We start from the raw sequence: 57,547 nt of genomic DNA on the forward strand, positions 1-57,547 counted from the left end.
TTAAGGCGTTGAATAGTAACCATGGCATCCAAGTGATCCGCGGTCATATCACTGAATCGCGAGGAGAACGCCCGCTCTTGCTGCATTAGCTGGATCAAATTCATGCCGAGCACAGATTCATTCATCACCCCGTTGATGTCCGCCAGCCGGTCTCGTGCCCGACGATACGCAGGCGCGGAGCGTTTTTGATAGCGCGCCATCACCAGCACCACACACGGCAGTAGCACCAGCACCACCATTGTCAGTTGCACACTGAGCATCAGCATTGCCACCAGCATCACCCCAATCAGCGCGATGTTGCGTAAAAAGGTTGAAAGCACCGACACGTATAGCTCTTTCAACGACTCGGTGTCATTGGTCAAACGCGATACAATCCGCCCCATTGGCACATAGTCAAAGGCTGATAGAGGCTGTTTAATCACATTGGCGAACACCGCTTTACGAATACGTTGAATGATGGCCACCGCCATGGTGTTAAAACGCAGCTCGTACTGATACTGAAAGCCTGCAGAAACAATAGTCGATACGATATAACCGACTGCCAGTGCCCACATGATCATCGCCGGATAATGGTCTTTGGCGACATAGTTATCGAGAAAGATTTGCACCAAATAAGGGCCCGTCACTTCCGCTACAGCCGCGACTAGCAAGAAAATCGTGGCAATCACAAATTGACGCCTGTCGCGGCGCATGTAGCCTAGCAATCGAAATAAGATCTCTCGCTTAGTCATGGCGCGGCTCCTCATCGGCTTCCAATGCTGCTTCCAGCTGCTGATATTGGTGCATTTCTTGATACCACCCTGGCTGTTGAATCAATTGGCGATGTTGGCCACGCTCTCGGATTTGCCCATGACTGAGCACCACAATTTCATCGGCATTTTCGAGCGCCGATAAGCGGTGGGCTATCACTATCGTGGTACGGGTATGCTGATGCTGTTGCAGGTTCTGCAAAATGCGATGCTCGGTGTCACCATCAACCGCCGACAAGGCATCATCCAAAATCAAGCACTCCGCTTCCACCAACAAGGCGCGGGCAATCGAAATGCGCTGCTTTTGACCGCCAGATAAGGTGATCCCTTTTTCACCCACCGCAGTTTCATACCCGTGCGGTAGCTGACGGATGTCTTCATCGATGCAGGCAAGTGTCGCCGCCTGTTCGATTTCCGCTTGGGTTGCATCCGGACGACCAAGGGCGATGTTTTCCGCAATCGAGCGCGAAAACAAAAACGGCGTCTGCGTCACTACCGCGAAACGTTGTCGCCATGACGACAAATCAGCCTCCGCTATCGACACATCACCATAGCGAATATCACCCTTTTCAAGCTGGGTCAGATGAAGCAGCAATTGCAATAAGGTTGATTTGCCACTGCCGACTGGGCCGGCAATCCCCAGCATGGCACCGGGCGGAAGCGTCACATGGATATCTTTGAGGGCAAAACTGTCATCCGGTTGCCACTTAAACTGCTCAATCGCCAGCGTCAACGGCTGCATGGTGTCAGGCAGCGGCGTGTCACCGCCAACAATGTCCGGTTGCTCTTGCAGCAACGCATCAATCCGCGTCCAAGCGGCACGCCCACGTTCAATGATATTAAACAGCCACGCCACCGCGAGCATTGGCCAAATCATCAAACCTTGATACAAGGTAAACGCGGTAAGATCCCCAAGCGAAATCTCACCAGTGGCGACCAAGTAGCCACCGCCAGACACGGTTAGGAAAAACGAAGCACCAATGGTGCCTTGGATCACCGGCGAAAACAGCGCATCAACCCGCGCCACCGCGAGGTTTTTCTCCCCAGTGCGATCGGCAACCTGATCAAACTGATTCATTTGATGCTGCTCTAAGCCGAATGCACGCACCATACGCACTGCTGACAGTGAGGACTGACTCACCTCTGACAGCTCAGAAAATGCCGCTTGTGATTCGGTGAAGGTATGGTGCAAACGACGGCCAAAGCGATTGACCAGCACCGCCATCACCGGCATCGGTAGCAGCGCTAAAAGCGTCAGCTGCCAACTGATTTGGCTTACCATCACAATCAGCACGGCCGCGCCTGTGATAATGGAATCCCCCGCGGTCAGAACCCCTTCACCAGCAGTCATTACCACCGCTTTCACATCATTGGTAGAGCGCGCCATGATATCGCCACTCGGATAGCGACGGAAAAAATGCGGGGATTGGCGAGTAAAATGATCATAAAGCCGGTTGCGCAGCACGGTACCCAGCTCAGCCGCGGCACCAAATAGCCAGACTCGCCACACAATGCGTAGCACATACACCACCACCCAAATGGCCAGCATACCCGCGAGTAGCCACATCAGTAGCTCAGTAGAAATCTCTCCCGCGACCACGCCATCAACCACATGACCCACCGCCATCGGTGGAATGAGCTCGAAGACAGAGACAAATACCAAAATAATCATGGCGCCGACATAACGACGCCATTCACGTTTAAAAAACCAGCCTAACTGCCAAAACACCTTCATGAGGTCTCCTTTTTATCCCCGCCTTTTTATCATCAGAACGACCTATCGGATCGGTAAGGCGGTGGTGTACTTAAGCGCTTCCATGGCGAATGTTGATGTCACATTATTCAGACTTGGCACAGAATTGACCAGCTTTTTATAAAAATGATCAAATCGAGTCATATCAGCTACCTGCACCTTCATCATGTAATCATACTCGCCTGCCATGCGGTAGAATTCCATCACCTCAGGGAACTCGGTTACCACCTCGGTAAAGGTCTTGTACCACTGCTCACTGTGATCATTGGTTTTGATATGGACGAAGGCGGTAAATGCGAGGCCAACGGTTTCGGGGTCAAGCAATGCCACCCGCCCGCGGATCACTCCTTGTGATTCCAGCCGTTTCAGCCGCTTCCAACAGGGGGTTGTGGTTAAATTCACCCGTTCTGCCAGCGCGGACACAGACCAGTTGGCATCTTCCTGCAGCGCCGCGAGTAAAGTGCGATCTATCTCATCTAAAGTGACATTCATGAAAATTTATTTCCATTAAGTGTTATTTAGGAGTTCATTTTTCTCTTTTAGCGTCATTATAGAGCAAAAATAGCAAGGTTTTTATCCCACTCTTTACGTAAACTGGTGCTAATTACGTATTCGGAGATGCATGATGACAACCTCACATCCTTGCCATACTTGGGTCGGTAACGCGATTCGCCTGATTGAAGCTGACTTTAAACGCTCTGCAGATACCCATTTAATTAAGCTCGATCTCCCTAGCTTTACGGACATTGATATCTATTTAAAAGACGAGAGCACCCACCCGACCGGTAGCTTGAAGCACCGCTTGGCGCGTTCTTTGTTTTTGTACGGCTTGTGTAATGGTTGGATTGATGAGCACACCACCATCATTGAAAGCTCATCAGGCAGTACTGCCATTTCTGAAGCGTATTTTGCCCGCTTGCTTGGCTTGCGTTTTATTGCCGTAGTGCCCAAAAACACTGCGTGTAAGAAGATTGAACAAATTCGTTTTTATGGCGGCGAAGCGCACTTTGTCGAGCGGTCAGATCAGATCTATGCCGAGTCTCGCCGCCTTGCTAAAGAGCTAAACGGCCATTACATGGATCAGTTTACCTATGCCGAGCGCGCGACCGACTGGCGGAGCAATAACAACATTGCCAACCGCATTTTTGATCAAATGCAGTACGAGCGCTTCCCTATCCCTCGCTGGATTGTGATGAGTCCGGGCACCGGTGGCACCTCAGCGACCATTGGCCGCTACATTCGTTATCGTTGCCAACCGACTCAGCTGATGGTGGCAGATGCTGAGCACTCGGTGTTTCACGATTATTACCTCACCGGCGACAGTGCACTGACCACCGATAAAAGCAGCCGCATTGAAGGGATTGGACGACCACGTGTCGAGCCCAGCTTTATTCCCGGCGTGATTGATAGAATGACCACCGTGCCGGATACCCACAGTATCGCCACCATTTATTGGCTAGAAAGCCAGCTTGGCCGCAAAGCCGGCGCGTCCACCGGTACCAACCTGTTCGGTGTCTTGATGCTGGCCAATGAAATGCGCGCCAACGGCGAGAAAGGCTCTATTGTCACCTTGCTGTGTGACAGCGGCGAGCGCTACCTAGACACCTATTACAACCCTGATTGGGTACGCGAGCACATTGGGGATCTCGACCAAGCAACCCATGATTTGCAGACGGTGTTGGGGTAACGCCAAAAGCAAAAAGGCTCTCATACTCGGAGAGCCTTTCGCATTCTTGTTATAACCACTCGTTCAGTACGATGTGCAGATTTCAGAGTGAGTAATATCAGATTCAGTACAATAAGTGGTCTGAATGCGATTTTGACGATTTTGTTGTGTGATGGCTTCGAGACGTCGCTGCTGATGACGAAGGTTTTCCACGGCCGCTGTGTTCTGCTGGTCATAGTCCTCCAGCTCATGGCGCCATTGGCTCATAGTCACCAGCAGCTGCTGACAATCTTGCTTATCGTATTCATAACGACGCTTTGCCTTTATATACTGATGGTCTAGCTCACCTTGATCATATTGCCAGGTGTTTTTAACACGCCCTGCTAGATGATAAAACTCACCAAGAGTTTCTGGTCCAATCTCATCTCGACATTGTTCGGCTATCACATATACGCGAGCAAACTCACCGTACAGCGTTTCTGGCATGGTATTGGTCGTACAACCGGCAAGGCTTAACATCAGCATGCCAACGACACCTAATCGTTTCATTGTTACCTCTACGTTCCTAATTGATGGCTTTTATTAATTTTGCGGTTTTTCAACCCAAAGTTTTTTAAAATCGCTATACCCAGTAGCATTGATCCCAATGCCTTGCACTTGAGTGAGACAGCTCAGCTCCTCGACACCATTAAATAGCGCCACGCAAGTAAACTGGTCATAGAGTCGGTTCTCTATCTGCCTGAGCGCGGCTAAGGGTCTTTCTCGACCAGCACACTGCGCAACCTGATGACGATGTAAACTCAGCTGCTCGCGGTTAAGCGCAAACCTGAGCCCAGTTGAGATCATCAACCACTCATACACGCCATACTCCAACGGAAACTCAATCACCTCTTCAACCAGCAAAAGATCTGCACGACCTTGCCAATACTCTGGATTATTAATTTCAGTATATTCATGTACTTCAAGCTCTACGCCTGTAGCACGAATGCACTCATGTAACCAATTGGCTAAACGGCGCAATTGAGGAAGTGTCCATTGCGGCTCCGCTAACACGACTTTTCCCTGTAATGATAGGGGACGAGCCGGGATTAACCGTCGTCCGTAGTGACACGCTCCTTCAACCACATTTTCCGGGTCATAGTGGTACTTGCAGGCGCCAATGTAGTCAGCAATTTGATACCACTGAGAAGGCGTGATCCCAGCGTTAGGCCGCGGACGATACGATAAATAGGAGTACGCGTTTATGCTGCTGACACTTTTCTCGCCCGACTCTTGATTAAAACTCATTGCACTGGTGATCTCTTCACTGGCATGCGAGAGGGTAACCTGGTCCAGCAATGCATTTTTTTGAAAGTACTGGGTATGCCGTTGTAATGTCAGTTTCTCGCTGTCCCATTCACTGACCTTAAAAGCACCCGTTCCAATATGCACATGGTGCTTCTTACTGAATGGGGTTGTCTCAGGACACAGAATGCTGGCATGCGGGGTGGCAAGCGCATACAGAAACAGAGGATTTTTCTCGGCCAACTTGACAGACAAACTATGTTCCCCGAGTACCGTCACGGAGACAATGCTCTGAAAAATAGGAGAAACGGGACATTGGGCATGCTTGAGCCGTTCAAGACTCCACGCCACATCATTCACACTGAGGTATAAACCATCATGGCGCTGCACGCGGTCGCGTAAATAAAAGATAATCTCTTGTTCTAACACCCGCCATTCATGCGCAATCCCCGCAACAATATTGCCGAACGAATCTTGCTGCACCAAGGTATCGTAAACGCTGCTGATGATATGTAGCTCCGCGCGGCGAATTGTCACTGCCGGATCGAGTTCATCCACCCAAGGGTAACGAGCAACCAATAAACGATTGTTACTCTTGTTCACCGTATTTTGCTCTTCCACTGCACTGGCCAAAATCCGTGCGGCCAAGTCACCATACGCGGTAAGTAGCTTACTGATTAAGTCAAAACGCCCTTCATTAAGCTGCCGTTTGATCACATCAAATAAGGTGCTAGCAAATGTCACCCGAATAAAAAGCTCACTTGGTTTCCCCCTACCCACAGCAGGTGTCCAGTCAATCCAACCAAGACTATCGAGTTCTCTCAACACATTGCTGGTATTACGGCGAGAAGTCGAAAAGGCCGACTCAAGTTCCTCGATTGTTACTTGATGAGCGTGCTGTACGGTATAGCGAGAGATTAACTGGTAGAGACGTCTGAGATTATTTTCCTGCACGCAAAAATACTCACTCTCAGCTAGGAGAAGAAACAGGGGCCCAGAGTCCCAAGCCCCACTTTTAGACTTTAGAAATGATAGCTCATCCCAACGGATAACGTATTGATATCAACATCCGCAGAAACTGTCGCTTGTGCATCTTGATATAAGTCTAACTCAGGGCGCATATAGTCCCACGAAGCACGGACACTCAGCTGATCTGTCATATAAAACTCAGCACCTGCGCTTAGCATGCCTCCGATAGTATCATCCGAGACGGTACTGTTGCCTGACATGCCGAAGATGGCATTTGAAACCGCCACTTCAGCCTCAAAGTAAGCTAACCCCGCTTTGGCGAATAAATTAAAACGGTCATTTAAAGGAAGGGTAACTTTGGGCTGTACCGCAAAGTACATCATGTCGCCAATGGAGTAGTAATCACCATTCAGCGCATCATAACCACCAAGGCTGACTTCTGCGCCTAAGTAATCATTAAAGGCATAACCGGCATAGATAGCGCCGGCAGTACTGCTGGTATCATCTAGCTCCACATCTTGGGAAGCACTGATACCAAAGGCCTCGGCATTAATAAAGGCGTCATCAAAATTGCTTTGACCCACTGAAACACCAATATACGGTCCCGTCGCATGGGCCACAGACAAAGGTGCGAGCACCAGCGCCGCTAATAGAAACTGCTTTTTCATGTTTACATCCTGAGTGTCGTATTCTAAACGAGTGTTATCCGTCCCCCCTTGAGACTGAAAAAGACCGGATCGTCCTTGTGGTGATAACGTGCTCAATTATGTTTGTTCATTGAATAATTAAACAGGAAAACAGCAAGCCTCTTTTTACCTGGATTTAATAAAAACATTCATTTTCAATGACTTTTTTTCATCTATCCTCGCCTGCAAGGCATCAAACTTGTCGTGCAGGCGCATGAGTTCAAGCTCGAGTTTTAGATTGATTTCGTAGGTGGCTTTTTGCTCCATCCTGTCTTTTGACGCTTGGCGGTTTTGCGACATCATGATGATCGGCGCTTGGAAAGCCGCCAGACTGGATTACCCAAGGTTCAGCAAAATAAAGGGATAGGGATCGAATGACGCGTCTCCCACTAACCAAGCCGTATTCACGACAATCCAGCCAATCATGAATGCGAAGAAAAGCCCGATAAATGACCAGAGCAACCAAATGAGGCAATTTTGTCCGCCACCATCTGCCAGTGGTCAGACTTTCGTGGAAGGACTTGTTGACGCTCTAAGACACTGCCGTGTTATTGGCAATACTTTCAATAATTTTCTGTTCTCCCAAACTAAGGCTACCAAACGGCTGGCCGAGCAAGGCTTTGGCTGAGTTCTCAAAATACTTTTTCATCTGTCACTCCATGCTAACGTGCACGACACCAACAAGGTATCGTGCAGACTTTATCATTAAGCCATTGAAATAGAGTAGATTAGCTTAAAGGCTTGGCAAGCGATGTCTCTTCTGTAAGGCTCAAATCCGGCGGGCACGAATAGTGCGGCCTTTCACTTTTCCATCATTGAGCTTACGCAACGCAGCTTTAACGCAGGATTGTGATACAGCAATAAACGCCACATTATCGAGCACATTGATTTTACCCACCTGCTTACCGTCAATGCCCGCTTGACCGGTCAGCGCGCCCAAAATGTCACCCGCGCGCACTTTTTGTTTTTTACCTGAGTCAATCATTAAGGTTGCCATCTCAGGCTGGTAAGGCGCAGTGTCAAGCAAGTGCTGCGGCGGCAGGGCTTCAGGGAGAAAGTCGCGCTCATACTGATCGCCAATCATCGCCAGTTTATAGTGCTCGGCATCGTTATATAGCGAACACGCCACCCCTTTTTTGCCTGCGCGACCGGTACGGCCAACGCGGTGCACGTGAGTTTGCGGATCGTGGGCGAGTTGATAGTTGATCACCATATCCATGTCATCAATGTCTAAGCCTCGCGCTGCCACATCAGTGGCCACCAGCACGGACGCACTTTTGTTGGCAAATTTTACCAAGGTGCGCTCACGGCCACGCTGTTCAATATCGCCATGCAAGGCAACGGCGCTAAAACCGTCATCTTCTAGGTTATCGCAAACTTGTTGGGTTTGAGCTTTGGTCGTACAGAACACCACGCAGCTTTGCGGCTGAAAGTGCAATAAAAGTAACTTTAACGCCTGGTAACGCTGCTTGTTGTCATCGACTTTGTAGACGTGTTGCGAGATTGTACTTTGCGTTTGCACCTCATCCACTTTAACGGAGAAAGGGTGGCTCAGCACTCGCTGGGCAATCGCATTGATCGATCGCGGGAAGGTAGCGCTGAATAACAAGGTTTGGCGATGAGCAGGAACACGCGCAATGATAGCATCCAAGGTCTCTTGGAAGCCCATATCCAGCATCTGATCGGCTTCATCCAACACCAAGGTCTCAACGTCATCGAGACGCAATGTACCTTTGCGTAAATGATCATCCACACGCCCCGGCGTGCCGACAATAATGTGTGCACCATGCTCCAATGAGCCAATTTGTGGGCCAATCGATACGCCGCCACATAGCGTCAGCACTTTGACATTATGGCGACCACGCGCCAACTTACGCATCTCAACCGCCACTTGCTCGGCCAGCTCACGGGTTGGACACAGCACCAAAGATTGCACGCGAAAGCGTTTTACGTTCAGTTTGGCTAACACGCCAAGGCTAAACGCCGCAGTTTTCCCCGAGCCGGTTTTAGCTTGGGCAATAATATCTTTGCCACTGAGTACAGACGGTAAGCTCTGCGCCTGAATCGGTGTCATGTGCGTATAACCCAAGGTTGCTAAGTTATCGAGTAAATCAGCGGGTAACGCTAGCGAGGAAAAAGCGGTATCAGTCAAAGTCGTATCCACAACAAAAGTAAATCATGCCGCGCCCAAGCACGGCCAAAGGGGGGCGTATCATACCAGAGTCTGATTGCTGCCACATTAACCGATTAGCGCCACCCGCGTTGAGAACCGCTTTGTCGAGTCATGTATTTTGTTACGTCATTGTTAGACAAAGCTCCGTATTTATACCTACGCGGCTTGTCTTGTCATTGGGCTTGGTGTGCAATCAAGGCACACAATTAAGGAGGATTGTCTTGTGGCTAATATCCCAGTAGAAAACTACCCGCTCTCTCATACGCAGGCGATTGTCTGGAACGACATGGATGCCATGCAACATATCAATAACACCGTGTATTTTCGCTATTTTGAAGATGTACGCGTGGTGATGCTTGAAAAATTGGAAGTGTTCGAGCTAGCCAAACGGCTGCATGTTGGCCCCGTGGTCGCCTCAACCCGCTGCGATTATCGTGCCCCTTTGGTGTATCCAGATACCATCACCACTGTCACTTGGGTCGAGGATATTCAAGAAAAGCGCTATGCGATGAAGTATGAAATCTACAGCCACAATCAAGATCGCTGTGTGGCCGAGGGCGAGGCTTTGATTGTCTATTGCGATTTTAAAACCGGGAAAAGCTGCCCTATCCCAGCCGAGACGCTCGAAGGGTTAAAAGCTTTTGTGGCGAAACAGTAAACATAAAGACGAACACTGCGCGTTGCCTGACGCGCAGTCAGTAACCAATAGAGAACTTTTAAGTGTAATGACAAATTTAACGCGATAGTAAGAACTTACGTAGATCCTGTTCTGAACGCATGACGAATAAGATAAACACCGTGTCTTCTTCTTGCTTATAGAAAATACGACAAGGGTTCACCACCACCTCTCGGTAATTCAAGTGCGGTAGTTCAGGTGGCACTCGACCAGAATCAGGAAAAAGCACTAACCGCTCAACTGCTGTAAAGGCCGCTTGCACTAGCGCTTTAGCTGCAACCAGGTTGTCCAGTGCAACATACTCCGCAACGTCATTCAGATCCGCCAACGCAGGCTCAGTCCAAACTATTTGAGCCATTTGGACATTTGTTCCTTGGCATCATGGTGACTCAAGAGCTTCTCTTCGGTAATTGCGCGTTCGCCACGCGCGATCCCTTCTAAGATAGCAAGACGACTCTGCATTAATTCGTAATCATCCACACTTAATAAGTACGCTGAAGGCTTACCATGTTCGGTGATCAAAACAGGCTCTTTATTCGCCTTCAATTCAGACAAAATTTTGGTTGCCTGACGCTTCAGTGTGGTCACAAGTTCTACTTTCATCGCTCGCCCGGATAGTGACATTAAAGTATCAGTATTGTAGCACTTAAATATCACTGAAAAAGTTTTTTGATTCGCCTTATCAGCGACCGTCATTTCAAACTAATCTCTTCAGGCTCGCCCACTCTGGTTACGGACGGCGCGCCTGGGGCGTTCCAGCGAAACAAGGTGATATGCCAAGTGCTGGGATCTTTTCGCGACGGGTCAATCAAGCCAATTTCATTACCACTTCTCAGCGTATCGGCCACCCACCAACTGGATGGTGATTCGCCTTTTGCTAAGGCGGCTTGCCAATCAACGCTGGATAAGGTTTTGTATTGCTGAAGTTCAGGATGACGCAAATCCACCAGCTCACAGGGGTCAACCTGATACCGCACAAGCACACGTGGCGTTGTGATCTGGCTGGCGTACTTTTGCATGGCTACGCGCGCACTCTCTGCAGTCTCGGTTAAATACAGTGCGCTTTCGCCCTGACAATTATACCGACCGTTCGGTCTGTCTTTACTTCCTCGCATCAAGACAGCGTCGATGTGTTCAGGGTGACATACTCTGACAAAAATACCCGAGATAGGCGTGCGGCACAGGCTGGGGATAGCTTGCGGTTCAAGTCCGTCCATGACTTGTGAATGTCCTTTATAAATCAACCATCAAGGCGTAGCTTAGCAAACAAAGAGGGGACAAATTGCGTGCTGACTAACGGATTGCATCATCGCATCTGGCTTGCTGTCGATACCACACAGGGGTACCATCCGTGCTCTGTGTAACACTGGGTAAGTAGCAGCGCCAAAGGACAAACCAATGAAAAAAGCCGTTGTGGTATTTAGCGGAGGACAGGATTCAACCACCTGTTTGATTCAAGCGCAGGCAGAGTACGACGAAGTGCATTGCCTCACTTTCGACTATAACCAGCGCCACAAGCAAGAAATTGATGTTGCCCGTGAGATTGCTGCAAACCGCAAAGTCAGTGCGCACAAGGTATTGGATGTTGGCTTGCTCAATGAATTAGCAATTAGCTCGCTCACACGCGACAACATTCCTGTTTCCAATGCACTGAACGAAAACGGCCTGCCCAATTCCTTTGTGCCGGGACGTAATATCTTGTTTTTGACTTTAGCGGGTATCTACGCCTATCAAATTGGCGCTGAGGCGGTGATCACCGGTGTCTGCGAAACCGACTTTTCTGGCTACCCAGATTGTCGTAACGATTTTATTCAATCAATGCAGCAAGCCCTTGAGCGCGGCATGGACAGAAAACTCGCCTTAGTCACACCATTGATGTGGCTGAATAAAGCTGAAACGTGGGCACTGGCAGACCAGTATCACGCTCTCGATTTTGTGCGCGACCACACCCTAACCTGTTATAACGGCATTAAAGGCACTGGCTGTGGTGAGTGTCCAGCCTGCCATTTGCGTCAGCGTGGCTTAGATGACTATCTGGCCAATCAAGCGGACGTACAAGCCGCACTGCGACGCAAACAAGCCGAAAACGCCTAATAGCGGGCACTCACAGGCAGCGACAAGAAATAAAAACCGCCTCTCTATGAAGAGGCGGTTTTTGTATCAAGAATACAACAGCGGTTATTTATGCGGCTCATCATGCGGGTGGGTATCAAACTCACCATGACTGGCCCGATGCACAGTTTCCACCGCGAGCGCTTTATCCAACTGCTGCGCGACATACTCTGGCGAGTGAGTATGAATGGAGAGCAGACGATACATCGCCGGGATCACCAGCAAGGTGACAAAGGTTGCAAAGGCCATACCGGTGAAGATCACCGTCCCAACCGCGATACGACTTTCCGCTCCCGCGCCAGTGGAGAGGATAAGTGGGATCATCCCTGCCAAAGTGGTAAACGCTGTCATCAGAATCGGCCGCAAACGACGGACTGACGCATCGATAATCGCTTTATCAAATGCAATGCCGCGGTCACGCAATTGGTTGGCAAACTCCACGATCAAGATACCGTTTTTCGTCACCATCCCAATCAGCATAATCAAACCAATTTGGCTGTAGATATTAATCCCTTGGTTGGTCAGCCATAGGCCTAAAAAGCCGCCTAGCATCCCCATAGGCACCGTCAACATCACCACCAAGGGGTTGATAAAGCTTTCAAATTGCGCCGCTAACACCAAGTACGACACCAAGAGCGCTAAACCAAACACCACCAGCACACTGGTTTGGTTGTCACGAAAATCTTTCGACTCTCCTGAATAGCCCACCGAGATATCGGCCGGCAGGTTCTCAGCCGCGATTTTATCCAGATAATCGAGTGCTTGGCCCAGCGTCACACCCTCGCTTAAATGCGCCGATAAGGTGATCGATTTTTGCTTATTGGTATGGCTTAAACGCTGCGCGGACGCGGTTTCTTCCACCGTGGTTACCGCATCGAGCGAAACCAACTTACCGCTACGACTGCGCATATAAATACGACTGAGATCACCTTTACTGCTAAAGGCCTTTTCATCGCCGCGCACATACACATCGTACTCTTCACCGCGATCCACATAACTGGTCTGGGCACGGCCGCCAAGCATCACCTCTAACGTATCGGACACATCCCGCACCGAAATGCCGAGTTCAGAGGCGCGACGACGATCCACTTTAACCACCAGCTCAGGGGTAGTTTGGTTGTAGTCATAATCTGGGCTATCAATCATGCCCGCCTCACGCCCCATTTCGCCCAGTTTTTCCGCCCAGCGGTGAAGCTCAGGATAGTCTGGGCCACTCAATACAAACTGCACGGGCTCTGAACTCCCCCCACCAAAGCCAGGCGCAAACGGAAACACTTGCACGTCTGGCACACCATTTAACACCTGACGGACTTCCGCCAAGATATCCTGTGCAGAGCGATCACGCTCATCCCAATCCGGCAATAGCATGATCACAAAGCCCGTTTGATCTCCCGCTCGACCGCCAAACGCCGGTGTCTGTACGCTGACCGAGCTCAAGGTCCCCGCCTCGACCAAGGGCATTAAACGCTGCTCAATTTTCTCGATGTTACCCACCATTCGGTTATAGGCCGTGCCTTCCGCACCACGGACAAATGCCAGCAACACCCCACGATCTTCTTGTGGCACCAATTGCGATGGTAAGTGCTGCATCAACACACCACTACCACCAATACAAAGCAGAATGACCACAGGTGCCACCCAACGCCAGCGCAGTACATGCCCCAACGCACGGCGATAGTAGCCTTCAAGCACATCAAACCCACGAGTGATAACACGGTTTACGGGAGTCGATGCCACATTTAAGCGCAGTAATTTACTGCCAAGCACCGGCGTGAGCGTTAACGCAATGAGGGACGAACAGAGCACAGTGACGGCAAGCATCACGGCAAACTCGGTGAACAGCTTACCAATCATGCCATCCATGTAGGTAATGGGGAGGAACACCATCACCAAGACCGCCGTGGTGGCAATCACCGCAAAGCCCACCTCCCGTGCGCCACGGTAAGCGGCCACCAAGGGTGGATCGCCTTGCTGTAAGTGGTGGAAGATATTTTCGACCACTACAATAGCATCATCCACCACCAGACCAATCGCTAGAATGAGCGCCATTAAAGTCAGCAGGTTGATGGAAAAGCCCATCGCCGAGGCAACGATAAAGGCAGATATCAAGGACACCGGCACAGTCACTGCGGGGATCAAGGTGGCGCGCGCTTGGCCAATAAAGATATACAACACTAATACCACCAACGCCCCAGTGATAAATAGGGTGCTGTACACCTCCTCAATCGAGCGATCAATAAATACCGTGGTGTCGTAATCGACCCACAGGCGCGTGCCTTCGGGCAGGAAGGCCTGCATCTCATCGACAAGCTTATGAGCGCGGTCAGAAATATCGAGCGGGTTGGCATCGGATTGTGGGATCAGCGCCAAACTTAAATTATTGATACCATTGTTTTTGTAGGTGGCATCTTCGTTCCGTGAGCCAATTGCCACCTCCGCCACATCCGACAGATAAATCGCAGTGCCATTCGCCGTAGTGCGCACCACCAGTTGTTTAAAGTCCTCCGCATCACGGTATAACCGATCGCTACGCACTGGCATGGTCATCACGTCATTGCGGATTTCCCCGCCCGGACTTTCTAAGTTTTCATCCCGCAATGCATCAAGAATATCTTGAGTGGTAACACCGTGCCCCGCCATTTGGGTAGGATCCAGCTTCACATACATCACTTTATACAGCGCGCCGTATAAATCGACCGAGCTCACGCCTGAGATCAAACTGAATCTATCTTCCAGCGTACGTTGGGCATATTCCGTCAGTTGGTTGCGGTCCATTTCTGACGAGGCCAGGTTAATATAAACCGCCGCTTCGCCGGTGCCGTTGTCTTTGTAGACAATCGGATCGTTGGCATCATCGGGTAATCCCCCTTGTGCGCGCGCCACAGCATCGCGCACGTCACTCACCCCTTCAGTCAGCGGATGATCGAGATTAAATTCCACCGTGATACGCGATGAGCCATTGCGACTGACTGACGTAATTTCATCAATACCGCTAATGCCGGAGAGCTCATCTTCAATCAGTTGCGTGACTTGGCTTTCCATAATGCTCGCTGAGGCGCCGGAATAGCCGGTGTAGATACTCACAACCGGGCTATCGATATCAGGCATCTCACGCACGGACAAGGTCGAGAAAGACACCGCGCCAAAGACACATAGCAGCAAGCTCAATACTATTGCCATCACTGGCCGTTTTACCGAGACATCAGACAACCACATTAGCTGGCCTCCGTCTCAGACTCGGTATCATTCACACGGCTTTGGTCATCGGTTTGGTTTTTGGGCGCTTCCGCATTTAATACAGAGACTTGCGCCCCATCACGCATGTTCACCAAACCTTGCACCACTATGTGCTGACCGGGTTCAAGTCCTTTACTTACCACCACTTGGTTATCAATCCGCGCGCCAAGGGTAATTTCAGTGCGATGAGCAATGCCTTCATCATCAATCCGGAAAACATAACGTCGTGTGCCGGAATATTGCAGAGCTTGCACAGGCACAATCACCGCTTGTTGCTCCGGCAAGGTCAGTTTCGCCTCCATCAGCATGCCGGGCTGCAATTGGCGTTCAGGGTTATCCAGCGCCACACGGACACTGACTGATAGCGCTTCTTTATCCACCCGAGAGTCCACCACACTCACCGTGCCGGTAAAGGCATCATCGGGGTACGCTTGCGACGTGACCGCCACTGGCATATTGGGATAAAGCAGTCCGACGTATTGCTCTGGCACCTGAATATCAAGATTCATGCGTGACAGGTTGTCGAGACTAAAGAGGGTTTCGCCCACATCCACGCGCTGGCCGACACTTAAATCAAACAGGCCAATGCGACCTGAAAAGGGCGCAACTAAACGGTGATCATCTAAATCAGATTGCGCCGATTGCAAACGCGCCTTGGCAATATTGACACTCGCTTGCTGTGCATCCAACTCGGTTTGCGTTAACGCACCACGCTGCGCCAGCTTGGTATACTCTTTTAACTTGCGCTGCTCATCATTGAGGTAAGCCGACGCTTCCAGCACCGCGGCTTGGGCTTTGGCGCGATTAAAGGTCACCAAAGGCGCCCCTTTTTGCACGGTTTCGCCAGGCTTGACATGCACCGTTTCAATGCGCGCCGAGACTTCCGATTCGATATTAATCTGTTGGTGGGCTTTGACATTCCCCACCAAGGATAACGACGGCGCAATCGGTTTGGTTTCCACCTGTGCCGTCATCACATCCACGGATCGTGCCCCCGGTGGTGGCGCAGAGACCTTCTCGTTAGGGAGCTGTGTATCGCCCCACTGCCAGAACGCGACGCCCGCCAACACCACGACGCCTAATAGCATCCACTTCTTCATTACCATGTACCTTATAGATTGGATAGCACAAGTGTACTGATCTGCATTTTTTTGTCCTTAAAGAATTGTAAAGACACTGTTTTTTATCGTTATTACATAGGATTGTGCGACAAAGCGAGACAGAGATAAGACTGTGTAAGCGCGGCCAGGTTTCAAAAAACGTCGAAAAAGCACACTTTACGGTAATTATCACGCGCAAGACGCTGAAAAAAGCACCAACCACTAGCTTGGATTGAGAAAACTCTTTACAGCTTCAGTCGGTTTGGTAAGATTCGCCTCGTCTCCGTGGTGGAGTTCCCGAGCGGTCAAAGGGATCAGACTGTAAATCTGACGGCTCAGCCTTCGAAGGTTCGAATCCTTCCTCCACCACCATTTTATAAAGCAAGACTCCGTGGTGGAGTTCCCGAGCGGTCAAAGGGATCAGACTGTAAATCTGACGGCTCAGCCTTCGAAGGTTCGAATCCTTCCTCCACCACCATTTTACAAAGCAAGACTCCGTGGTGGAGTTCCCGAGCGGTCAAAGGGATCAGACTGTAAATCTGACGGCTCAGCCTTCGAAGGTTCGAATCCTTCCTCCACCACCACTTTTACAAAGCAAGACTCCATGGTGGAGTTCCCGAGCGGTCAAAGGGATCAGACTGTAAATCTGACGGCTCAGCCTTCGAAGGTTCGAATCCTTCCTCCACCACCATCTTTAAGGGCCAGCATTTGCTGGCCCTTTTTCGTTGCTTTTGCGGTGATAACTTCATCATTTCGCGTGAGATGCGAGTGATGCGCGGCCATGCGGCGACCACAAGTCTTGCTCTGGCCCTTTCGGCACAATACGTGTCGGATTGATATTGCCGTGACTGTAGTAGTAATGCGTTTTGATATGATACATATCAACGGTGTCTGCGACGCCTGGTACTTGAAATAACTCCTTCATGTAACAGAACAAATTGCAATAATCGGCAATACGTTGCTTATTACATTTAAAGTGGCCCACGTAGACAGGATCAAAGCGAATTAAGGTGGTGAACAGGCGCCAATCCGCTTCTGTAATCTGGTTCCCAGCAAGGTAACGGTTACGGCTTAAATGATCATCCAACACTGTCAATGCAGTGAATAACTGATCAAAGGCTTCCTCATAAGCCGCTTGTTCGGTGGCAAAGCCACATTTGTACACGCCATTGTTCACATTGGGGTAAACAAATTCATTCCATTGATCAATTGCCGCACGCAGGTTGTCTGGGTAATAATCATCATGATTGCCCGTAATACCATTAAACGCCGAATTGAACATGCGAATAATGTCGGCTGACTCATTACTGACAATGGTCTCGGTTTGCTTATCCCATAAGATAGGTACAGTAACCCGCCCCGTATAGTCAGGCTTGGCTTTGGTGTACAACTGGTGCGCATAGTCAAAGCCATGTAAGGGCTCTGGCTTCGAAAACGTCCAACCGTTTTCCAACATCTCAGGCGCCACCACGGTGACATCTATATGAGATTCAAGTCCTTTCAAATGACGCATAATCAGGGTGCGATGCGCCCACGGGCACGCAAGAGAAACATACAGATGGTAGCGGCCCGATTCAGCGTTAAAACCCGCATCGCCGCTTGGACCAGCTTCACCACTCGCGGTGACCCAATGGCGAAACCCTGCGTCTTCACGCACAAAACGGCCCCCCGACGATTTGGTGTCATACCACACATCGTGCCATACCCCATCAATCAGTTTTCCCATATGTCCTCCTTTTTTACTAACAGCAGTATAAGAAGCACGCTAAGAAAAGTCGGCAGAGCAACTTGTTGGAGTTATTCGAAAAAGCTGAACAATCCTTACAGTATCAACAATGTCATGGTCTTGTGAGAATTTGTCTGATTGCCTTTTCGCGTTTGACCGTCACTCTCCATCTCTTTTAGGGTGACCGTGATGAATAAAAGGAGAGTATTGATGAAACGTTTATTAGCGACCCTATTTTTTGCGTTTGTTGTTGCAGCCAGTCTGCCAAGTTTCGCTGCCAACGAAACAAACGAACTGTCAGCGGATCAGCTGACCGACCAAGTAGTCAGCAGCTACGCAGAGGCCGCTGAACAGGTGGTTTCAATCTCAAAAGATTACAAAAGCAAGCTTGAGAGCATTCGCAGTGAAGAAAAGGCGAAAGCGCTAATGGCGGAGACGCAAAAAGAAATGGCGCAAGCGATTGAGGCAACGGGTCTAACGATTGAAGAATATAACGCTGTTTTTCGTCAAGCACGTGAAGATAAAGAGCTGCAGAAGAAAATCAGCAATATGCTCAATGAGTAGCCGTAGTCTTAAAGAGGGGCAAGCATATGCATGCTTTCCCCTCTTTATTTAAGCGTGATCTGTTAAGGCTATCGTTTTGGGTAACCCCAGCGAAATGACCGTGGTTACGGTGAGAAACCCAAACGACACCCAAAGACACGCGGCGAGCCCCCATACTTGGAACACCCAACCGGATAACACGGTGCCAATTAAGCGTCCCATGGCGTTCGCCATATAATAAAATCCTACATCCAGCGACACACCATCGCCTTTGGCGTAGCTGACAATCAAGTAGGAATGCAGGGAAGAGTTAATCGCAAATATCGCCCCGAATACCATGAGCCCAACGATAATCACCCCTTGCGGATACCACTGTTCGCCAATCGCGTAAGCAATGATGCCAGTTACCACCGCCAATAAACCTGCCCAACCGAGCGCCGCTTTACCGCCCGGCGAATGGCCAGCTTGGCGCCCAGTAATTTTCGGCGCAACCCCTTGCACCATGCCGTAAGCGATGACCCAAAGGGCCAGAAAGCCGCCCACCGCACTGTGGCTCCAACCAAATGTGGTGCCGAGATAAATTGGCAACGCCACCACAAACCACACATCTCTTGCCCCGAAAAGAAATAAACGTGCAGCCGAGAGGATATTCACACTGCGAGACTTGGAAAAGATTTCCGAAAACTTAGGCTTATTTTTGGCTTTCCCCAACTCCGCATTGAGCGATACCACACTGCCGATAAACACCAAACTCAACACACCCGCCATCGCCGCCACCGCATATTGAAAGCCAATCAGAGAGAGCAATGCGCCACCGACAAAAAAACCTACGCCTTTGAGCGCGTTCTTCGAGCCGGTCAAGATTGCAATCCACTTAAACAGCGCTCCCTGTGCATTGTCAGGCACTAAGGTTTTAATCGCGCTTTTAGCGCTCATCTTGTTCAGATCTTTCGCAATTCCAGACAAGGCTTGAGCCGCCATCACCCAAGGAATAGTGAGCCAACCGGCTGGCACGGCTAACATGGCAAGCGCGATAATTTGCATGCCAAGGCCAATATTCATGGTGCGGTTAAGCCCTAATCGGGCTCCTAACCAGCCGCCGACAAGATTGGTTACCACCCCAAAGAATTCGTAAAACAAAAACAGCGAGGCGATTTCTAACGTGCCGTAGCCCAACTCATAAAAATACAGCACCACCAGCATCCGCAGTGCACCGTCGGTGATGGTGAAATTCCAATAGTTAAAGGTCACCAGCATATACTGGCGTACAGATTGGCTTAATTGAGCAAACATAGTGGTCATCGATTCACAGACAAAAAAGGGCGATGCGGCACTGGGCACACATCGCTACCTTATAAAAAAGCGATTACTGATCAACGCCGCCGACGTTGCGCACCAACTCCGCGGTGCGCGTGGCATACCCCATTTCGTTGTCATACCACGCATAGATTTTGACCATACGCTTACCCACTACCATGGTGGATAAACCATCGACAATAGTAGAGCGCTGATCGCCACGGTAATCAATCGAGACTAAAGGACGCGCCTCAAAGCCAAGAATGCCGTTGAGCTCGCCGTCCGCGGCCTCTTGCAACAGTGCGTTCACCTCATCAGCAGTGGTATCGGTTTCCACATCAAAAATTACATCCGTCAGCGACGCATTAGCGAGGGGGACACGCACCGCATGACCATTAATCTTACCTTTTAGATCCGGGAAAATTTCTACGATGGCGGTCGCTGAGCCTGTAGTCGTCGGGATCAAGCTCATGCCACAGGCGCGAGCGCGACGTAAGTCTTTATGCGGCGCGTCTAAAATCGTTTGGGTATTGGTTAAATCATGAATGGTGGTGAAGGTCGACTGCGCAATCCCCAGCTTTTCATGGATCACTTTCACAATCGGTGCCAAGCAGTTCGTGGTACACGACGCTGCGGTGACGATTCGATGTTTACTCGGATCAAATATCGCGTCATTCACTCCCACCACGATATTCGCCACACGCTCATCTTTGACCGGCGCAGAGACCACCACGCGCTTTACGCCTTGGTCCAAGTATTGCTGCAGCAAATCCGCATCACGGTGTTTTCCCGTTGCTTCAATCACCACATCGCAGCCTGACCAGTCGACGGCATCAATCGCTTTTTCTTGGCTTGTCGTCAGTGTTTTGCCGTTAATCTGCACGCGGTTGCCTTCTGCACTCACCGCGTGATGCCAACGCCCTTGTACCGAATCAAACTCCAGCAAATGCGCCAGTGTTTCGGTATCTCCCGCCACATCGTTAATATGCACAAACTCGAGCTCTGGCCAATCAAATGCTGCCCGCAGTGCTAAGCGACCGATACGGCCAAACCCATTGATCCCGACTTTAATTGTCATTGCTTTCTCCTTTACACGCAGCAGGTAGGGCGAGACGCCATCTTGGCAAGCCGCGTGATATCTTCTTGATAAGTATCTTTTAGGCAGTTGGAATCAACTAAACCCTGAATTTGTTTGCGCATCCAGCCGGGTAAATCAGCGGCTAAGCGATAAAACACCCATTGCCCTTGGCGCGTATCAACCAACACACCACTGGCCCGCAGTTGCGCCAAATGACGTGAGATCTTCGGCTGCGAGGTGTCCAGCGCTTCGGTGAGCTCGCAAACACATAACTGCCCTTCACGAGCAATAAGCAGTAAACACCGCACACGTGTTTCATCGGCCAATAATTTGAAAAACTGGTGAGGCAACATAGGCTCTCTCACTACACTTCATTAAATGCACATATGGATATGCGTATATTATAAAGCCTAAGCATGCACGCAACCCTGACAAACAAGAATTCACAAAAGCTTCATATTAAGTCGTATAGCGTCGCTTCATTCTTAGCGCGACATTCACCAAGGCAATCAACACAGGCACTTCCACCAGCGGCCCAATCACTCCTGCAAAGGCTTGATCAGAGTGAATGCCAAAGACTGCTATTGCCACCGCAATCGCCAATTCAAAGTTATTACCGGATGAGGTAAACGCAATTGACGCGTTTCGGTCATACGGGATCCCCAGTTTTTTGCCCACAAAGAAGCTAATAAAGAACATCAGCACAAAGTAGGTCACCAGCGGCACAGCGATACGCAACACATCAAGCGGCAACGCAACAATCGCTTCCCCTTTGAGGCTAAACATCAACACAATGGTCGCCAACAAAGCGATTAACGTCATCGGGGAAATACGTGGCAAAAAGACGTCTTCGTACCATTGTTCACCTTTTTTAGCGACCAGCACGGTACGTGATAGATAGCCCGCCAAAAAAGGGATACCCAGATAAATCAGCACACTTTGCGCGATGTCCCCCATGGTGACATCCACCACATAGCTTTGTAACCCCAGCATAGGAGGTAAAACGGTGATAAATAGCCATGCCATCACACTGTAGGTCAGGATCTGAAATAAGCTATTCAGTGCCACTAGGGCTGCGCCATACTCTTTATTGCCACCACTGATGTCGTTCCACACCAAGACCATGGCAATACAGCGTGCTAAGCCAATTAGTATCACTCCTGCCATGTAGCCTGGCTCATCACGTAAAAACAGCACCGCCAGCGCGAACATAAGAATAGGACCCACGACCCAGTTCATGATCAGCGATAGCGTGATGGCTTTTTTGTCGCGCGTGACCGAGCCCAGTAAGCGATAATTTACTTTCGCCAGTGGCGGATACATCATTAAAATCAAGCCAACCGCCAGCGGCACGTTGGTGCTCCCGACCGATAAGCGCTCACTGAGGGTCGCGACGTCGGGAAAAAGCCACCCCACACTCACCCCAATGGCCATAGCGAGGAAAATCCACACGGTTAAATACCGATCGAGCCATCCCATTTTTTGCGCAGCCGACGGTGCACAGGTTTCAGATTGAGTCATCGCGATATTTCCTTTTTATATCTGACGTTGATTGACACGTGTTGATAGTTCATCGGCACTCTCAACGCGCTCAGAGTAGCGATCAACGAGATAGTCTTTGTTGTCACGAAGTAAGAGTGTAAATTTCATAAGCTCTTCCACCACATCAACAATGCGTTGATAAAAAGGCGATGGCAGCATCCGGCCTTGTTCATCAAACTCTAAATAGGCTTTGGGCACCGATGATTGGTTCGGAATGGTAAACATACGCATCCAGCGGCCGAGAACACGGAGCTGATTAACCGTATTGAATGATTGAGAGCCCCCACATACTTGCATCACTGCGAGCACTTTGCCTTGGGTTGGCCTCACGGCCCCAAGACTTAGAGGCACCCAATCGATTTGGCTTTTCATGATACTGGCCATCGAACCGTGGCGTTCAGGCGAACACCAAACCTGCCCTTCAGACCACATCATCAGCTCGCGCAACTCCGCCACTTTCTCATGTGAAGGATCAACACTATCGGCCGCGGGTAAGCCACTAGGATCATAAATCCGCGCCTCGGCCCCCATTGCCGTCAGTAGGCGCGCCGCTTCCTCAACCACCAGTCGGCTGTATGAACGCGCCCGCAAGGAACCATATAGCAACAAGATACGAGGGCGGTGGCTCGATGACTGCACCGCAAACTTATCAGCCGACGGAATATCAAACGCATCGGCCGTGATATTTGGGAGTTCGTTATCATTCATATTATTGGTTTTCCTCACAACAAGTCAGGCTTAAGGCCATTGGTTCGAAAGCCGGCAACATAGCAGGATTGTGTTTTACCGTGGTCAGTAAAATACCGTGCATCCACTCCGGTAAAGCTGGATGCAACCGGTAATAGACCCACTTTCCTCGACGCTTTCCGACAACCAATTGGTGCTTACGTAGTTCCGCCAAATGCCGAGAAATCTTTGGTTGGCTTAGGGCTAACGCCTCCATCAGATCACATACACATAACTCACCATGCTGAGATAGCAGCAATAAAGAGGTCAGCCGAGTGGGCTCGGATAAGGCTTTGTAAAACGTTAGGGTGTCACACATTGAGATCATCCGCGCTTTTTATATATGGAAAATCATATATATGTTTTTTCATATGTCAATTAAAATACTGAGCCATGATAGCCAATTGAAAACAATAGCCTCGTCTGCAGCCTGACATAACTTTTTAAAGATAACTCGGCTTTACCAAGCAACCTTCACTGAGCGTTGCGTGATAGGTATAACGCTAGACAAGCACTGACGCTTAATATTGATGAACAAACTCGACTAAAGCATGCAGCTGAAGCTTCTTAGCTTTGAGACAAAGCTAGGCAGTTTTTGCCGTTGCAAACAGGCTAAAAAGTCATCTGAAGTCATCGGTGGGTTTTTCAAGGCACGTCTTTGTTGTTGAGCTGCCTTAACGCATGCGCTGCTATCTAGTTCAAACATGTCGCATAGGAATTCGTCTGGATGTATGGCAGATAAACCAAGTGGATCAAGTGCCTCTGAAGGGAAGTCTTTTAAATTGAAGGTGATGATAGACTCTGCTTGCCCTTTAATGGCAGCGGCAACGACATGTCTATCATCTACATCAGATAACGTTAACCCGTCTATTAATGGCTCATATCCTTCAATTAAGCAGTCAGGTACATGCGCATTCATCAATTGTCTGGTTCTTGCTAGCCGTTCTGGATCGACATCTGGATTGTTTCTGCGGAGGTTTCTGATCCATTCATCATGTATTTGTTCTGTCCATCGTGCTCTAAATAACCCCGTGTTGGACAAATACATCAAATAGCTACGAAGCGGCGCGGGGTACATAACACATGCGTCTAAAATTACCGTATAGGATGTCATCAATACCCCATATCCATTTCTTGATCTAACGCTGATAGTTCAGCAAGTGCTGCTAGCCGTTTCTCTTCTAAGCGATTCTTATACGCCATCAAATCAGCATAAGCCACCTTCCTGCGGTTACCTTTGCGACTATATGGGATCTCGTTGGCATCAAGCAGCTTAATAAATGTAGGGCGAGACATATTGAGCATGTCAGCCCCTTCTTGCGTGGTCAGCTCGGCCTGAATGGGTGTAATACTCACTGAGTTACCATGGCCTAATTGAGTTAGCACCTCGATCATCATGTTTAACGCACTTGATGGAATAGTGACTTCATGACTCTGACCAGACTTATCGACGACATGAATTTTTTGCGCTTCACCATTGGTTTCTATAACGGCTGATAACGCTTGGCTACTAAGCTTAGCCAGTGTGATTTCTTCGGCACTTGGCAGTGTTGTCATATTCATCGTATTTTCTCGGCTTCGATTTCAGGCGGTATAAGCCTATGTACTGCTCAGTATCTGAAATATTCGAAAATTTGTCAACATTCGAAATTTTCGAAAGCCATTCAAACGCTCTTTGCCGATTGAGTCGAACACGAAACATAAAGGCACCGGGTTTCTAAAAAGCCCTTTACATCCGCATAAAATGCTGTAGTGTGACTAAAGCTCTAGATACGGAGCACCAAAAGACATCAAGTCAAAGTCGAGACAGACCACGCTATTTCCCGCATAGACTCTCTGCAGCAATCCACTTTCGCTTTTTTCCGAGATTGATAACCCGTTAACCCCCCCCCTTTTGCTATCACTCATTGGTGGGTATCACTGTATTGATGGTGATCGCTCACCCTAAAGAGGCCGACGCATTCATTCGGCCCATGATGGATAACCACTGAGGGCAGAGCAATAATCATTTAACTCATGGAGATAATATATGGCCGCCACTAACGGCAGACTGCGTCACTGGTATCATTTACGCCGTACGCAAACACAAACGAAAACGTCTCACAACACAACTAAAACAGTAAGGAACGCCATTGATAGTTAACTTTTCACTCCCTAACCTTGCCAACTGGCAGGTCGCGATTCATCAATTTAATGGGGATATTATCCTCAAGCACTTGCTCCATCGCCTACCGACATTATCCCAACCGACGCTACAGTTTGATCCCAGCACCGAGCTTGGCACTATTTTTAGCCAAGGCGAATGCTTGGGTGAGTTTGCTCTCGCGCACTAACGCTTAGACAATATCGCGCGTTTCCATAACCGGTAGAAATAGAGGCCGCCTTTCCGTTCATTGAACGAAGCTGGTAAAGTGTCTTGCTATTAACAAGACAACAAAGGCAGCCTCAAACGTGAAAATCATTTCATTCAATATCAATGGTATTCGTGCTCGTTTGCATCAATTGCAAGCCTTGATTGAAAAGCATCAACCTGACGTGATCGGGTTACAAGAAACCAAAGTTCATGACGACGCCTTCCCCCTTGCTGACGTCGAAGCCATGGGTTATGAAGTGCACTTTCATGGCCAAAAAGCCCATTATGGCGTGGCAATGCTGTGTAAGAAGTCCCCTATCAGCGTACAAAAAGGCTTTCCCACTGATGATGAGGACGCGCAACGCCGGATGATCATGGCGACTTTTGAAGACGAAAACGGCAAGCCAATTACTGTGCTCAACGGTTACTTCCCGCAAGGGGAAAACCGCAGCCATGAAACCAAATTCCCCGCCAAGCGTAAGTTTTATCAAGACCTGATGACCTATTTAGCCGGCCGTGACCCGAGTGAACAGCTGGTCGTGATGGGCGATATCAATATCAGCCCGAAAGACGATGACATCGGTATTGGCGAGCAAAACGCCAAACGCTGGCTACGCACTGGCAAGTGCTCATTCTTGCCCGAAGAGCGTGAGTGGCTGGGCACCCTGATGGATTGGGGATTTGTTGACACCTTCCGTGCCCTGCATCCTAGCGTGAACGATCAGTTCTCGTGGTTTGACTACCGCTCCCGCGGCTTTGACGATAACCGCGGCCTGCGTATTGACGTGATTCTGGCCACCCCAGATCTAGCGAGCCAATGCATCGATGCTGGCATTGACTACGAGCTTCGTGCGATTGAAAAGCCATCAGATCACGCACCGATTTGGGCGACCTTTAAGTAAGCCCCAAGTTATACGCTTTGGATAAAAAACGCCGCAGATGACACTGCGGCGTTTTTTATTTGAGATTGAGCCCAATTAGCTAAGCGGCTTTAAATGGCGCAGGAAGCGGCGCTCTGCTAAGCGGAACATCCAAAGGATGCTAAATGTCAGGGCCATATAGAACGCCCCCGCAGTCAAAAACGACTCGAACGGCGCATAATAGCGCGAGTTAACAATCCGCGCGGCACCGGTTAAATCGACAATGGTGATAATCCCTGCCACCGCTGAGCCGTGGAGCATAAACACCACTTCGTTACTGTACGCCGGTAACGCACGTCGCATCGCGCTGGGCAATACAATGCGCGAAAAGGCTTTATAAGGGCTCATGCCATAAGCGATCGCCGCCTCGACTTCCCCTTTCGGTAAGCCATTAATCGCGCCACGAATGATTTCCGCTGTATAAGCAGCTGTGTTGAGTACAAAGGCCACCAAGGCGCAGAACCAAGCATTCTGCCACAAGGTATCTTCAACATTTACTACCTGACTTAAGCCGTAGTAAATCAGATACAACTGAATGAGCAACGGTGTACCCCGGAAAAAATAGATAAACGCCCACGCGGGATAGCGCCATAAAGGCAATTGTGCATTACGCGCGACCGCCACTGGCACCGCCACCACTAAGCCAATCACCAACGCAGAGGCGACCAGCCATACGGTGGTCCAAAGGCCGTCTAAGTATATCGGCCAGGTTTCGAGTACAAGAGAAAAATCCATGGTCACCTACCGCGTGTGAATACTAAAACGGCGCTCCATCCAGCGCAGTCCCGTGGTCGAGATGCTGGTGAAGAGCAAGAAAATCAGTGCGACGGTAAAGTAAAAAGTGAATGGCATTTGGGTGGATCCCGCCGCCAATGCCCCTTTACGCACCATGTCGTCAAGGCCAATGATCGATACCAGCGCGGTGGTTTTAAGCAGTACCAACCAATTGTTGCCAAAGCCTGGCAGCGCATGTCGGATCATCTGCGGCAACAGAATACGGCGAAACGCTAAACTGCTGCTCATCCCATAGGCACGTGCCGCTTCCATCTCTCCTGAATCCACCGCCATGATAGCGCCACGGAAGGTTTCCGCCATGTAAGCGCCAAAGATAAACCCGATGGTTAGGATCCCGGCGATAAATGGGCTGACATCGATGTAATCGGGCAAATAGGACGTCCAATCATGATTGGGATCTTGATCGGCCATGTACTCGTTTAACCACTCATTGATGCCGTACAAACTGTTATTTAGCAGCATTTGCCCGCCGTAAAAAATCAGCATCATCAGCACCAGATCAGGGATGCCGCGTATCACCGTGGTATACACAGTCGCTATCCCGCGCAGCCAACCAAATTTGGAGAGTTTCGCCAGTGCGCCCAGCATACCCAGCAACATGGCAAGACCTAACGAGAGCAGCGCAACCTGAAGGGTCACCCATGCGCCTTCAAGCAGGGACCACTCGTAACCTTTCAAATCAATCATATGAATCGGGCAGCACTTTCATGCTGCCCGCCTGCCTATTACTCGCCGTAAACGTCGTAGTCAAAGTACTTGGCAGCAATCTCGTCATACACGCCTTTTTCACGCAACGAATCGATCGCTTGGTTAAGCTTCTTGGTCAGTTCTTTGTCTTGCTTACGTGTCGCTATACCAAAGCCTTCACCAAACCACTCAGGGTCAGTGAGTGACGGGCCAATGAACGCAAACTCGTCACCCCCCTCTTTGTCGAGCAGCCCTTGTTGGAGTGCCGACGCATCGCCAAGGATTGACTCAATACGGCCTGCTTTTAGATCCAGGTAGGCTTCATCAAAGGTGCCGTAACGGACGATATCCACCGAATCGCCATAGTTATCAGTCAGGTATTTATCATGGGTGGTCGCGCGCTGCACACCAATTTTAACGCCCTCTAAGCCCTCTTTAGTAAAGGTCAGATCAGTGCCTTTTTCAGCCACAAATTTATTGGGGATCAGCGCGTATTTGTTGGTGAAGTCAACTTTTCGCTTACGCTCTTCGGTAATGGACATCGCGGCGATAATGGCATCGTATTTACGTGCCAGCAGTGATGGAATAATGCCATCCCAATCCTGCGCCACAATCTTACACTTTGCCTGCATCTCTTCGCAGAGCGCATTAGCCATATCCACATCAAAGCCTTTCAGCTCGCCTTCGTTGGTGGTCCAGCTAAATGGAGGATAGGCCCCTTCGATACCGAAACGTACGACCTTCCAATCCTTGGCTGCTACGGAGGTTGACCCAACCGCGGCCATTACAGCGGCGGCAACTAGCCATTTTTTCATCTTCCTGTCTCCTGTCGTTTTTACGATGTTGTCAGGGCTGCGCCCTATTGCATGGTTATGCTATTGATATTTATGATAAATAGATTAGTAAATCGATGAGATAAACTGCTGCAAACGCTCTGATTCTGGCGAATCAAACAACTCTTTCGGGTTGCCTTGCTCTTCCACTAATCCTTGGTGCAAGAACATCACATGGTTAGACACATCACGCGCGAAGCTCATCTCGTGGGTAACCACCAACATGGTGCGCCCTTCTTCGGCCAGTGAGCGCATCACCCCCAGCACTTCTCCTACTAATTCAGGGTCCAGCGCGGAGGTTGGCTCATCAAACAGCAAAACTTCTGGCTCGACGGCGAGTGCACGCGCAATCGCCGCACGCTGTTGTTGACCACCGGATAAATGGCCTGGGTAGTAGTCGCGGCGCTCATATAGCCCAACGCGATGTAATAACGCTTCTGCTTCTTCAATCGCTTGTGCCTTAGGCACACCTAGCACATGCACGGGCGCTTCGATAACATTTTGCAGCACCGTCATATGCGACCAAAGGTTGAATCCTTGAAACACCATCGCCAGACGCGAACGAATGCGTTGCACTTGCTTGTCACTGACGGGGACGGGTTCACCAGCACGGTTGTTTTTCATTTTGATCAACTCACCATTGACCCAAATTTCACCGCCCGTGGGGGTTTCCAGCAGATTGATACAGCGAAGAAAGGTGCTCTTGCCGGAACCGGAAGAGCCGATAATGGAAATCACGTCGCCGCGGTGGGCGTCGAGGGAAATACCTTTGAGCACTTGATGCTGCCCAAAGCTTTTTTTTAGTGATTTTACCTGTAGCGCCACAGCATCCGTCATGCGCTAACTCCTGTCGTCCGTGAAATCTGTTGTGTTTGTGTTTTTAGCGCACCAAATGCACTGAGTATGATTTGAAAATATCACCCCCCAGCGCAATGAGCAACATTTTGTTAACCTTTAAAGTGCATTCATTATAGTCACTATTACTGCATAAAAAGTCAATCGTAAAATTTACTGCTGAAAAAACCAACAATTGCTTTGTCAGCCATTAGCCGCACTAAACCGGCTTTAACCGAGGTAAGTATAGAAGTTAACTTGAAGAAAGCTGGTTATTTTTATCGTGAAAGCTGACAAAAATTAGCGTTGGAGGGGATAGACGTGCAATTTATTTCATTTCAATGCGATCAGCGGTGCGTAACAAAACTGTGAACATCATAGTTAAACGCCCACTAAAAAAGACAGTGATGATTTTAAAGTAGGCAGTCTCTAACCCTTAAGACAGTCGCGCGTCGCGACGTTTCGCGCGCTTCGCTTTAAGCAGCTCTAAGGTGTCACGCCAGCGCTCGGCAAGGCCGGTAGGATCACGCGCCTCCCACTGTTCTAGTGCATAGTCTGCCAGTGCATAGTCCCCAGCTTTAATCGCACTGATGGATAACCACTGCCACAGCATACGATCATCTTTCAGGCCATAAGAGAGCGCCACTTGCGCGGTATCAATCACTTCCTGCCAATGATTAAGCTGATACGCTAACATCACCTGTAGTTTGAGCGTTTGCTTATCTGGCTCGCTCAAATTCACTTCACTGATCCGGTTTAACGCCGCTACGCGCTGACCTGTTTTTATCAAACACTGCACCAAAAATAACTGCTCATCACGGGTAGGTAGCCGGGTTAACTGTTGTAAACCCTGTTGCCAATACAGCAACGCCTGCTGTGAGGCCCCCTGCTCCATTTGTGCAGCGGAGAGTGTTCGGTAAAGGGCAATGTCAGCATTGGCACGCGCTAAATACTGGCGCGCCGTTTGGTGTGAGCCAGCTTTGGCGTGGGCGCGTGCGGCCTGCTCTAACCAACGAGCAGCCACATCGGGTTGATTGACCAGCTTATCGAATGTCGCTGCCGCCGCCTTAAAGCGTGATAGCGCCATCTCACTGAGTCCTTTGGTTTGCAGGATAAATGCATCCTCCGCACCGAGCTTTTTCAACTGGCGCGCATACTCAATCGCCACGTCGAAACGAGACAGGGCATAAGCAGCCTGCATCGCGAAGCGAGCAGAGGTCGGCTGCAGTGTGTGCTTATCACGAAGCTGGCGAGCATAGTTGAGGACTTCCTCATACTGCTCAACACGAAACGCCAAACTTATCACGGCAGTTAAGGCATCCGCTTCACTCTCTTTACTAAGGCCGTTCAGTGTCAACGCCTGACGATATGCGCGATACGCTTCGGCGCGCTGATCAAGGTACAAGTAGGCAATGGCTCTCAAGCGGTGCAGCTCAGCACGCTCAGGCGCTGTAAACGACTGCTCACCTGATTGTGCCAAAATGCCTTCAGCCTGCGACAAGGCTTGCTGATAGTCGCCGTTTTGAATAGCAGCGCTTACTGTGCCTATATCCACGGCCGGTGCCGCCATTAATGGACTGGACAATACCAGGCTCAAAATCAGGCCACGGAAGACACACATCGGCGTTGGATGACACACAACAAGGCGGAACAATCGGCGCACCATAAGGACCCATTTTTAGAGGACAATATATCGACTATAACCTATCTTTTTTATTCACTACAGCGAGCGCGCAGTGACTGTCTTTATTTATTGACCCAGATTCAAGATGACACCACGCCCGCTTTACATCGGGCGCGTTTATCTTGCTGTTTTGTAGCACATATTCATCGGCTTAAATGGTAATTAAATTACACGAATACGGATTTATCGGTGATGAGAGGGGCAACTCAGGGGCAAAAACCGCGGCTCAAGTGGGCGTAGCACGTAAAAAAATTACACGGTAATGATCTAAGTCAACATTCTACGCCCACCCTGTTGTTAGCATGCTGATAACGAAACAGAACACGGCCATAAGGCCAGCGTTAACAACACATAAAGACTGGCTAAGCCACTGTTTCGAAAGCGTTTGCTTTCTGTACGACGAGGAAATTATGGCAACACATGCTCAAGACCGCAGTGTGAGTCACGAAGAAAAGAGCGAATACCAAAAGAAGCACAAGCCGGCTTCTTCATTTGCCTCCCGCGCTGACTACCTGAATCACGAACTACAAATTATGCGTCCGCGCCGTTGGGGCTTAAACCTGCCTGGCCGTGACTTCCGTTTTGAAATCGAAGACCTTGTCCCTGCTCTAGCGGGTACCATCGGCATTATCGCCATGTACTCTGCAGTGATGATGTCTTGGGCGGACGGTTTAACCGCTGCTTGGGATCACATCACCTTGGGTAAAGCGTTTGCCGTAGAAGTGGCTCGGGTAGAAATGCTTATCCCAGCGCTTCTGTTCTGTGTCCTGTTGTGCGGGTTTATTAACCCACGCGCCAACTTGGCCGGCAACCATGGGCCTATGATTCCACTGATCGGTACCATCGCGTTAGCAGGTGCTCACCCATTGGCATTGGGGATCCTGATTGGTGCCTTTGGCCTGATACTCAGTTATCTAAAAGGTGGCTCCAAATTAGTCAACTTGACCAGTCAAGGGGTCGCCGGTGGCTTGCTGATCTTCCTCGGCTTTGGTGGCGCAAAAGGTCAGATTGAGAGTCTGCTCGCATGGGGCGCGGCGATTGATATGGGCTATATCTCCATTTTAATTCTCGCCGTCTCAATCGTGATCTATGCCTTCTTGGCGCGCATCGGTAAACGCTGGCTCGCGATTCCTGTGTGTGCGGTCACCGGCGGATTAATTGCTACCGCGCTGGGTGCTGGCTCTTCACTGGAGTTCGTCACTCAACCGGGCGTGCCTAACCTTAATCCGGTATACTGGTGGGGTTCGACTGAGCAAGGCTGGCAACTCGGCCTTCCAAACCTGTCGCACTTCCTTGCCTCTTTGCCGTTTGCATTGCTGGCCGTGGCGATGTGGTCACCAGATTTTCTTGGGCACCGTATCTTCCAGGAACTAAATTATCCTAAGAAAGCCGAAAAAGTATTGATGGACGTGGATGACACCATGACAGGTTGTTCTATCCGTCAAATGGTTGGTGCCTCTGTGGGTGGCGGTAACATCACCTCATCGTGGGGAACCTACATGATTCCGGCGGCGATTGCGCGTCGACCCATTCCTGGCGGTGCCATTGTACTGGGTCTGTTATGTATTGCCGTTGCCTTGATTGGCTACCCTATGGATGTCGCCACTTGGCCACCAGTGATGACTATCGCGCTGCTATCGGGTGTGTTCCTGCCCTTGCTTGAAGCAGGCATGCAGATGGTGAAAGACGCCAAGTCGAGCCAAGCAGCGGGTATTTGTATTTTCGCCTCCATGGCTGTTAATCCAGTCTTTGGTTGGGCAGTCACTATGCTCTTGGACAACAACGGCCTTATCGGTGATAAAGAGCGCCCAACAACGCTCTCTACCGTTGACCGTCTGGTGATTCCAACCGCCACAGTGATCATTTGTATTGCTGCCATGTTGGCAGTCGGAATGATTCCCGGCATTCCATCTTTGTTGTAATAACATTGCCCCGCTTTCGGGCGGGGTATCCGGATAAATCGATGGGTCGCAGGCGTCAGCCATACTGACAAATACGATGACTGAACCTGGTCCCAATACATATCTTTTTGAAAAGAGTACAGGTAGGTGCAACATGTCTGAGCACGTTTCCAATGCATGGGAAGGATTTGTTGAAGGTAACTGGAGCAAAGAAGTTGATGTGCGTGACTTCATCCAGAAAAACTATACCCCTTACGAGGGCGACGAATCATTCCTAGTTTCTGAGCCAACTGACGCCACTCGCAAACTGTGGGCGCGCGTGATGGAAGGCATCAAGCAAGAGAACGCGACGCATGCACCGGTTGATTTTGATACGTCTGTGGTTTCTACCCTGACGTCTCACGACGCCGGCTACATCGAGAAAGATCTGGAACAGATTGTTGGTCTACAAACTGACGCGCCGCTAAAACGCGCGATGCTTCCGTATGGTGGTATCCGCATGGTTCAAGGTTCATGCGACGCCTATGGCCGCGAACTTGACCCACAAGTGAAGAAAATCTTCACCGAATATCGTAAAACCCACAACCAAGGCGTTTTCGATATTTATACCCCAGAAATCATGAAGTGCCGTAAATCTGGCGTGTTGACCGGTTTGCCTGATGCATATGGCCGTGGCCGTATCATCGGTGACTACCGTCGCGTTGCGCTATACGGTATCGACTTCTTGATGAAAGACAAGAAAGCCCAATTCGACTCGCTGCAAGAGAAATTCGAAAACGGCGAAGATCTGCAAATGACCATGCAACTGCGTGAAGAAATTGCAGAGCAGCATCGTGCACTGGGTCAATTGAAAGAAATGGCCGCAAGATACGGCTGTGATATTTCTCGTCCTGCCGAAACCGCGCAAGAAGCGATTCAGTGGACATACTTCGGTTACTTGGGTGCAGTGAAAACCCAAAACGGTGCCGCCATGTCGCTTGGCCGCACCTCTACCTTCCTCGATATCTATGTAGAGCGCGATATCGCGGCGGGTAAGCTGACTGAAGAGCAAGCCCAAGAGCTGATCGATCACTTCGTGATGAAGCTGCGCATGGTGCGTTTCCTACGTACGCCTGAGTATGATGACCTCTTCTCTGGTGACCCAATTTGGGCAACAGAATCTGTTGCCGGTATGGGTGTTGACGGTCGTCCACTGGTTTCACGTACCAGCTTCCGTTTCCTAAACAGCCTATACACCATGGGACCAAGCCCAGAGCCAAACATCACCGTGCTATGGTCTGAGCAGCTGCCTGAAGGCTTCAAAAAGTTCTGTGCCAAAGTCTCTATCGACACCTCGTCTATCCAGTACGAGAACGACGATCTGATGCGCACTGACTTTGACAATGACGACTATGCGATTGCGTGCTGCGTCTCGCCAATGATTGTTGGTAAGCAGATGCAATTCTTCGGTGCCCGTGCCAACTTGGCGAAAACCCTGCTTTATACCATCAACGGTGGTATTGACGAGAAGCTGAAAATCCAAGTTGCGCCTGAACACGCGCCAATGACTGACGAAGTGTTGGACTATGACAAAGTCATGGACCGCATGGATCAGTTAATGGACTGGCTGGCTAAGCAGTATGTCACTGCCCTAAACAGCATCCACTTCATGCACGACAAATACAGCTATGAAGCGGCACTGATGGCCTTCCACGACCGTGATGTGTATCGCACCATGGCATGTGGTATCGCTGGCCTCTCGGTGGCAGCTGACTCATTAGCCGCGATTAAATACGCCAAAGTGAAGCCAATTCGTGACGAAGACGGCATTGCAATCGACTTTGATATCGAAGGCGAATACCCAGCATTTGGTAACAACGACGAGCGCGTTGACCAAATCGCTTGTGACCTGGTTGAGCGCTTCATGAACAAAATCCGTTCACTGAAGACCTACCGTGACGCAGTACCTACTCAGTCTATCCTGACTATCACTTCAAACGTGGTATACGGTAAGAAAACGGGTAACACGCCTGACGGCCGTAAAGCTGGCATGCCATTTGGCCCAGGTGCTAACCCTATGCACGGCCGTGATGAAAAAGGCGCGGTTGCGTCACTGACATCTGTCGGTAAATTGCCATTTGCCCACGCCAAAGACGGTATTTCTTATACCTTCTCTATCGTGCCAAATGCACTGGGTAAAGATGAGAATGCACAACGCGCTAACTTGGCAGGCTTGATGGATGGTTACTTCCATCACGAAAGCGGTCAAGAAGGTGGCCAGCACTTAAACGTCAACGTGATGAACCGTGAAATGCTGCTGGACGCGATGGAGCACCCTGAGAACTATCCTCAGCTGACCATCCGTGTTTCTGGTTACGCGGTACGTTTTAACTCGCTGACCAAAGAGCAGCAACAAGACGTGATTACCCGTACCTTTACCTCTTCACTGTAAGAGATAAATAAAGGTTAACGCCTAAAGAAAAACCGCCGGCAATGCTGGCGGTTTTTGTTTATCTGTCGTTTTTCAGCGCTATGTATTGCTTTGTCCAGGTGCAACGCCAAAGGGGCAACGCCCAGCGAGCGGTTGTTTAACCTGCCAGCTAGGCGCAATCAGCAATTACCCCACTTCAAAGCGGTCCAACTTACTGTCCAACTCGCGTGCTGAATCGGCAAGTAACTGACTTTGCTCAGCGAGGTGCGACGCTGCACCGCTCACTTCGTTGGCCGAGTTGTGAATATTGCTCACATTCTGGTTCATCTCTTCCGACACCGTCCCCTGTTCTTCTGCCGCGGCAGCGATTTGTACCACGCGATCATTTGAGTCGTGCAAGGCACTCACCATTTCCTTCAATTGCTCTTGAGTCTCCAGCGCCGTGTTGACACTGTCTTCACTGGACTGATGGCTTGATGTCATCGCCTCAGCGGCCTCAATCGCATTGTTGGTGAGTGATTCAATCGTGCCTTGAATTTGGGTGGTCGATTTTTGCGTGCCTTGTGCCAGCGAGCGCACTTCATCAGCCACTACCGCAAAACCTCGGCCTTGCTCACCGGCTCGCGCCGCTTCAATGGCTGCGTTAAGCGCCAAGAGATTGGTTTGTTCAGAGATGCCCTGGATCACCGTCGCCACATCACTGATTTCCATCACCCCTTGCTTCACTTGATTCACTAATTTATCCGCTGCAGCAATGCGCTCGGCCACTTCACGAATACTGGCCACCGTACTATCTAGTTTTTGGTTGCCATCTTCCGCCATCGACGAAATATCGTTGGTCGCTTGCGCGGTTTGCTCAGCGTGATCGGCAACATCGGCCACGGTAGCCGTCATTTCGTTCATCGCCGTAGCGAGCTGCTCAAGTTGTGCGCGCTGAGATTGAATACTTTGTGCACTCTCCTCACTGGCCGACGCAATGGAGGAGGCCATGGTCGATGATTGCTTGGCTTCGTCATGCGCAACACGCAGCGCCTCGCGGACACTGCTCATCGCGGTATCCATTCGACGAGCGAGCTTGCCAATTTCATCATGGCGGGTATAACCGCACTCTATCCGAAGATCGCCGCCGGCAATGCGATCGAATTTCTCCACCAGCTCATCCAAAGGCACCACGATATCGCGGCTGACAAACCCACCAGCGACCAGCAAGATAGCGCCAGATAACAGGGTTAAGCCACCAATTTGCCATGCAGATTGTATCACCTGCTCCTCGATATCACTGACATGAACGCCTGAGCCAATAATCCAATTCCAGCCATCAACGCGCTTAACATAGGAGATTTTCGGCTTCATCTCGCCCTCAGGTGAGCGCCAAGTGTAATCGAGCACGCCGCCCTGTGCGCCTTGACTGACTTGCACCATCTCACGCCAGTGGTGCTTGCCGTCACCATCGGTTAGCCCATCCGCACTGGTGCCGTTTAGTTTGGGCTTGATCGGGTGATTCACAATCGTGAGGTCGGGCTTGAGAACCCAAAAGTAATTATTACCGTCATAACGCAGTTTATTAAGCTGGGCGATCGCTTGTGCCTTTGCTTCTTCTTCGCCAATTTGTGGTGCCTGCTGGCGATAATAGGCGACCACGCTTTGCGCCACCTCAATATTGGCGCGCAACGAGGCCGTCCGTTCAGCATAGGATTGCTCCCGCTCTTTGTTGATGGTGTACGCGCTGATCCCTGCCAGCAATACAACGGCAACCAGCATTAGTGCAACAAGCTTATTTTTAACTCTCAGATCACTGATTCTTTTCATTATAAGTCCTAGCATTTTCTTTGATCCTAGCCTGACACCAAGCATATCCTTGCTTGCATGCAACCTGGCATAAGCATGTATCGCTTTGGCGACGTGTCGCACGTAAGTTTGGACAAAAAAACGAAAAGTCACAAAAACAGCATGGAATTTATCTGGTTAACGTCTCATTCGTTAGGCAATAGAAAACTGGAACTGTGATCAAGCTAAGACAGGGATGCAAAAAAGAAGAAAAACGAGGGTAAGAAGTGCGAAAAAGCTGGGAATTCCCTTATCTTCGCACCGGCTTTTGTAATAAAATGACGGCATAGCCATTCGCAGTCTGGAGACAGTTATGTCGACAATTGGTCGCATCCATTCGTTTGAGTCCTGTGGCACCGTAGACGGCCCAGGTATCCGCTTTATTGTCTTTATGCAAGGCTGTTTGATGCGGTGCAAATACTGTCATAACCGTGATACGTGGGATACCCACGGCGGCAAAGAAGTGACCGTCGATGAGATCATGAAAGATGTGCGTGCCTATCGCCATTTTATCACCGCCTCTGGTGGCGGAGTGACGGCATCTGGCGGTGAGGCCATGTTACAACCTGAGTTTGTGCGTGACTTTTTCCAAGCCGCTAATGCGGAAGGGATCCACACCTGTTTAGATACCAACGGCTATATCCGCAAACACACCCCGGTGATTGATGAAGTGCTTGATGCCACCGATTTAGTGATGCTGGATCTGAAACAACTCAACGATGAAGTCCACGAAGATTTAGTCGGGGTATCAAACCGACGAACCCTCGACTTTGCCAAATACCTGCACAAAATTGGGCAAAAAACCTGGATTCGTTATGTGGTTGTCCCCGGTTACACCGATGATGATGACTCTGCCCACCGTATCGGCCAATTTATTCAAGACATGGATAACATCGAAAAAGTCGAGTTACTTCCCTACCACCAACTCGGCGCGCACAAATGGGAAGCGCTGGGTCATGACTACGAACTGCAAGATGTCTCGCCCCCATCAAAAGAAGTGATGGACAGAGTCAAAGAGATTATTGCCAGTTACGGTCACAGTGTCACTTACTAAGCGTTAACGCTATAAAGCCGGCCATGCAGCCGGCTTTTTTCGCCTTACATCTCACGTCGCCGCGCCTTGGTCATTCGAATTGCTTCACGGATAATACAGTCACGCAACGGGTTATCCGCCGCGTCTGCTCGCCAAATAAAAGACAAGGTACGTCGCATATTTAGCTCAGGCACATTCAGCGCCACCAGCTCTTCGCGTGCTAACCACTTCTCGACATCAAGGTATGGTAAGCAGCTAAGATAATTGGAATTCGCTACCAAGGTACGTAATACCGGTACCTGCTCATACTCACGGCGCACATCAAGATCTTCGATAACGCCATGAATGGCACTATCAAAACTATGCCGCGTTCCCGCTCCCGGCTCTCTCAGCACCCATTGGGCTTGCTCCAGCTGCGCGAGGCTGACTTGGTCACGTTGTGCATAAGGATGATGCTTGGCCGCCACCACCACCAAATGGTCATGGCACCACACCTGTTGCTTCAACCGGCTGTCGTCACAACGCCCTTCAATAATCCCCAAGTCGTGCTGATAGCGGCGCACACTATCAATCACCTTCTGGGTATTTTTCACCGTAAAGTCGATTCTCAGCTCGGGAAAATCACTATCAATAATACTGATAAGGTCTGGAATTAGGTGTTCTGCTGCGGTCTGACTGGCAATTAAGGCAATATCACCACTAATAATGTGCTGCCCATCAAACCCGGCTTCAATTTGTTGCGCGTCAAACAGCAATTGTCGTGCTTTAGGTCGCAACCATGCCCCCCAATAGGTGAGCTGCATTTGCTTGCCTTGACGCTCAAAGAGCGGCCTACCGAGTAGCTTTTCAAGCTGTGAAAGCGCCATGCTGGTCGCCGACTGCGTTAACGCTAAATGGTCGGCAGCACGGCTCACACTGCCCATAGCGGCAATCGCTTCAAACACAGCGAGCTGCTTGAGTGAGTAGCGCATCTAGGATCCTTACTGTCTGACTTTGATGACATCAGACTATCAATTTTTGTGATTATTACCCTAAGAAATATCAATTTTACTCCTGATAACCACAGGCATAGGCTGGATTTATTCACATTCAGTCTAAAAAGGAGTACAACCAGTATGTTTTTTTGTCTTCAAGGTCGGGCACCCATTGCCAAAAGAGGAGGCAGCCGATGGTAACCCCCATTCACACTGACGGCCCCGCTGCTCTGCTGGTGCAAGCCGAGCAATACGCTGAGAGCAAGTCGCGCAAATCCACCCGTATGGCCGTCGGACTGGCGATGATGGCAGGCCTATTTATCGGGTTAGCGTTCGTGTTTTACCTCACGGTCACCACAGGCAGTAATGCCGGCTGGGGGCTCACCCGACTGATGGGCGGACTGGCCTTTAGCATGGGGCTGATCCTCGTGGTGCTCGGTGGGGCCGAGTTGTTTACCAGCACGGTGCTATCAATGCTCGCGCGTGCCAACGGCAAAATTAGTACGCGCAGCCTGCTTTATACCTGGGCAAGGGTGTATATCGGCAACTTATGTGGCGCACTCTTGTTGGTGCTGATCGTAATGGCAGCGGGTTTATATCAGCTTGATGATGGCCAATGGGGGCTCAACGCCCTACACGTTGCGCAGCACAAACTGCATCACAGCTGGCTGCAAGCGTTCTCTCTCGGTGTGCTCTGTAATTTACTGGTTTGTTTAGCGATTTGGATGACATTTACCTCACAAAACCCACTGACTAAAGCCGTGATGGTGATTTTGCCTGTCGCCATGTTTGTCAGCACCGGTTTTGAGCACAGCGTCGCCAATATGTTCATGGTGCCATTGGGCATGAGCATCGCCACCTTCGCACCAGAAAGCTTTTGGCAAGCGGTGGGCAGCTCCCCCGCAGCCTTTAATGACGTCAATCTCATCCAGTTTATTAGCGCCAATTTAATCCCCGTCACCCTCGGCAATATCGTGGGTGGTGCCGGCCTTGTCGGCATGGGCTATTGGCTGATTATTAACCCAGAAAGAGAAAACAAAACCGCGCACATTTCTTCATTGACGCTCCCGTCTGTGCCTTATTCTGAGAGACCTGTTATGACCCAAGAAACCTTAACCATTGAAAACAATATGCAACCGGCTCAATGTGCCTTAAAAGCCCAGCAGTTTGTGGCTGACGCCTTAGAGCAACTTAATCGCCATCAACTTCAAGGCGCCCCTGTGGTAGACAGCCAGAATCAACTGGTTGGCTTTTTCTCGGTGCAGGATGTCTTGGTGGATTTATGGTGGAATGACTATCAACCAGATATGGATGCGAAAGTTGAAGATCTGATGCGTACCGAGGTACAAACGGTTGAGGCAGACCAATCGGTGATTGAACTGGCGCAATACATGAGCATTGACAACCAAGTGCTTTACCCGGTCAGTGATACGGGGATTGCCACTCGCTTTACCACCCAATCAGCGTTAGAGCGCGCCAAAACACAAACCTTATCGCGCCCCTATATTTATCCGGTGATGAAAGATGAGCGCTTGGTGGGTGTGATCACCCGCGCCAATGTGGTTCGAGCACTCGCGCCACTTTACGGCAATGCGATGGATATTCTTCCCGCCGATGCGAAAGAAGGCTTAGTCACCGCGTAAAGCTAGGATTGTCACGACCGACAACGCCGCCGGCCTGCACTGGCGGCGTTTTTTTATCGATATTTCACTTATAATTTTTCGCGGTCATTGACGCATACACTAACGCTCGGGTGAGAGATACTCTCGGTCATAAAAAGTGCGTAGCCAGTGTGGGCGGTACACAGCCATCACTGTCACCGCCATGCCATTTAATAGCGCCTCAGGGAACCACATCAGTAGCGCAATTTGCAGGTAGTTATGGACAATATCTTGCCAGCTGTGCCTATCAGCCAACCAATACCACAACGAGGTCACGGAGAGCTGGAATACCATAGTCAGCGCCGCACCGATGAATGCAGCGATAAAGATATAAATAAACAAATGCCGGGTTAAGTAGTGGTAACTGAGCGCGAAAATGCCATAACTAAAGGTGATAGGTAAGACCGCCGTGGTCAATGCGGTCATGCCCACATCAGCAACGGGAACAAAACCAAACACTGCCATCAACGCCAGTGGCACAGTGGCAATCCAAATGGCAATGCGCCAACCGTGGCACAAAGCTAAGGTGGTCACACCTAAAAAGTGGATATCCAGCCCTTCTTTAATCCCCGCTTGGAGCGCCCACAAGGCAAACAGCACCACCGCGGAGGAAAACGCCAAATGCTGATACCCGGTTTCTTGGCGCAGCTTAGAGAAAAACTCTGGTGGATAGGTCCGATACAACACCGCTGCCCACAATAACCAGCCGCCCCACTGCCAACCACTCACTTCGGCGAACTCAAACATATTTAATCCCTAGTCACTGACCTTTTCTACCATTGACTGATACAACCACTAGCGGGTGATAAACGTGCTACGGACATAGCTCAGATCAAGATTTCACCCTTATAGAGCTGGTAGTCTTTATTTATTCCCTCATCAATTGATGAACGACTATTGTACCTTTGAGAGCTAAGAGGCCAACCGCGATGGATATGACCCCTGCACAACGTCTGATTTTATCTAATCAATACCAATTAATGTGCCACCTCGATCCCTCTAACAGCGAAAAGTATCGCCGCTTACAAACCATTATTGAGCGCGGTTACGGCTTGCAAATGGCGGAAGTGATCAGCCAGTTCGAGGCATTATGTGAAACCCAATGCCGTGAAATCATTGATATCATGGAAATGCACCATGCCATGCAAGCGTCTTACAACCTCCTGGACGATGCCAACCAAGCCGCCTTATCGCCACGCCGCGTTCAATTCTGGGGCTTCGATGCGGCGACCGAAGGCGCCCTAGTGCATTATGTCCGCTTTCTGGTTGATACGGAGGGGCTTTATCCGCAATTCGATCAAGGCGAGCATCGCTTTAACAGCCAAATGCCAATGCTGGAAAAGTACCGTCGCATGCTGAACGTGTGGCGTGATTGCCCACGTCAATTCCACTTAAGCTTAACCGAGATTGAGCAGATCCTCGCCGCCTAAACCAAAGCAAGCGACCTCTCCATTGCCAGCCGCCCACGAGGCGGCTTTTTATTTGCGCGTCTCGCGCTTGTCGAATGCCTCGCAAGCCCGTACCCTTAAGCCCATTGACGCTAACACACCGAACAACCATGATTTATCGATGCCCGCTGTGCCAACAGCCCCTGCAAGCCAGGTCACGTGGCGCCTATTGCGCTAATAATCACCAATTTGACCGCGCCAAAGAAGGCTACCTCAATCTGCTTCCGGTACAATTTAAGCGCTCTAAAGATCCGGGCGATAACAAGGCCATGACCCAAGCGCGTCGGGCGTTTTTAAATGCCGGCCATTACGCCCCCATGCGCCAAGCGATGATTGACGCCCTCACCCAAGCGCTCGATGGCGAGCACAAAACCATCTTAGACGTGGGCTGTGGCGAAGGTTACTACACCCACGCGATTGCCGATCAAACCACAGAGCAACAGTGGTCTGTACACGGATTAGATATTGCCAAAGTGGCAGTGCGTTATGCAGCTAAATGGTATCCACAGTGTCAGTTCTCTGTCGCCTCTTCCCAGCGCCTGCCGTTTGCCGATAACAGCCTTGATGGTGTAGTACGCATTTATGCGCCCTGTAACGGTGAAGAGTTAGATCGCGTGATTAAGCCTGGTGGCGTGGTGGTGACGGTAACGCCAGGTCCACGTCATCTATTTCAGCTAAAAGCCGGTATCTATCAAGAGGTGCGCTTACACGAAACGCCACCGGAGTCATTACCAGGCTTCCAACTTGAGAGTGAGCACTCACTGCATTACCCGATGACATTAGCTGGCGAGCAAGCTCTCACGCTGCTGCAGATGACGCCCTTTGCTTGGCGTGCCTCAGATGAGTGGCGTAGCACCTTAGCCAGCAGCGAGGCCTTTGAGTGCGAAGCAGATTTCACCCTGCGCGTGTACCGCCATCACGCTGCGGAACAATCATAGCCAAGGAGACACCCCATGAAACAAGGTCGCGTATCGGTTCGTATCATCACTGCCTGGCTCGCCGCAGCCTGCATCACACTCACCAGCTCGGCGCTCCATGCGAAAACCGATGCGCTTGCCACTTTATTTGACTATCAAGTCACCCGCGCAGAGGGGGAGTCATTAAGCCTAACCCAAGTGGCCGCTCAAGTGGCGGATGCCGATGTGGTGCTGATTGGCGAGTGGCACGGCCATCCGGGCGTGCACCGCTTTCAAACTGAGCTACTCAGTCAGCTCGCCTCACAGCATTCGGTGGCCCTGTCGATGGAGCAATTCAGTCGCGATGCACAGCCCGTCCTTAACCAATATCTTGCCGGCGAGATCGGCGAAGACACGTTAAAGCAGCAAGCCAAAGCCTGGGATAACTATGACGGCAGTTACCGCCCCTTGATTGAACTGGCCAAGCAACGCCAAATCGAGGTGATTGCTGCCAACGCCCCCAAGCGACTGGTGCGCTGTATTGGTCAGCAAGGCTTGTCGTACCTCGACAGCCTTTCCGAGCAACAGCGTGGCTGGTTTGCCGACACCATCGACACCCAAGACTCCCCCTATAAGCGCAAGTTTAAAGCCAATATGCACCATGGCAGCGCCAGCCAAACAGACGCCCAATATGCCGCCCAGCTTGCGTGGGATGCCACGATGGCCGAAAGCATCGTCGAGTATCATGCTACCCACCCCAACAGCCAAATTGTGCATATCGCCGGTCGATTTCACGTGGCGGAAGGGTTGGGAACCGCGGCGCAAATTCACGCCCGCGACCCTGAACTGCGCATCGCACTGATCACCGCGGTGAGCGACCAAACCATGCTAAGCGACGACGCACCCGACTTGCGCTTACACGTGCAGCCCATGCCACAACGTTGGCTGTCGATGGATGAAATGCGTCAAGCGGTGAGCCAAATGAAAGAGCAAGGTGACGCCCAGTGCAAGCGCTCCACCAATAGCTAGCGCTCACGTTTTCCCACAGACACTTTCCCACAGACAAAAACGCCGACCAGCTGGTCGGCGTTTTTGTTATCGTTTCTTCTCGTTAGCGCGTCGATAGTCGATGGCCGATATCTACGCGATAGCGCCTACTCCGCGCACATGTTAGAACCAACGCTCCAAGGCGGCGCGATCAACTTTAAACGCGCGGCTTAACGCATGCGCGAGCTCTTTGTATTTTGGCTGGCTTTTAATCGGCTGCATCGCATGGCCTTCGCTGGTGATTTTTTGATGCAGCTCGCGATACCAACCTGCTAGCGCCGGCGGCAGAGGCGTATCACGACGCTTACCCAACCACCACAATCCTTGCACCGGCAAACTCAACGCGAACAGAGCCACAATCACCGCTTGCGGTAGCCCTTGCACATTATTGGCCGACATCTGCAGCAATACACTGATTGCCGCCACTGCAGGCATGACTTTAATCGCGAAACGAGTCATGGTGATCACCCGGTTTTCGGGAAACACCGGTGCCAACTCCTTTCTCATTGGCCATTCCTGCATGTACTTCTGACCGTCTTGCAGGCAGCGCCAGATTGACTTATTCGTTGTCATACCTACCTCACTTACTCAGTGTGACTCGACTCGCTGTCACTCAACTTTTACAATAAAAATTAAACAAACTGTTTAAAAACTTTCAAATTTAGCCAGTATTGCTCAAAAAATTTTTGTTATCTGTATCAAGTCCCGCTATCCTTAGCGCACTTTATCATTGTTGCTCGGATTCGATTGTCTCGCAACCTAATCTGGTTGTACTCGACGGAGCGTTCATTTATCCAGGACGGATAAAGATGGTTCTTTCCCCGCGACAACGCATGAGATAATTCTTTTTTTAAAAAGGTAGTGTCTCTGTTTGTCCACTATCCTTTTTGTTCAATACACTTTGTCATACGAAACATAGGTAGTCATACATGTCCAAGCTGGTTCTCGTACTCAATTGCGGAAGCTCCTCTTTGAAGTTCGCCATTGTCGACGCTCAATCAGGCGATGAGCATCTTACCGGTCTAGCCGAATGCCTTCACCTTCCAGAAGCCCGCATTAAGTGGAAGATGGACGGTAAGCATGAAGCCCAACTCGGCGAAGGTGCCGCACACAATGAAGCCCTTAACTTCATTGTCGATACCATTCTTGCCTCTAAGCCTGAGCTTGCCGAGAACCTGGGTGCTATCGGCCACCGCGTTGTTCACGGTGGTGAGCACTTTACTCAGTCAGCATTAATTACGGACGATGTACTGAAAGGGATCCACGATGCAGCCAGCTTTGCACCGCTGCACAACCCTGCCCATATCGTAGGTATCGAAGCGGCGAAAAAAGCCTTCCCTGCGCTGAAAAACGTGGCAGTATTCGATACGGCATACCATCAAACGATGCCAGAAGAAGCCTACCTATATGCACTGCCTTATAACCTTTATAAAGAGCACGGCATCCGTCGCTATGGCATGCACGGCACGTCACACTACTTTATCGCTAACGCCGCCGCTGAGCAGCTTGGCAAGCCAGTAGAAGAAGTGAACATCATTAACTGCCACCTCGGTAACGGCGCGTCAGTTTGTGCGATTAAAAACGGTAAATCCGTCGACACCTCAATGGGTATGACTCCATTGGAAGGTCTGGTCATGGGCACGCGTTCAGGTGATCTTGATCCTGCGATCATCTTCCACCTGCACGATGCACTGGGTTACAGCGTTGAGCAAATCAACACCATGCTGACCAAAGAGTCTGGCCTGCAAGGCTTGACCGAAGTGACCTCTGACTGCCGCTTTGTCGAAGACAACTACGGTGAGAAAGAAGAGGCCACGCGTGCGATGAACGTGTTCTGTCACCGTCTTGCTAAATACGTAGCAAGCTACACCGCGACCCTAGACGGCCGTCTTGATGCGATTGTCTTCACCGGCGGTATCGGTGAGAACTCAGGTCCAATCCGCGAGCTCGTGCTTGAGCGCTTGTCGCTACTGGGTGTTGATGTCGACAAAGAGCGCAACCTGAAAGCGCGCTTTGGTGGCGAAGGCGTGATCACCACAGACGAAAGCCGTGTGCCAGCCATGGTGATTTCAACCAACGAAGAGTTGGTCATTGCGCAAGATACTGCGCGCCTAACTGGCCTGTAAGACCATTCCCAACGGCTGATTCCACTCAGCCGTTTTTATATTTGTGCCGGCCTGTCCGGCACGCCAATCAGATAGTAAGAGGAAGTCAACGTGTCCCGTACTATTATGCTAATTCCAATCGGCTCCGGCGTCGGTCTGACCAGTATCAGCCTCGGCGTAATGCGAGCGATGGAGCGTAAAGGCGTTCGCGTCTCATTTTTTAAACCCATTGCCCAGCCACATCACGGTAGCGACACCGATGTGACAGACCTGACGACAGAAATCATTCACGCCAACAGTGACATGAAAGTCGCCGAGTCGATGTCCATGAACCAGGCCGAAGATCTGCTGCGCTCCGATCAAGAAGACGTGCTGCTTGAAGAAGTGCTTGCACGCTTCACACGCGCCACCCAAAACACCGAAGTGGCGCTGGTTGAAGGCTTGGTCACCACGCGTAACCATCCGTTTGCCAACCAAATCAACTACGAGATCGCCAAGACGCTGGATGCAGAGATTGTCTTTGTCACCACACCAGGTACCGACAACCCAGCCCAGCTAAAAGAGCGTATCGAGTTTGCGTGCACCAACTTTGGTGGCAGCAAAAACGGCAATATCTCTGGCGTGATAATCAACAAGCTCAATGCGCCTGTGGATGATGCTGGCCGCACCCGCCCTGATCTGTCAGAAATCTTTGACGATGCAGACGGCGCGCGTCCAACTAACGTTGAAGTGATGCAGATTTTCAACTCGAGCCCAATCCGTGTACTGGGTTGTGTGCCGTGGAAAATCGACTTAATTGCCACCCGTGCCAGCGATATGGCCAAGCACTTGAATGCCACCATCATCAACGAAGGTGAAATTCACTCACGCCGTATCAAGAGCATTACTTTCTGCGCACGCTCTATTCCTAACATGGTTGAGCACTTCCGTCCTGGCTCACTGCTGGTGACCTCGGCAGACCGTCCAGACGTGATTGTCGCGGCCTGCTTGGCAGCAATGAACGGCGTAGAGATTGGTGCACTGCTTCTGACCGGTGGTTATTCGATCCCTGATCAGCTCAAAGCACTGTGTGATCGTGCCTTTGAAACGGGCCTACCGGTATTCACCACCGCAGGCAACACCTGGCAAACCTCACTCAACCTGCAAAGCTTCAGCCTCGAAGTTCCGGCTGACGACAAAGAGCGTGTTGAGTTTGTGAACGACCATGTAGCCAGCCACATTGATGGTAACTGGATTGAGTCACTAAGCTCTGGCTCTAACCGCGAACGTCGCCTCAGCCCACCGGCCTTCCGTTATCAGCTCACCGAGTTTGCGCGTAAAGCCGCCAAGCGCATTGTGCTGCCAGAAGGTGACGAGCCACGCACCATCAAGGCCGCCGCTATCTGTGCGGAGCGTAAAATTGCTGAGTGTGTGCTTTTGGGTAACCCAGAAGAAATCAAACGTGTTGCTGATCAACAGGGCGTAACCCTGGGCGCAGGCGTTGAAATCATCGATCCAGTGAAAGCGCGTGACAAATATGTCGCCCGCTTGGTTGAGCTGCGTAAGAGCAAAGGCATCACCGAAGTGATTGCGCAAGAGCATCTGGAAGACACAGTGGTACTGGGTACCATGATGCTAGAAGCCAACGAAGTGGACGGTCTGGTTTCTGGTGCCGTGCACACCACGGCTAACACCATTCGCCCACCGCTGCAGATCATCAAGACAGCACCGAACGCCTCTTTGGTGTCGTCGGTCTTCTTCATGCTGCTGCCTGAGCAAGTGCTAGTTTACGGTGACTGTGCGATCAACCCGGATCCAAACGCGGAACAACTGGCTGAAATTGCAATTCAATCAGCCGATTCTGCCGCAGCATTCGGTATTGAGCCACGCGTGGCGATGATCTCTTACTCGACCGGTAGCTCAGGCAAAGGGGCTGACGTGGATAAAGTTCGCGAAGCGACTCGTCTTGCCAAAGAGAAGCGCCCTGATCTCGTGATTGATGGCCCACTGCAGTACGACGCGGCCATCATGGAAAACGTGGCTAAGTCGAAAGCACCGGATTCACCGGTTGCCGGTAAAGCGACCGTGTTCGTCTTCCCAGACTTGAACACAGGTAACACCACCTATAAAGCGGTACAACGTTCTGCTGAGCTGGTGTCTATCGGTCCAATGCTGCAAGGCATGCGCAAGCCAGTGAACGACTTGTCGCGTGGCGCACTGGTAGACGACATTGTTTACACAGTGGCACTGACAGCTATCCAGGCGAAACAAGCTGAAGATAACGGCCAAGTGTAATTTGCACCACGCCCTGTTGGGATAAAATAAAAGCCAGCACCTGTTGCTGGCTTTTTTGCGTTTGCGTTCACAACGTGACATGCCAACGCGATCTAGCATGGCGTATCCATTCTGGTTTTGGAGTCGACGATGGCTAACGAATTCGATCCCGTCACACTACGGCATACCCTGCACCAAACCCCTGAGCTTTCTAATCACGAAGCTCTCACCGCCCGCACCATCGCCGCCCAATTGCGGCAATTTGGCTTTCACCCTGCCACTGATATCGGCGGTCACGGGATCCTAGTTACCATTCAAGGCACGGCACCAGGGCCCACCACCTTGCTACGTGCCGATTTCGATGCGCTGCCGATTGAAGAGCGTGGATCACAGGCTTACTGCTCCCAGCACCCAGGCGTGATGCATGCCTGTGGCCACGATGGTCATACCGCGGCGTTGCTGGCCGTCGCCGCCGAGCTTAGCCACATTCCGCCCGCTCGTGGCACTGTGCTGCTCGCCTTTCAGCCTGCCGAAGAAACCGGTGAAGGTGCAGCGCGTATGTGCGAGTCCCCCGAGATTGCCAACGTGCAGATTGATAATGTCTACGCCTTTCACAATCTCCCCGGCTTTAATCAGCATCAAATCGTGGTGCGCCCCGGTACCTTTGCCTGCGCATCAACCGGGGTCGCTATTGAGCTGTACGGAAAAACTTCTCATGCCGCCTACCCAGAGCGTGGGATCAGCCCCGCCAGTGCAATGACAGGCGTGATGCATACCCTGACACAACTGCCCGACGCCTACCCAGACGCCAACAGACTCGTCACCTTGGTTCACGCTCAGTTAGGAGAACCAGCCTACGGCGTCGCGCCCGGCCAGGCGACCGTGATGGCTACCTTGCGCAGTGATGACAACGCCTGCTTTCACGCCATGAAGGCCGACTTAGTCGACAAAGCAAACACGCTGGCGGCTCGGGCAGGATTAACGGTCAATGTTAGCTGGCATGAACCCTTTATCGCGGCCGAGAACAGCACGCACCATACGCAGCATGTGGTCAGTGCCGCGCAGTCGTTAGGGTTAGCGGTTCACAGGCTCACCGAGCCGATGCGTTGGTCGGAGGATGTGGCCGAATTTCTTGCTCGTTGGCCAGGGGCGTTATTTGGCATTGGCAGCGGTGAACATCATCCACAGCTACATAACCCCGATTATGATTTTCCCGATGCGATTCTCCCCACCGCCAAAGCGATCTTTACCGCGTTAGTCGCTGAGCATCACGGGCGTGGCACGGATTAATCACGTCCTACCCCAGCGCCAGCCAAACACCAACGCCCACCATCAAGGTGCCGGCGACACGGTTGAGCAGTTGCACGTTGCCGCGTTGCTGCAAAAATCGACGCAACGTGCGACCACCGCTGGCGTAGAGCATCAAGCAGCTAAATTCAGTCAGCAGAATAATCAACACCAGCACACTTAACTGGCTAGGCAGCGCCAATTTAGGATTAATAAATGGCGGCAACAGAGAAATCATAAACGCCCAGCCTTTGGGGTTGGCAATCGCGGTGACAAACCCTTGGGTCGCCAAGGACCACGCTGATGCTTCACTGGGGCTGGCGTCATCATCCTCCGGAATCGCCATTTTCCCGCGAGATCGCCACATTTGCACCCCAAGAAACGCCAGATAAGCACCACCGACGTATTTAAACACCTGAAAGATAGACGGGTAATTGAGCATCATTGCCGCCACCCCAATTACCGAGGCAATCGCTACTAGCCCCACGCCAATTAACTCGCCCCACATCATATGCAGGCTACGCTTAACCCCGATGGTCATTCCCAGCGTCATCGAGAGGGTCATACACATCCCAGGGGTCACGGACACCAGAAAAAAGGTCGGGATGAACAAGGAAAGCATGGTGGTATCAATCAAAGCAGTTGGCATAAAGCGTAATCAGAACAAAGCACTACAGGGGCTCCTAGTTAACGTCCTTTATCGTTTGAGATCAAGCCTACTGTTGAGTTTATAACCAAGCGATTGGACTTATTGCCATTTAGACGTCCAGAAGTAAAAATATCCATTGACTTAATTTTGACTAACTCATAGCATCAATAACCAGAGCGACAGCAAGAATGTGGCACAAGCCGCTGAGTGAGTCTGCTGTGATCAAATTATTCGCCAAGGACATGTGATGATTGAGATAACCAACCTCAACAAGGTATTCGAACTCGGGGAACGCCGAATTCATGCCCTTAATGACATCAACTTATTTATTCCCAAGGGGAAAGTATTTGGTGTGATCGGTGCCTCTGGTGCAGGGAAAAGTACCCTGATCCGGATGGTTAACCTGCTCGAGCGCCCAACCAGCGGCTCAGTCAAAGTGGGTGGCACTAACCTCACGGCGTTACCCAGCCGCCAGTTGACCCAAGCGCGCCGTAAAATCGGCATGATTTTCCAACACTTTAATCTGCTCTCGTCACGCACCGTGTTCGACAACATCGCCCTGCCGCTTGAGCTAAGTGGCTCGAGCCGCGATAAGATTGAAACACGCGTGAGCGAACTGCTCGATCTGGTCGGCTTGGCCGATAAGCGTGATGTGTATCCTGCCAGCCTCAGTGGCGGACAAAAACAACGTGTCGCCATTGCCCGTGCATTGGCGCCAAGCCCCAACGTTCTGCTTTGTGATGAAGCCACCAGCGCACTGGATCCCGCCACCACGCAATCGATTTTGTCGCTGCTGCAAACCATCAACCAAAAGCTCAACCTCACCATTTTGCTGATCACCCACGAAATGGATGTGGTCAAACGTATCTGTGACGACGTCGCTATTATTGGCGATGGCGAGCTGGTCGAGTCCGGCCCGGTGGGCGAGATTTTTGCGCACCCCAAATCCGACTTGGCCAAACAATTTATTCGCTCAACCCTCGACTTGTCAGTGCCGCATGATTTTGCCCAGCGCTTACAAAAAGAATACTTTAAAGGCAGCTACCCCTTGGTGCGCCTCGAGTTTACCGGCGCGACGGTCGATGACCCGTTAATCAGTCAGATATCGCGCTTGTTTGATATCGACATCAGCATTTTAAGCTCAGATATCGACTACGCCGGCGGCGTGAAATTCGGCCTACTGCTTGCAGAAATCATGGGGCCAAAAGAGGCGGTTGAAAACGCCATTACTTACCTCAACAAGCACCATGTCAACACGGAGGTACTTGGCTATGTTGATTGATCAACTCACTCAATGGGTCAATGAAAACAGCGCCCTTATCAACTTGCTCCTCGAGGCCACCGGCCAAACCCTGTATATGGTCTTTGCCTCCGGCATCATGGGCTTTGTGATTGGTATCCCACTAGGCGTGCTACTGCATGTGACCAAACCCGGTGGTTTGCTGGGTCAGCCACAAGTTAACCAGGTGCTTGGCGCAATCGTGAACATTGGTCGCTCCATTCCCTTTATTATCTTGCTGGTGGCGATTATTCCCTTTACCCGTATGGTGGTTGGCACCTCGATTGGTACCGCGGCGGCGATTGTGCCACTTACCGTCGGCGCGATTCCATTTATTGCTCGCTTGGTTGAAGGGGCGTTACTGGAACTACCGGCAGGGCTAGAAGAAGCGGCCAAAGCGATGGGCGCGAACCCGCTCCAAATTATTTGTAAAGTGCTGATACCTGAAGCACTGCCGGGCATCATCAATGGCGCCACCATTACCTTGGTCACCTTGGTGAGCTACTCAGCCATGGCCGGTGCCGTCGGCGGTGGTGGCCTTGGGGATGTGGGCATCCGCTATGGCTATCAACGCTTTGATACCACCGTCATGCTGATCACCGTTGTGATGCTGGTGGTCTTAGTACAAGCGATTCAATCTTTTGGTGATTACTTGGTGCGACGCGCTGATCACCGCTAAATCAAACACAATAATGACGAATATGTTCCAAACAGGGAGACAGACAATGAAAACCACCATTAAAACGTTACTCGCCACCCTAGGCCTTGCCTCAACTTTGGTGCTGACTGGCTGCGGCGAAAAAGAACAAGCCGCAACCGATAATAACAGCATCACCGTGGGCGTGATGGCCGGCGAAGAAGCACAAGTGGCTGAACATGCAGTGAAAGAAGCGAAAAAGCTCGGCCTTGAGGTAGAGCTAGTGACCTTTACCGATTATGTCTCGCCAAACGCAGCACTGGATGATGGTTCGGTTGATGTGAATGCTTTCCAGCATAAACCGTACTTGGACGCACAAATCAAAGACCGTGGTTATGAGTTTGCGATTGCCGGCAACACCTTTGTGTATCCGATTGCAGCGTATTCTTACAAGCTAGATAGCGTCGAGGATCTACCAGAAGGCGGTAAAATTGCGGTGCCTAACAACCCATCGAACCTAGGCCGTTCACTGGTATTGCTTGAGCAGCAAGGCATCATCAAGCTCAAAGAAGGTGCAGGCATCAACGCCACCAAACTGGATATCGTTGAGAATCCGAAAAACGTAGAAATCATCGAGCTAGAAACCCCACAACTGCCTCGCTCGTTAGAAGATGTAGACTTGGCTATCATCAACAACACCTTTGCAGCCGGCGTGGGCCTGACGCCAAACAAAGACGGTATCTTTGTTGAAGACAAAGAATCGCCTTATGTGAACCTGATTGTGGCGCGCAAAGACAACGTCGACGCTGAAAACGTCAAAACCTTTGTTAAGGCCTACCAAACTGACGCCGTTTACAACGCCGCGATGGAAATCTTTGACGGCGCCGTGGTAAAAGGCTGGTAAGCCACTCAGCTCACCACGCTAAAATGCTCAAGCCCGCGCTGAAAAGTGCGGGCTTTGTTTTTTATGGTGGCGTTACAGCTCCGGCAATCCCCCTCACCGCTCAACATATTCAGGATTACTTGACCCCCACACCGGCGGCCAGTCATCATATCCTCCCTATTTTTACGCTTGGTGTGCGGTCATGCGTCTTGAATACACAGGCCCGATGCCAGAATGTATCGGCTTTCTTTTACTGCCCCGCTTCTCGATGATGGCCTTTTTCTCTGCCGTCGAGCCACTGCGTATTGCCAACCAGATCAGTGGCAAGCAGCTATTTGATTGGCAAATGATCAGTGAAGATGGCAAACCAGTGAAGGCGTCTAACGGTATGTCACTACTGGCGGATAAAGCCATCGATGCCGTGCATGACCTGCCCTCGTTGGCCGTGTGTAGCGGGTTCGATCCTGAAGCCTATTTAAGTCGCCCCTTAATGCGCTGGCTGCACCGGCTTGATGCGGCGGGGTGCACGCTCGGCGGCCTCGATACCGGCTGCTTTTTGCTGGCCGCTGCCGACTTGCTCAAGGGTGAGCGGGTCACCTTACATTGGGAAAGCCTGCCCTCGTTTCAAGAACGCTTTCCGGAAGTTAGGACCTCAGATGAGCTATTTGAGCTGGGACCGCGGCGTTTTTCATGCGCAGGGGGCGCAGCGGCGATGGACATGGCGCTGGATGTGATTGCGCGTCGTCACGGCACCCAGTTAGCGATCGACGTCTCTGAGCAGCTAGTGCACGAGCGCATTCGTACTCGGCGCGATCAACAGCGAATGACACTCGCCCGGCGTTTAGGCACCCATCGTCGGCGCCTGGTCGACGCGGTGGATGTGATGGAACGCCATATAGAATCCCCCCTGCCTTTATCGGAGGTGGCTCAGCGCAGTGGTATCTCACTTCGCCATCTGCAACGGCTTTTTGACAGCGAGCTGAACCAGTCACCACGAAGCTGGTATTTGGGATTGCGGCTAGAGCGTGCCCATTACTTGCTAAAAGAAACCGATCTTGATGTATTATCCGTGGGGTTGGCGTGTGGCTTTAGCTCAAGCTCGAGTTTCTCCCGCGCGTTTCGCACCCACTACGGTGTGTCACCGCGCCAGATGCGAAAAGCCCAAAGCCAGTAAAAGAAGAAAGGCAAGATAGATAGAAAAGCCGCTCACCCCGCCACCTTAATCGGCAACGGAATGAGCAGCTTGTCTCGCGTTTAGCGCGTCTCGGAGCGACGTCTTAAACCGCTATTTTTTTGGCGGCTAGCTTTTTTTAGCCGCGACCAGCGAGCGGCGCGATTCACCAAACAGTGAGATCAGCACCCCGGCGGTCATCACCAGGATCACCACGCTCAGTGGCAAGGCGGCGGCGATCAACGCCGTCTGTAGCGCCTTAAGGCCACCGGCCATCAGCAGCGTTGCTGCCACCAAGCCAATCACCACGCCCCAAATAATACGGAAACGCCGCGGCGGCTCCTCATCACCCAGAGATAAGATGGTTGTCAGCACCAAGGTGCCCGAGTCCGACGAGGTCACAAACCAGCTCATCAGCAAGAACACCATCAGAGCCGAGAGTATCCAGCCGAACATCCCGGTGCCGACAATGCCATCAGCTGCCACAAATAAGGCCGCTGGCAGCTCCCAAGCATTAACCAAGTCGATAATGCCAGCACTGCCCACGCCACCACTGGCATACAGCTCTTGATAGATAGCATTGCCGCCAAAAATCACCAACCAGACAAAGATCAGCAAGGTAGGCACAAACAATACCCCCAACACGAACTCACGCAGGGTGCGCCCTTTGGAAATACGCGCAATAAACAACCCTACAAACGGCGCCCAGGCAAGCCACCAGCCCCAATAGAAAATAGTCCAAGCCTGCTGCCAATCTACCGTACCCGGCTCGTCGGCAAACCACAGCCCCATCGGGATAAAGTTAATCGCATAGTCGAGTAAGGTTTCACCAAACGCGCCGAACAACCACAGTGTGGGGCCGCCAATTAAAAAGACGCCAACCACAAATACCGACACCCAAATATTCATCTGCGAGATAATACGGATCCCGCGGCGCACACCCGAGACCGCCGAGACAATCGAGATAAACGAAATTACCGCAATCAACACCAGTTGGGTCGATAAGCCAGAGGCGATTCCCATCAAGCGCTCCAGCCCCACGGCCATTTGACTCACGCCAAGCCCGAGCGACGTCGCCACACCAAACACGCAACCCAGCACCCCGAGGATGTCAAACAGATGGCCCCAGGCGCCGAAAATACGATCGCCGATAAAAGGATAAAGCGCCGAGCGCAGGGCCAAAGGCAGTTGCTTACGGTAGGCAAAATACGCCAGTGACATACCGACAATCACATAGATGGCCCAGCCATGCAGCCCCCAGTGGAACACGGTGACCCGCAGCGCATCGATGGCGCGCTCATAGCCAATGGTAGCCGCGCCCGCCATATCAGCGTGGGGGTTGTTGGGATAACCAAATCCGCCGGTGTTATCGAGGTAAAAAATCGGTTCGGCGACCCCAAAAAACAGGATGCCGATACCGATGCCGGCAGAGAACAGCATCGAGAACCAGGAGAAGTTACTAAACTCCGGGCGACTGTCGTCAGGGCCGAGCCGCACGTTACCGTACTTGCTGAAAACGATAAAACCGCACACGGTCAATAACAGCATCACGGTGACCAGGTAGTAGCCACTAAAGGTACTTTCAATCCAGGTGCGCGTGGTACCAAACAGGACACTGGCCGTCTCGGATTGAAAGCCGGTGAACAGCACAAACGCCAGTACCAGCACGGCTGAACAAATGGTCATGCCGCGATGCATGCCTTGAAAGAAGCCACCTTGCGCAAGCTCGGTGACCATATAATCGGTCGAGGTAGCAGCCTGCTGGCTGTCACCGCGTTGGGGTGAGTGTGGGGGTGTTGAAGTAGCGATAATGATTCCTCCTTGAGCCGGAAGTCGGGCCGGCGATCCCGTAATCCGCCCAGGCTCTGCTGGGCGGGACCTCATGATGGCTCACCATCTCGGTGACGACGCGCTCACTGCCTACTGGGCAGACCAATGCGACGCCCAGCAAGCTGGGGCCACTCATTGTCGGATGCGGCAGGCAGCCGCTCAATCAGGCTGGCGACAGCATCCGGAAACGGTGCGGGGCGACCGGTTTGCGTATCGATGCCCATCAGCATCTGCTCGCTGGTGGCCAGCACCTCACCTTGGCTATCACACATTTGCATAAACACATGCAGGCGCTTTTGATCCCGCGCTAACACGGTCACGTCGACCACCAAGGTCTGGCCTTGATGCGCCTCACGTCGGTAACACAAATGGGTTTCTAAGGTATAAATGGTATAGCCATGCTGGGTGCGGCCTGCGTCATCCAAGCCAATGGTGGCCATTAACGCATCGACACCCAGCGAGAACACACGCGCGTACTCGGCGTCGTTCATGTGCCCGTTATAATCGACCCATTCGGGGGCGACGTCTATCGTTAACAGTGCCATTAGATGCGCCCTTCCAAACCTTCAGCCTCGGGCCAGTATTTTTGTACCAAGTCCAAAAGCTCGACCAAGAAGGCATCACGGCGACGGTCTAGCTCAGAGACCGGACGACCCGCGGCTTGGTGTTCACAGCCTTCGACCACTTTATCAATCAGCTCATCGGTCAGCTCAGGCGCTTCCAGCTTGGTCCACGGCAGTTTTAGCGCCGGGCCGAACTGCTCTAGCATATGGCGCATACCCTGCTCGCCACCGGCCAGATGGAAGGTTAAGAAGGTGCCCATCAGTGACCAGC

Annotated in this window: 54 protein-coding genes, 4 tRNA genes and 1 pseudogene (2 of these 59 cut by a window edge); 24 read left to right on the forward strand and 35 right to left on the reverse strand. The window is 51.0% G+C overall.

All coding sequences use genetic code 11. The annotated features are described in order from the left end of the window. The 3 genes in view from BZG74_RS01085 to BZG74_RS01095 are tightly spaced (at most 42 nt apart) and all read right to left on the reverse strand, a layout consistent with a single transcriptional unit that may run on beyond the window. Window positions 1–731, reverse strand: partial view of an ABC transporter transmembrane domain-containing protein gene (locus tag BZG74_RS01085; protein WP_077770980.1) — the 5' portion only. The gene continues 1,030 nt to the left of window position 1, outside the view; the window shows 731 of its 1,761 coding nt (coding positions 1–731); it begins with the start codon at window positions 729–731; the stop codon falls past the left edge of the window. After that, window positions 724–2,484: an ABC transporter transmembrane domain-containing protein gene (locus BZG74_RS01090; protein ID WP_077770981.1), complete on the reverse strand. Its 1,761-nt coding sequence runs from the start codon at window positions 2,482–2,484 to the stop codon at window positions 724–726. The genes BZG74_RS01085 and BZG74_RS01090 overlap by 8 nt, the downstream gene beginning before the upstream one ends. Window positions 2,485–2,526: 42 nt before the next feature. After that, window positions 2,527–2,994: an Lrp/AsnC family transcriptional regulator gene (locus tag BZG74_RS01095; RefSeq protein ID WP_077770982.1), complete on the reverse strand. Its 468-nt coding sequence runs from the start codon at window positions 2,992–2,994 to the stop codon at window positions 2,527–2,529. 130 nt (window positions 2,995–3,124) lie between these two features. On the opposite strand from BZG74_RS01095, the gene BZG74_RS01100 reads away from it, so the two are divergent. After that, window positions 3,125–4,189 (forward strand): PLP-dependent cysteine synthase family protein, encoded by a 1,065-nt coding sequence (locus tag BZG74_RS01100; RefSeq protein ID WP_101494641.1) that lies wholly within the window; start codon window positions 3,125–3,127, stop codon window positions 4,187–4,189. A 63-nt stretch (window positions 4,190–4,252) separates the two neighbouring features. Here the strand turns inward: BZG74_RS01100 and BZG74_RS01105 are convergent, their stop codons facing one another. The 5 genes and pseudogenes from BZG74_RS01105 to dbpA form a co-directional block, all read right to left on the reverse strand. Then, window positions 4,253–4,717 (reverse strand): hypothetical protein, encoded by a 465-nt coding sequence (locus BZG74_RS01105; RefSeq protein ID WP_077770984.1) that lies wholly within the window; start codon window positions 4,715–4,717, stop codon window positions 4,253–4,255. Between the two features lie 33 nt (window positions 4,718–4,750). After that, complete coding sequence (locus BZG74_RS01110) at window positions 4,751–6,406, reverse strand: ABC transporter substrate-binding protein (protein ID WP_077770985.1); 1,656 nt, start codon at window positions 6,404–6,406, stop codon at window positions 4,751–4,753. A 68-nt stretch (window positions 6,407–6,474) separates the two neighbouring features. After that, on the reverse strand, window positions 6,475–7,089 hold the full coding sequence (locus tag BZG74_RS01115) for an outer membrane beta-barrel protein (RefSeq protein WP_077770986.1): 615 nt from the start codon (window positions 7,087–7,089) through the stop codon (window positions 6,475–6,477). A 144-nt stretch (window positions 7,090–7,233) separates the two neighbouring features. Beyond that, window positions 7,234–7,569: pseudogene (locus tag BZG74_RS15800) on the reverse strand (DUF1003 domain-containing protein). Window positions 7,570–7,876: 307 nt separating this feature from the next. Then, on the reverse strand, window positions 7,877–9,259 hold the full coding sequence (gene dbpA / locus BZG74_RS01125) for an ATP-dependent RNA helicase DbpA (RefSeq protein ID WP_077770987.1): 1,383 nt from the start codon (window positions 9,257–9,259) through the stop codon (window positions 7,877–7,879). A gap of 244 nt (window positions 9,260–9,503) precedes the next feature. Between dbpA and BZG74_RS01130 the strand changes: the two genes are divergently transcribed. Next, a complete protein-coding gene (locus BZG74_RS01130) occupies window positions 9,504–9,938 on the forward strand; it encodes an acyl-CoA thioesterase (protein ID WP_235605687.1) in 435 nt (144 codons plus the stop codon). A gap of 76 nt (window positions 9,939–10,014) precedes the next feature. On the opposite strand, the gene BZG74_RS01135 is transcribed toward BZG74_RS01130, so the two are convergent. From BZG74_RS01135 to BZG74_RS01145, 3 genes are all read right to left on the reverse strand, one after another. Next, window positions 10,015–10,314, reverse strand: a complete 300-nt coding sequence (locus BZG74_RS01135; RefSeq protein WP_021024563.1) for a type II toxin-antitoxin system RelE/ParE family toxin — start codon at window positions 10,312–10,314, stop codon at window positions 10,015–10,017. Further along, entirely contained in the window at window positions 10,302–10,559 is a 258-nt protein-coding gene (locus tag BZG74_RS01140) for a type II toxin-antitoxin system Phd/YefM family antitoxin (RefSeq protein ID WP_077456206.1), read from the reverse strand. Before BZG74_RS01140 ends, BZG74_RS01135 begins: the two co-directional genes overlap by 13 nt. Window positions 10,560–10,648: 89 nt before the next feature. Beyond that, window positions 10,649–11,173, reverse strand: coding sequence for an RES family NAD+ phosphorylase (locus BZG74_RS01145; RefSeq protein ID WP_077770988.1), 525 nt, complete (start codon window positions 11,171–11,173; stop codon window positions 10,649–10,651). A gap of 181 nt (window positions 11,174–11,354) precedes the next feature. Between BZG74_RS01145 and queC the strand changes: the two genes are divergently transcribed. After that, window positions 11,355–12,050 (forward strand): 7-cyano-7-deazaguanine synthase QueC, encoded by a 696-nt coding sequence (queC, locus tag BZG74_RS01150; RefSeq protein ID WP_069588004.1) that lies wholly within the window; start codon window positions 11,355–11,357, stop codon window positions 12,048–12,050. Window positions 12,051–12,134: 84 nt separating this feature from the next. Here the strand turns inward: queC and BZG74_RS01155 are convergent, their stop codons facing one another. Together BZG74_RS01155 and BZG74_RS01160 are read right to left on the reverse strand one after the other, a co-directional pair. Beyond that, window positions 12,135–15,284 carry a multidrug efflux RND transporter permease subunit gene (locus BZG74_RS01155; protein WP_077770989.1) on the reverse strand — a complete coding sequence of 1,050 codons (3,150 nt, stop codon included), beginning with the start codon at window positions 15,282–15,284 and terminating at the stop codon, window positions 12,135–12,137. Beyond that, on the reverse strand, window positions 15,284–16,405 hold the full coding sequence (locus tag BZG74_RS01160) for an efflux RND transporter periplasmic adaptor subunit (protein WP_077770990.1): 1,122 nt from the start codon (window positions 16,403–16,405) through the stop codon (window positions 15,284–15,286). Before BZG74_RS01160 ends, BZG74_RS01155 begins: the two co-directional genes overlap by 1 nt. 287 nt (window positions 16,406–16,692) lie before the next feature. Here BZG74_RS01160 and BZG74_RS01165 point away from each other — a divergent pair. The 4 genes from BZG74_RS01165 (at window position 16,693) to BZG74_RS01180 (ending at window position 17,096) form a co-directional block, all read left to right on the forward strand. Next, window positions 16,693–16,777: transfer RNA gene (locus BZG74_RS01165), tRNA-Tyr, on the forward strand. Window positions 16,778–16,798: 21 nt separating this feature from the next. After that, window positions 16,799–16,883: transfer RNA gene (locus BZG74_RS01170), tRNA-Tyr, on the forward strand. Between the two features lie 21 nt (window positions 16,884–16,904). Continuing rightward, window positions 16,905–16,989 (forward strand) — tRNA-Tyr (locus tag BZG74_RS01175). 22 nt (window positions 16,990–17,011) lie between these two features. Continuing rightward, window positions 17,012–17,096 (forward strand) — tRNA-Tyr (locus BZG74_RS01180). 57 nt (window positions 17,097–17,153) lie between these two features. Here BZG74_RS01180 and BZG74_RS01185 read toward each other — a convergent pair. Then, window positions 17,154–18,131 (reverse strand): glutathione S-transferase family protein, encoded by a 978-nt coding sequence (locus BZG74_RS01185; RefSeq protein WP_077770991.1) that lies wholly within the window; start codon window positions 18,129–18,131, stop codon window positions 17,154–17,156. 210 nt (window positions 18,132–18,341) lie between these two features. On the opposite strand from BZG74_RS01185, the gene BZG74_RS01190 reads away from it, so the two are divergent. Continuing rightward, complete coding sequence (locus BZG74_RS01190; protein WP_158020620.1) at window positions 18,342–18,695, forward strand: DUF4168 domain-containing protein; 354 nt, start codon at window positions 18,342–18,344, stop codon at window positions 18,693–18,695. Window positions 18,696–18,743: 48 nt separating this feature from the next. Here the strand turns inward: BZG74_RS01190 and arsJ are convergent, their stop codons facing one another. The 8 genes from arsJ to BZG74_RS01230 form a co-directional block, all read right to left on the reverse strand. After that, window positions 18,744–19,967: an organoarsenical effux MFS transporter ArsJ gene (gene arsJ / locus BZG74_RS01195; RefSeq protein ID WP_077771125.1), complete on the reverse strand. Its 1,224-nt coding sequence runs from the start codon at window positions 19,965–19,967 to the stop codon at window positions 18,744–18,746. Window positions 19,968–20,040: 73 nt separating this feature from the next. After that, complete coding sequence (locus BZG74_RS01200) at window positions 20,041–21,048, reverse strand: ArsJ-associated glyceraldehyde-3-phosphate dehydrogenase (RefSeq protein ID WP_077770993.1); 1,008 nt, start codon at window positions 21,046–21,048, stop codon at window positions 20,041–20,043. 11 nt (window positions 21,049–21,059) lie between these two features. Next, on the reverse strand, window positions 21,060–21,401 hold the full coding sequence (locus BZG74_RS01205) for a metalloregulator ArsR/SmtB family transcription factor (protein ID WP_021024015.1): 342 nt from the start codon (window positions 21,399–21,401) through the stop codon (window positions 21,060–21,062). Between the two features lie 106 nt (window positions 21,402–21,507). Then, window positions 21,508–22,569: an ACR3 family arsenite efflux transporter gene (arsB, locus tag BZG74_RS01210; protein ID WP_077770994.1), complete on the reverse strand. Its 1,062-nt coding sequence runs from the start codon at window positions 22,567–22,569 to the stop codon at window positions 21,508–21,510. A gap of 15 nt (window positions 22,570–22,584) precedes the next feature. Continuing rightward, complete coding sequence (gene arsH / locus BZG74_RS01215) at window positions 22,585–23,298, reverse strand: arsenical resistance protein ArsH (RefSeq protein WP_077770995.1); 714 nt, start codon at window positions 23,296–23,298, stop codon at window positions 22,585–22,587. A 1-nt stretch (window position 23,299) separates the two neighbouring features. Beyond that, window positions 23,300–23,635, reverse strand: a complete 336-nt coding sequence (locus tag BZG74_RS01220; protein ID WP_077770996.1) for a metalloregulator ArsR/SmtB family transcription factor — start codon at window positions 23,633–23,635, stop codon at window positions 23,300–23,302. A gap of 225 nt (window positions 23,636–23,860) precedes the next feature. Continuing rightward, complete coding sequence (locus BZG74_RS01225) at window positions 23,861–24,430, reverse strand: PIN domain-containing protein (protein WP_077770997.1); 570 nt, start codon at window positions 24,428–24,430, stop codon at window positions 23,861–23,863. Then, window positions 24,430–24,873, reverse strand: coding sequence for a helix-turn-helix domain-containing protein (locus BZG74_RS01230; RefSeq protein WP_077770998.1), 444 nt, complete (start codon window positions 24,871–24,873; stop codon window positions 24,430–24,432). The genes BZG74_RS01225 and BZG74_RS01230 overlap by 1 nt, the downstream gene beginning before the upstream one ends. Before the next feature lie 575 nt (window positions 24,874–25,448). Here BZG74_RS01230 and BZG74_RS01235 point away from each other — a divergent pair. Further along, window positions 25,449–25,649, forward strand: coding sequence for a hypothetical protein (locus BZG74_RS01235; protein WP_077456687.1), 201 nt, complete (start codon window positions 25,449–25,451; stop codon window positions 25,647–25,649). Window positions 25,650–25,767: 118 nt separating this feature from the next. Next, on the forward strand, window positions 25,768–26,571 hold the full coding sequence (gene xthA / locus BZG74_RS01240; RefSeq protein ID WP_077665957.1) for an exodeoxyribonuclease III: 804 nt from the start codon (window positions 25,768–25,770) through the stop codon (window positions 26,569–26,571). A gap of 75 nt (window positions 26,572–26,646) precedes the next feature. On the opposite strand, the gene BZG74_RS01245 is transcribed toward xthA, so the two are convergent. The 5 genes from BZG74_RS01245 to BZG74_RS01265 all read right to left on the reverse strand — a co-directional run bounded on the left by BZG74_RS01245 (window position 26,647) and on the right by BZG74_RS01265 (window position 31,404). Further along, entirely contained in the window at window positions 26,647–27,324 is a 678-nt protein-coding gene (locus BZG74_RS01245; protein ID WP_077770999.1) for an ABC transporter permease, read from the reverse strand. A 6-nt stretch (window positions 27,325–27,330) separates the two neighbouring features. Continuing rightward, window positions 27,331–28,071: an ABC transporter permease gene (locus BZG74_RS01250; RefSeq protein WP_077771000.1), complete on the reverse strand. Its 741-nt coding sequence runs from the start codon at window positions 28,069–28,071 to the stop codon at window positions 27,331–27,333. Between the two features lie 38 nt (window positions 28,072–28,109). Then, the gene (locus tag BZG74_RS01255; protein WP_046073646.1) at window positions 28,110–28,886 is read right to left on the reverse strand and encodes an ABC transporter substrate-binding protein; all 777 of its coding nucleotides are present in this window, start codon (window positions 28,884–28,886) and stop codon (window positions 28,110–28,112) included. 84 nt (window positions 28,887–28,970) lie between these two features. Further along, a complete protein-coding gene (locus tag BZG74_RS01260) occupies window positions 28,971–29,741 on the reverse strand; it encodes an ABC transporter ATP-binding protein (protein WP_069361038.1) in 771 nt (256 codons plus the stop codon). A gap of 433 nt (window positions 29,742–30,174) precedes the next feature. Then, window positions 30,175–31,404 carry a tetratricopeptide repeat protein gene (locus BZG74_RS01265; RefSeq protein ID WP_077771001.1) on the reverse strand — a complete coding sequence of 410 codons (1,230 nt, stop codon included), beginning with the start codon at window positions 31,402–31,404 and terminating at the stop codon, window positions 30,175–30,177. Between the two features lie 428 nt (window positions 31,405–31,832). On the opposite strand from BZG74_RS01265, the gene BZG74_RS01270 reads away from it, so the two are divergent. Both BZG74_RS01270 and pflB read left to right on the forward strand, forming a co-directional pair. Then, window positions 31,833–33,344 (forward strand): DUF3360 family protein, encoded by a 1,512-nt coding sequence (locus BZG74_RS01270; protein ID WP_077771002.1) that lies wholly within the window; start codon window positions 31,833–31,835, stop codon window positions 33,342–33,344. Window positions 33,345–33,477: 133 nt separating this feature from the next. After that, window positions 33,478–35,754 (forward strand): formate C-acetyltransferase, encoded by a 2,277-nt coding sequence (pflB, locus tag BZG74_RS01275; RefSeq protein ID WP_077771003.1) that lies wholly within the window; start codon window positions 33,478–33,480, stop codon window positions 35,752–35,754. Between the two features lie 165 nt (window positions 35,755–35,919). Here the strand turns inward: pflB and BZG74_RS01280 are convergent, their stop codons facing one another. Next, window positions 35,920–37,542 (reverse strand): methyl-accepting chemotaxis protein, encoded by a 1,623-nt coding sequence (locus tag BZG74_RS01280; protein ID WP_162273995.1) that lies wholly within the window; start codon window positions 37,540–37,542, stop codon window positions 35,920–35,922. 331 nt (window positions 37,543–37,873) lie between these two features. Here BZG74_RS01280 and pflA point away from each other — a divergent pair, with 331 nt between their 5' ends. Then, complete coding sequence (gene pflA / locus BZG74_RS01285; RefSeq protein WP_077771005.1) at window positions 37,874–38,614, forward strand: pyruvate formate lyase 1-activating protein; 741 nt, start codon at window positions 37,874–37,876, stop codon at window positions 38,612–38,614. Window positions 38,615–38,658: 44 nt separating this feature from the next. Here the strand turns inward: pflA and BZG74_RS01290 are convergent, their stop codons facing one another. Beyond that, complete coding sequence (locus BZG74_RS01290) at window positions 38,659–39,564, reverse strand: LysR substrate-binding domain-containing protein (protein WP_077638578.1); 906 nt, start codon at window positions 39,562–39,564, stop codon at window positions 38,659–38,661. A gap of 197 nt (window positions 39,565–39,761) precedes the next feature. Between BZG74_RS01290 and focA the strand changes: the two genes are divergently transcribed. Then, window positions 39,762–41,210, forward strand: coding sequence for a formate transporter FocA (gene focA / locus BZG74_RS01295; protein WP_077771006.1), 1,449 nt, complete (start codon window positions 39,762–39,764; stop codon window positions 41,208–41,210). Window positions 41,211–41,309: 99 nt separating this feature from the next. On the opposite strand, the gene BZG74_RS01300 is transcribed toward focA, so the two are convergent. Then, a complete protein-coding gene (locus BZG74_RS01300; protein ID WP_077771007.1) occupies window positions 41,310–41,975 on the reverse strand; it encodes an energy-coupling factor ABC transporter permease in 666 nt (221 codons plus the stop codon). A 182-nt stretch (window positions 41,976–42,157) separates the two neighbouring features. On the opposite strand from BZG74_RS01300, the gene BZG74_RS01305 reads away from it, so the two are divergent. The 3 genes from BZG74_RS01305 (at window position 42,158) to BZG74_RS01315 (ending at window position 44,601) form a co-directional block, all read left to right on the forward strand. Beyond that, window positions 42,158–42,658, forward strand: coding sequence for a YfbU family protein (locus BZG74_RS01305; protein WP_077771008.1), 501 nt, complete (start codon window positions 42,158–42,160; stop codon window positions 42,656–42,658). Between the two features lie 128 nt (window positions 42,659–42,786). Beyond that, window positions 42,787–43,614: a 23S rRNA (guanine(745)-N(1))-methyltransferase gene (gene rlmA / locus BZG74_RS01310; RefSeq protein WP_077771009.1), complete on the forward strand. Its 828-nt coding sequence runs from the start codon at window positions 42,787–42,789 to the stop codon at window positions 43,612–43,614. Between the two features lie 15 nt (window positions 43,615–43,629). Further along, window positions 43,630–44,601 (forward strand): ChaN family lipoprotein, encoded by a 972-nt coding sequence (locus BZG74_RS01315; RefSeq protein WP_077771010.1) that lies wholly within the window; start codon window positions 43,630–43,632, stop codon window positions 44,599–44,601. A gap of 141 nt (window positions 44,602–44,742) precedes the next feature. Here BZG74_RS01315 and yfbV read toward each other — a convergent pair whose 3' ends face one another. Next, on the reverse strand, window positions 44,743–45,192 hold the full coding sequence (gene yfbV / locus BZG74_RS01320; RefSeq protein ID WP_046073658.1) for a terminus macrodomain insulation protein YfbV: 450 nt from the start codon (window positions 45,190–45,192) through the stop codon (window positions 44,743–44,745). A 356-nt stretch (window positions 45,193–45,548) separates the two neighbouring features. Here yfbV and BZG74_RS01325 point away from each other — a divergent pair, with 356 nt between their 5' ends. The 3 genes from BZG74_RS01325 (at window position 45,549) to BZG74_RS01335 (ending at window position 50,267) form a co-directional block, all read left to right on the forward strand. Beyond that, the gene (locus BZG74_RS01325) at window positions 45,549–46,745 is read left to right on the forward strand and encodes an acetate kinase (RefSeq protein WP_046073659.1); all 1,197 of its coding nucleotides are present in this window, start codon (window positions 45,549–45,551) and stop codon (window positions 46,743–46,745) included. 105 nt (window positions 46,746–46,850) lie between these two features. Then, window positions 46,851–48,998: a phosphate acetyltransferase gene (gene pta / locus BZG74_RS01330; RefSeq protein WP_046073660.1), complete on the forward strand. Its 2,148-nt coding sequence runs from the start codon at window positions 46,851–46,853 to the stop codon at window positions 48,996–48,998. 129 nt (window positions 48,999–49,127) lie between these two features. Then, entirely contained in the window at window positions 49,128–50,267 is a 1,140-nt protein-coding gene (locus tag BZG74_RS01335) for an amidohydrolase (RefSeq protein ID WP_077771011.1), read from the forward strand. A 7-nt stretch (window positions 50,268–50,274) separates the two neighbouring features. On the opposite strand, the gene BZG74_RS01340 is transcribed toward BZG74_RS01335, so the two are convergent. After that, window positions 50,275–50,913 carry a LysE family translocator gene (locus tag BZG74_RS01340; RefSeq protein ID WP_046073662.1) on the reverse strand — a complete coding sequence of 213 codons (639 nt, stop codon included), beginning with the start codon at window positions 50,911–50,913 and terminating at the stop codon, window positions 50,275–50,277. 247 nt (window positions 50,914–51,160) lie between these two features. Here BZG74_RS01340 and metN point away from each other — a divergent pair, with 247 nt between their 5' ends. The 4 genes from metN to BZG74_RS01360 all read left to right on the forward strand — a co-directional run bounded on the left by metN (window position 51,161) and on the right by BZG74_RS01360 (window position 54,886). Further along, entirely contained in the window at window positions 51,161–52,195 is a 1,035-nt protein-coding gene (gene metN, locus BZG74_RS01345) for a methionine ABC transporter ATP-binding protein MetN (RefSeq protein WP_077771012.1), read from the forward strand. After that, window positions 52,185–52,871: a methionine ABC transporter permease gene (locus BZG74_RS01350; protein WP_077638583.1), complete on the forward strand. Its 687-nt coding sequence runs from the start codon at window positions 52,185–52,187 to the stop codon at window positions 52,869–52,871. Before metN ends, BZG74_RS01350 begins: the two co-directional genes overlap by 11 nt. A 46-nt stretch (window positions 52,872–52,917) precedes the next feature. Next, the gene (metQ, locus tag BZG74_RS01355) at window positions 52,918–53,733 is read left to right on the forward strand and encodes a methionine ABC transporter substrate-binding lipoprotein MetQ (RefSeq protein ID WP_077771013.1); all 816 of its coding nucleotides are present in this window, start codon (window positions 52,918–52,920) and stop codon (window positions 53,731–53,733) included. Between the two features lie 181 nt (window positions 53,734–53,914). Next, window positions 53,915–54,886 carry a GlxA family transcriptional regulator gene (locus tag BZG74_RS01360; RefSeq protein ID WP_077771014.1) on the forward strand — a complete coding sequence of 324 codons (972 nt, stop codon included), beginning with the start codon at window positions 53,915–53,917 and terminating at the stop codon, window positions 54,884–54,886. A gap of 126 nt (window positions 54,887–55,012) precedes the next feature. Here BZG74_RS01360 and BZG74_RS01365 read toward each other — a convergent pair whose 3' ends face one another. The 3 genes in view from BZG74_RS01365 to BZG74_RS01375 are tightly spaced (at most 29 nt apart) and all read right to left on the reverse strand, a layout consistent with a single transcriptional unit that may run on beyond the window. After that, entirely contained in the window at window positions 55,013–56,767 is a 1,755-nt protein-coding gene (locus BZG74_RS01365; RefSeq protein WP_235605688.1) for a BCCT family transporter, read from the reverse strand. A gap of 29 nt (window positions 56,768–56,796) precedes the next feature. Further along, the gene (locus BZG74_RS01370) at window positions 56,797–57,258 is read right to left on the reverse strand and encodes a thioesterase family protein (RefSeq protein ID WP_046073671.1); all 462 of its coding nucleotides are present in this window, start codon (window positions 57,256–57,258) and stop codon (window positions 56,797–56,799) included. Then, a protein-coding gene (locus tag BZG74_RS01375) for an L-carnitine dehydrogenase (RefSeq protein ID WP_077771016.1) crosses the window boundary here: on the reverse strand, window positions 57,258–57,547 show its end. It continues 667 nt past the right edge of the window; only the last 290 of its 957 coding nucleotides appear in the window; the start codon falls outside the window, past its right edge; it ends in the stop codon at window positions 57,258–57,260. The genes BZG74_RS01370 and BZG74_RS01375 overlap by 1 nt, the downstream gene beginning before the upstream one ends.

The sequence above is a fragment of the Salinivibrio sharmensis genome (assembly GCF_001995985.1).
In the GTDB taxonomy this organism is placed as follows: Bacteria; Pseudomonadota; Gammaproteobacteria; order Enterobacterales; family Vibrionaceae; genus Salinivibrio; species Salinivibrio sharmensis.

Excerpts from the sequence above, each read along its gene's own strand:
- arsB (WP_077770994.1), bottom strand. The coding sequence starts at position 22,569 with ATGACTCAATCTGAAACCTGTGCACCGTCGGCTGCGCAAAAAATGGGA.
- rlmA (WP_077771009.1), top strand. The coding sequence starts at position 42,787 with ATGATTTATCGATGCCCGCTGTGCCAACAGCCCCTGCAAGCCAGGTCA.
- BZG74_RS01140 (WP_077456206.1), bottom strand. The coding sequence starts at position 10,559 with ATGAAAGTAGAACTTGTGACCACACTGAAGCGTCAGGCAACCAAAATT.
- BZG74_RS01255 (WP_046073646.1), bottom strand. The coding sequence starts at position 28,886 with ATGAAAAAATGGCTAGTTGCCGCCGCTGTAATGGCCGCGGTTGGGTCA.
- BZG74_RS01365 (WP_235605688.1), bottom strand. The coding sequence starts at position 56,767 with ATGAGGTCCCGCCCAGCAGAGCCTGGGCGGATTACGGGATCGCCGGCC.
- BZG74_RS01245 (WP_077770999.1), bottom strand. The coding sequence starts at position 27,324 with ATGGATTTTTCTCTTGTACTCGAAACCTGGCCGATATACTTAGACGGC.
- BZG74_RS01270 (WP_077771002.1), top strand. The coding sequence starts at position 31,833 with ATGGCAACACATGCTCAAGACCGCAGTGTGAGTCACGAAGAAAAGAGC.
- BZG74_RS01115 (WP_077770986.1), bottom strand. The coding sequence starts at position 7,089 with ATGAAAAAGCAGTTTCTATTAGCGGCGCTGGTGCTCGCACCTTTGTCT.
- BZG74_RS01280 (WP_162273995.1), bottom strand. The coding sequence starts at position 37,542 with ATGAAAAGAATCAGTGATCTGAGAGTTAAAAATAAGCTTGTTGCACTA.
- BZG74_RS01315 (WP_077771010.1), top strand. The coding sequence starts at position 43,630 with ATGAAACAAGGTCGCGTATCGGTTCGTATCATCACTGCCTGGCTCGCC.
- BZG74_RS01340 (WP_046073662.1), bottom strand. The coding sequence starts at position 50,913 with ATGCCAACTGCTTTGATTGATACCACCATGCTTTCCTTGTTCATCCCG.
- yfbV (WP_046073658.1), bottom strand. The coding sequence starts at position 45,192 with ATGACAACGAATAAGTCAATCTGGCGCTGCCTGCAAGACGGTCAGAAG.
- queC (WP_069588004.1), top strand. The coding sequence starts at position 11,355 with ATGAAAAAAGCCGTTGTGGTATTTAGCGGAGGACAGGATTCAACCACC.
- BZG74_RS01185 (WP_077770991.1), bottom strand. The coding sequence starts at position 18,131 with ATGGGAAAACTGATTGATGGGGTATGGCACGATGTGTGGTATGACACC.
- BZG74_RS01250 (WP_077771000.1), bottom strand. The coding sequence starts at position 28,071 with ATGATTGATTTGAAAGGTTACGAGTGGTCCCTGCTTGAAGGCGCATGG.
- metN (WP_077771012.1), top strand. The coding sequence starts at position 51,161 with ATGATTGAGATAACCAACCTCAACAAGGTATTCGAACTCGGGGAACGC.
- pflB (WP_077771003.1), top strand. The coding sequence starts at position 33,478 with ATGTCTGAGCACGTTTCCAATGCATGGGAAGGATTTGTTGAAGGTAAC.
- BZG74_RS01300 (WP_077771007.1), bottom strand. The coding sequence starts at position 41,975 with ATGTTTGAGTTCGCCGAAGTGAGTGGTTGGCAGTGGGGCGGCTGGTTA.
- BZG74_RS01100 (WP_101494641.1), top strand. The coding sequence starts at position 3,125 with ATGATGACAACCTCACATCCTTGCCATACTTGGGTCGGTAACGCGATT.
- BZG74_RS01325 (WP_046073659.1), top strand. The coding sequence starts at position 45,549 with ATGTCCAAGCTGGTTCTCGTACTCAATTGCGGAAGCTCCTCTTTGAAG.
- BZG74_RS01145 (WP_077770988.1), bottom strand. The coding sequence starts at position 11,173 with ATGGACGGACTTGAACCGCAAGCTATCCCCAGCCTGTGCCGCACGCCT.
- arsH (WP_077770995.1), bottom strand. The coding sequence starts at position 23,298 with ATGAATGATAACGAACTCCCAAATATCACGGCCGATGCGTTTGATATT.
- BZG74_RS01290 (WP_077638578.1), bottom strand. The coding sequence starts at position 39,564 with ATGCGCTACTCACTCAAGCAGCTCGCTGTGTTTGAAGCGATTGCCGCT.
- BZG74_RS01265 (WP_077771001.1), bottom strand. The coding sequence starts at position 31,404 with ATGGTGCGCCGATTGTTCCGCCTTGTTGTGTGTCATCCAACGCCGATG.
- BZG74_RS01160 (WP_077770990.1), bottom strand. The coding sequence starts at position 16,405 with ATGAAGAAGTGGATGCTATTAGGCGTCGTGGTGTTGGCGGGCGTCGCG.
- BZG74_RS01370 (WP_046073671.1), bottom strand. The coding sequence starts at position 57,258 with ATGGCACTGTTAACGATAGACGTCGCCCCCGAATGGGTCGATTATAAC.
- arsJ (WP_077771125.1), bottom strand. The coding sequence starts at position 19,967 with ATGTTTGCTCAATTAAGCCAATCTGTACGCCAGTATATGCTGGTGACC.
- pta (WP_046073660.1), top strand. The coding sequence starts at position 46,851 with ATGCTAATTCCAATCGGCTCCGGCGTCGGTCTGACCAGTATCAGCCTC.
- BZG74_RS01305 (WP_077771008.1), top strand. The coding sequence starts at position 42,158 with ATGGATATGACCCCTGCACAACGTCTGATTTTATCTAATCAATACCAA.
- BZG74_RS01205 (WP_021024015.1), bottom strand. The coding sequence starts at position 21,401 with ATGTTGCCTCACCAGTTTTTCAAATTATTGGCCGATGAAACACGTGTG.
- BZG74_RS01155 (WP_077770989.1), bottom strand. The coding sequence starts at position 15,284 with ATGTGGTTGTCTGATGTCTCGGTAAAACGGCCAGTGATGGCAATAGTA.
- BZG74_RS01230 (WP_077770998.1), bottom strand. The coding sequence starts at position 24,873 with ATGACAACACTGCCAAGTGCCGAAGAAATCACACTGGCTAAGCTTAGT.
- pflA (WP_077771005.1), top strand. The coding sequence starts at position 37,874 with ATGTCGACAATTGGTCGCATCCATTCGTTTGAGTCCTGTGGCACCGTA.
- BZG74_RS01260 (WP_069361038.1), bottom strand. The coding sequence starts at position 29,741 with ATGACGGATGCTGTGGCGCTACAGGTAAAATCACTAAAAAAAAGCTTT.
- BZG74_RS01225 (WP_077770997.1), bottom strand. The coding sequence starts at position 24,430 with ATGACATCCTATACGGTAATTTTAGACGCATGTGTTATGTACCCCGCG.
- BZG74_RS01350 (WP_077638583.1), top strand. The coding sequence starts at position 52,185 with ATGTTGATTGATCAACTCACTCAATGGGTCAATGAAAACAGCGCCCTT.
- BZG74_RS01360 (WP_077771014.1), top strand. The coding sequence starts at position 53,915 with ATGCGTCTTGAATACACAGGCCCGATGCCAGAATGTATCGGCTTTCTT.
- BZG74_RS01135 (WP_021024563.1), bottom strand. The coding sequence starts at position 10,314 with ATGGCTCAAATAGTTTGGACTGAGCCTGCGTTGGCGGATCTGAATGAC.
- BZG74_RS01200 (WP_077770993.1), bottom strand. The coding sequence starts at position 21,048 with ATGACAATTAAAGTCGGGATCAATGGGTTTGGCCGTATCGGTCGCTTA.
- BZG74_RS01105 (WP_077770984.1), bottom strand. The coding sequence starts at position 4,717 with ATGAAACGATTAGGTGTCGTTGGCATGCTGATGTTAAGCCTTGCCGGT.
- BZG74_RS01335 (WP_077771011.1), top strand. The coding sequence starts at position 49,128 with ATGGCTAACGAATTCGATCCCGTCACACTACGGCATACCCTGCACCAA.
- BZG74_RS01090 (WP_077770981.1), bottom strand. The coding sequence starts at position 2,484 with ATGAAGGTGTTTTGGCAGTTAGGCTGGTTTTTTAAACGTGAATGGCGT.
- focA (WP_077771006.1), top strand. The coding sequence starts at position 39,762 with ATGGTAACCCCCATTCACACTGACGGCCCCGCTGCTCTGCTGGTGCAA.
- metQ (WP_077771013.1), top strand. The coding sequence starts at position 52,918 with ATGAAAACCACCATTAAAACGTTACTCGCCACCCTAGGCCTTGCCTCA.
- BZG74_RS01190 (WP_158020620.1), top strand. The coding sequence starts at position 18,342 with ATGAAACGTTTATTAGCGACCCTATTTTTTGCGTTTGTTGTTGCAGCC.
- BZG74_RS01220 (WP_077770996.1), bottom strand. The coding sequence starts at position 23,635 with ATGTGTGACACCCTAACGTTTTACAAAGCCTTATCCGAGCCCACTCGG.
- BZG74_RS01095 (WP_077770982.1), bottom strand. The coding sequence starts at position 2,994 with ATGAATGTCACTTTAGATGAGATAGATCGCACTTTACTCGCGGCGCTG.